At 62.5% G+C, this 57,671-nt stretch carries 48 protein-coding genes and 4 pseudogenes (1 of these 52 running past the window's edge); 26 read left to right on the top strand and 26 right to left on the bottom strand.

What is annotated here, in order from left to right:
- Positions 1-1,666 carry the 3' portion of an efflux RND transporter permease subunit gene (locus MJ601_RS15485; protein ID WP_242127996.1) on the top strand. Its footprint begins 1,448 nt before the window's first position, so only the last 1,666 of its 3,114 coding nucleotides appear in the window; its start codon lies beyond the left edge, outside the window; the stop codon is at positions 1,664-1,666.
- A gap of 36 nt (positions 1,667-1,702) precedes the next feature.
- Here the strand turns inward: MJ601_RS15485 and MJ601_RS15480 are convergent, their stop codons facing one another.
- From MJ601_RS15480 to MJ601_RS15460, 5 genes are read right to left on the bottom strand one after another with little or no spacing between them, the layout of a single operon-like run.
- On the bottom strand, positions 1,703-2,719 hold the full coding sequence (locus MJ601_RS15480; RefSeq protein ID WP_242127994.1) for a methyltransferase domain-containing protein: 1,017 nt from the start codon (positions 2,717-2,719) through the stop codon (positions 1,703-1,705).
- Positions 2,720-2,721: 2 nt separating this feature from the next.
- Positions 2,722-2,934 carry a DUF5989 family protein gene (locus tag MJ601_RS15475; RefSeq protein ID WP_242127992.1) on the bottom strand — a complete coding sequence of 71 codons (213 nt, stop codon included), beginning with the start codon at positions 2,932-2,934 and terminating at the stop codon, positions 2,722-2,724.
- Entirely contained in the window at positions 2,931-4,700 is a 1,770-nt protein-coding gene (locus tag MJ601_RS15470) for a carbamoyltransferase family protein (protein ID WP_242127990.1), read from the bottom strand. The genes MJ601_RS15475 and MJ601_RS15470 overlap by 4 nt, the downstream gene beginning before the upstream one ends.
- Complete coding sequence (locus MJ601_RS15465; RefSeq protein ID WP_242127988.1) at positions 4,700-5,428, bottom strand: ferritin-like domain-containing protein; 729 nt, start codon at positions 5,426-5,428, stop codon at positions 4,700-4,702. The genes MJ601_RS15470 and MJ601_RS15465 overlap by 1 nt, the downstream gene beginning before the upstream one ends.
- Positions 5,425-5,832: a plastocyanin/azurin family copper-binding protein gene (locus MJ601_RS15460; RefSeq protein ID WP_242127986.1), complete on the bottom strand. Its 408-nt coding sequence runs from the start codon at positions 5,830-5,832 to the stop codon at positions 5,425-5,427. Before MJ601_RS15460 ends, MJ601_RS15465 begins: the two co-directional genes overlap by 4 nt.
- Before the next feature lie 223 nt (positions 5,833-6,055).
- On the opposite strand from MJ601_RS15460, the gene MJ601_RS15455 reads away from it, so the two are divergent.
- The 3 genes from MJ601_RS15455 (at position 6,056) to MJ601_RS15445 (ending at position 9,564) form a co-directional block, all read left to right on the top strand.
- A complete protein-coding gene (locus MJ601_RS15455) occupies positions 6,056-6,778 on the top strand; it encodes a TorF family putative porin (RefSeq protein WP_242127984.1) in 723 nt (240 codons plus the stop codon).
- Positions 6,779-6,829: 51 nt separating this feature from the next.
- On the top strand, positions 6,830-7,999 hold the full coding sequence (locus MJ601_RS15450; protein WP_242127982.1) for an SGNH/GDSL hydrolase family protein: 1,170 nt from the start codon (positions 6,830-6,832) through the stop codon (positions 7,997-7,999).
- 323 nt (positions 8,000-8,322) lie between these two features.
- A complete protein-coding gene (locus MJ601_RS15445) occupies positions 8,323-9,564 on the top strand; it encodes a CaiB/BaiF CoA transferase family protein (RefSeq protein WP_242127980.1) in 1,242 nt (413 codons plus the stop codon).
- A gap of 56 nt (positions 9,565-9,620) precedes the next feature.
- On the opposite strand, the gene MJ601_RS15440 is transcribed toward MJ601_RS15445, so the two are convergent.
- The 3 genes from MJ601_RS15440 to MJ601_RS15430 all read right to left on the bottom strand — a co-directional run bounded on the left by MJ601_RS15440 (position 9,621) and on the right by MJ601_RS15430 (position 15,253).
- Positions 9,621-11,699: a TonB-dependent receptor gene (locus MJ601_RS15440; RefSeq protein WP_242127979.1), complete on the bottom strand. Its 2,079-nt coding sequence runs from the start codon at positions 11,697-11,699 to the stop codon at positions 9,621-9,623.
- Between the two features lie 279 nt (positions 11,700-11,978).
- A complete protein-coding gene (locus tag MJ601_RS15435; protein WP_242127976.1) occupies positions 11,979-13,361 on the bottom strand; it encodes an MFS transporter in 1,383 nt (460 codons plus the stop codon).
- A 467-nt stretch (positions 13,362-13,828) separates the two neighbouring features.
- Complete coding sequence (locus tag MJ601_RS15430) at positions 13,829-15,253, bottom strand: glycosyl hydrolase family 79 N-terminal domain-containing protein (RefSeq protein ID WP_242127974.1); 1,425 nt, start codon at positions 15,251-15,253, stop codon at positions 13,829-13,831.
- Between the two features lie 507 nt (positions 15,254-15,760).
- Between MJ601_RS15430 and MJ601_RS22115 the strand changes: the two genes are divergently transcribed.
- On the top strand, positions 15,761-16,159 hold the full coding sequence (locus tag MJ601_RS22115; protein WP_491572923.1) for a GFA family protein: 399 nt from the start codon (positions 15,761-15,763) through the stop codon (positions 16,157-16,159).
- Positions 16,160-16,431: 272 nt separating this feature from the next.
- On the opposite strand, the gene MJ601_RS15425 is transcribed toward MJ601_RS22115, so the two are convergent.
- From MJ601_RS15425 to MJ601_RS15400, 6 genes are all read right to left on the bottom strand, one after another.
- Positions 16,432-16,941 (bottom strand): nuclear transport factor 2 family protein, encoded by a 510-nt coding sequence (locus tag MJ601_RS15425; RefSeq protein ID WP_242127972.1) that lies wholly within the window; start codon positions 16,939-16,941, stop codon positions 16,432-16,434.
- A 179-nt stretch (positions 16,942-17,120) separates the two neighbouring features.
- Positions 17,121-17,657, bottom strand: coding sequence for a flavin reductase family protein (locus MJ601_RS15420; RefSeq protein WP_242127970.1), 537 nt, complete (start codon positions 17,655-17,657; stop codon positions 17,121-17,123).
- Between the two features lie 53 nt (positions 17,658-17,710).
- Entirely contained in the window at positions 17,711-18,481 is a 771-nt protein-coding gene (locus MJ601_RS15415; RefSeq protein WP_242127967.1) for an enoyl-CoA hydratase/isomerase family protein, read from the bottom strand.
- A complete protein-coding gene (locus MJ601_RS15410; protein ID WP_242127965.1) occupies positions 18,481-19,359 on the bottom strand; it encodes an enoyl-CoA hydratase-related protein in 879 nt (292 codons plus the stop codon). The genes MJ601_RS15415 and MJ601_RS15410 overlap by 1 nt, the downstream gene beginning before the upstream one ends.
- A complete protein-coding gene (locus MJ601_RS15405; protein ID WP_242127962.1) occupies positions 19,322-19,753 on the bottom strand; it encodes a nuclear transport factor 2 family protein in 432 nt (143 codons plus the stop codon). The genes MJ601_RS15410 and MJ601_RS15405 overlap by 38 nt, the downstream gene beginning before the upstream one ends.
- A gap of 72 nt (positions 19,754-19,825) precedes the next feature.
- On the bottom strand, positions 19,826-22,285 hold the full coding sequence (locus tag MJ601_RS15400) for a TonB-dependent receptor (RefSeq protein WP_242127960.1): 2,460 nt from the start codon (positions 22,283-22,285) through the stop codon (positions 19,826-19,828).
- A 118-nt stretch (positions 22,286-22,403) separates the two neighbouring features.
- On the opposite strand from MJ601_RS15400, the gene MJ601_RS15395 reads away from it, so the two are divergent.
- The gene (locus MJ601_RS15395) at positions 22,404-23,048 is read left to right on the top strand and encodes a carboxymuconolactone decarboxylase family protein (protein WP_242127958.1); all 645 of its coding nucleotides are present in this window, start codon (positions 22,404-22,406) and stop codon (positions 23,046-23,048) included.
- Positions 23,049-23,060: 12 nt separating this feature from the next.
- Here MJ601_RS15395 and MJ601_RS15390 read toward each other — a convergent pair whose 3' ends face one another.
- The 4 genes from MJ601_RS15390 to MJ601_RS15375 are packed head-to-tail and all read right to left on the bottom strand — an operon-like array spanning position 23,061 to position 27,306.
- Positions 23,061-23,864, bottom strand: coding sequence for an SDR family NAD(P)-dependent oxidoreductase (locus tag MJ601_RS15390; RefSeq protein WP_242127955.1), 804 nt, complete (start codon positions 23,862-23,864; stop codon positions 23,061-23,063).
- A gap of 27 nt (positions 23,865-23,891) precedes the next feature.
- Positions 23,892-24,971, bottom strand: coding sequence for a zinc-binding dehydrogenase (locus MJ601_RS15385; protein WP_242127953.1), 1,080 nt, complete (start codon positions 24,969-24,971; stop codon positions 23,892-23,894).
- An 11-nt stretch (positions 24,972-24,982) separates the two neighbouring features.
- The gene (locus MJ601_RS15380) at positions 24,983-26,095 is read right to left on the bottom strand and encodes an LLM class flavin-dependent oxidoreductase (RefSeq protein ID WP_242127952.1); all 1,113 of its coding nucleotides are present in this window, start codon (positions 26,093-26,095) and stop codon (positions 24,983-24,985) included.
- Between the two features lie 56 nt (positions 26,096-26,151).
- Positions 26,152-27,306: an LLM class flavin-dependent oxidoreductase gene (locus MJ601_RS15375; protein ID WP_242127950.1), complete on the bottom strand. Its 1,155-nt coding sequence runs from the start codon at positions 27,304-27,306 to the stop codon at positions 26,152-26,154.
- A 186-nt stretch (positions 27,307-27,492) separates the two neighbouring features.
- On the opposite strand from MJ601_RS15375, the gene MJ601_RS15370 reads away from it, so the two are divergent.
- Complete coding sequence (locus MJ601_RS15370) at positions 27,493-29,100, top strand: class I adenylate-forming enzyme family protein (RefSeq protein WP_242127948.1); 1,608 nt, start codon at positions 27,493-27,495, stop codon at positions 29,098-29,100.
- Between the two features lie 30 nt (positions 29,101-29,130).
- Here the strand turns inward: MJ601_RS15370 and MJ601_RS15365 are convergent, their stop codons facing one another.
- Positions 29,131-29,793 (bottom strand): TetR/AcrR family transcriptional regulator, encoded by a 663-nt coding sequence (locus tag MJ601_RS15365; protein WP_242127946.1) that lies wholly within the window; start codon positions 29,791-29,793, stop codon positions 29,131-29,133.
- 106 nt (positions 29,794-29,899) lie between these two features.
- On the opposite strand from MJ601_RS15365, the gene MJ601_RS15360 reads away from it, so the two are divergent.
- Both MJ601_RS15360 and ribB read left to right on the top strand, forming a co-directional pair.
- The gene (locus MJ601_RS15360; RefSeq protein WP_242127945.1) at positions 29,900-30,706 is read left to right on the top strand and encodes a DUF2889 domain-containing protein; all 807 of its coding nucleotides are present in this window, start codon (positions 29,900-29,902) and stop codon (positions 30,704-30,706) included.
- A complete protein-coding gene (ribB, locus tag MJ601_RS15355) occupies positions 30,693-31,817 on the top strand; it encodes a 3,4-dihydroxy-2-butanone-4-phosphate synthase (RefSeq protein WP_242127943.1) in 1,125 nt (374 codons plus the stop codon). The genes MJ601_RS15360 and ribB overlap by 14 nt, the downstream gene beginning before the upstream one ends.
- An 11-nt stretch (positions 31,818-31,828) precedes the next feature.
- Here ribB and MJ601_RS15350 read toward each other — a convergent pair whose 3' ends face one another.
- Positions 31,829-32,530 (bottom strand): MerR family transcriptional regulator, encoded by a 702-nt coding sequence (locus tag MJ601_RS15350; RefSeq protein WP_242127942.1) that lies wholly within the window; start codon positions 32,528-32,530, stop codon positions 31,829-31,831.
- Positions 32,531-32,676: 146 nt separating this feature from the next.
- On the opposite strand from MJ601_RS15350, the gene MJ601_RS15345 reads away from it, so the two are divergent.
- Positions 32,677-33,936, top strand: coding sequence for a cytochrome P450 (locus MJ601_RS15345; protein ID WP_242128078.1), 1,260 nt, complete (start codon positions 32,677-32,679; stop codon positions 33,934-33,936).
- A 606-nt stretch (positions 33,937-34,542) separates the two neighbouring features.
- Here MJ601_RS15345 and MJ601_RS15340 read toward each other — a convergent pair.
- Together MJ601_RS15340 and MJ601_RS15335 are read right to left on the bottom strand one after the other, a co-directional pair.
- Positions 34,543-35,466: a hypothetical protein gene (locus MJ601_RS15340; RefSeq protein ID WP_348635586.1), complete on the bottom strand. Its 924-nt coding sequence runs from the start codon at positions 35,464-35,466 to the stop codon at positions 34,543-34,545.
- A 108-nt stretch (positions 35,467-35,574) separates the two neighbouring features.
- Positions 35,575-36,318: an SDR family oxidoreductase gene (locus tag MJ601_RS15335; protein WP_242127940.1), complete on the bottom strand. Its 744-nt coding sequence runs from the start codon at positions 36,316-36,318 to the stop codon at positions 35,575-35,577.
- A 117-nt stretch (positions 36,319-36,435) separates the two neighbouring features.
- Between MJ601_RS15335 and MJ601_RS15330 the strand changes: the two genes are divergently transcribed.
- On the top strand, positions 36,436-37,326 hold the full coding sequence (locus MJ601_RS15330) for a LysR family transcriptional regulator (protein WP_242127939.1): 891 nt from the start codon (positions 36,436-36,438) through the stop codon (positions 37,324-37,326).
- Between the two features lie 9 nt (positions 37,327-37,335).
- On the opposite strand, the gene MJ601_RS15325 is transcribed toward MJ601_RS15330, so the two are convergent.
- Complete coding sequence (locus MJ601_RS15325; RefSeq protein WP_242127937.1) at positions 37,336-38,211, bottom strand: LysR family transcriptional regulator; 876 nt, start codon at positions 38,209-38,211, stop codon at positions 37,336-37,338.
- A 200-nt stretch (positions 38,212-38,411) separates the two neighbouring features.
- Here MJ601_RS15325 and MJ601_RS15320 point away from each other — a divergent pair, with 200 nt between their 5' ends.
- The 3 genes from MJ601_RS15320 (at position 38,412) to MJ601_RS15310 (ending at position 41,779) form a co-directional block, all read left to right on the top strand.
- Positions 38,412-39,698 (top strand): amidohydrolase family protein, encoded by a 1,287-nt coding sequence (locus MJ601_RS15320; protein WP_242127935.1) that lies wholly within the window; start codon positions 38,412-38,414, stop codon positions 39,696-39,698.
- A 66-nt stretch (positions 39,699-39,764) separates the two neighbouring features.
- Positions 39,765-40,958, top strand: coding sequence for an arabinose transporter (locus MJ601_RS15315; protein WP_242127932.1), 1,194 nt, complete (start codon positions 39,765-39,767; stop codon positions 40,956-40,958).
- Positions 40,959-41,011: 53 nt separating this feature from the next.
- Positions 41,012-41,779, top strand: a complete 768-nt coding sequence (locus MJ601_RS15310) for an SDR family NAD(P)-dependent oxidoreductase (protein ID WP_242127930.1) — start codon at positions 41,012-41,014, stop codon at positions 41,777-41,779.
- Positions 41,780-41,833: 54 nt separating this feature from the next.
- On the opposite strand, the gene MJ601_RS15305 is transcribed toward MJ601_RS15310, so the two are convergent.
- Positions 41,834-42,034, bottom strand: a complete 201-nt coding sequence (locus MJ601_RS15305; protein ID WP_242127928.1) for a LysR substrate-binding domain-containing protein — start codon at positions 42,032-42,034, stop codon at positions 41,834-41,836.
- Positions 42,035-42,426: 392 nt separating this feature from the next.
- On the bottom strand, positions 42,427-43,314 hold the full coding sequence (locus MJ601_RS15300) for a helix-turn-helix domain-containing protein (protein ID WP_242127927.1): 888 nt from the start codon (positions 43,312-43,314) through the stop codon (positions 42,427-42,429).
- A 155-nt stretch (positions 43,315-43,469) separates the two neighbouring features.
- On the opposite strand from MJ601_RS15300, the pseudogene MJ601_RS22110 reads away from it, so the two are divergent.
- The 11 genes and pseudogenes from MJ601_RS22110 to MJ601_RS15255 all read left to right on the top strand — a co-directional run.
- Positions 43,470-43,634 (top strand): annotated as a pseudogene (locus MJ601_RS22110) (hypothetical protein); the annotation flags it as partial.
- A gap of 3 nt (positions 43,635-43,637) precedes the next feature.
- A complete protein-coding gene (locus tag MJ601_RS15295; RefSeq protein WP_242127926.1) occupies positions 43,638-45,596 on the top strand; it encodes a molybdopterin-containing oxidoreductase family protein in 1,959 nt (652 codons plus the stop codon).
- Position 45,597: 1 nt separating this feature from the next.
- Positions 45,598-45,903: a ferredoxin family protein gene (locus MJ601_RS15290; RefSeq protein WP_242127925.1), complete on the top strand. Its 306-nt coding sequence runs from the start codon at positions 45,598-45,600 to the stop codon at positions 45,901-45,903.
- Positions 45,904-45,905: 2 nt separating this feature from the next.
- Entirely contained in the window at positions 45,906-47,228 is a 1,323-nt protein-coding gene (locus MJ601_RS15285) for an FAD-dependent oxidoreductase (RefSeq protein ID WP_242127924.1), read from the top strand.
- Between the two features lie 69 nt (positions 47,229-47,297).
- Positions 47,298-49,547, top strand: coding sequence for a TonB-dependent receptor (locus MJ601_RS15280; protein ID WP_242127922.1), 2,250 nt, complete (start codon positions 47,298-47,300; stop codon positions 49,545-49,547).
- A gap of 54 nt (positions 49,548-49,601) precedes the next feature.
- Positions 49,602-50,789, top strand: a pseudogene (locus MJ601_RS15275) (AMP-binding protein); the annotation flags it as partial.
- A gap of 45 nt (positions 50,790-50,834) precedes the next feature.
- Positions 50,835-51,293, top strand: a complete 459-nt coding sequence (locus tag MJ601_RS22105) for an AMP-binding enzyme (protein ID WP_491572924.1) — start codon at positions 50,835-50,837, stop codon at positions 51,291-51,293.
- Positions 51,290-52,720 carry an aldehyde dehydrogenase family protein gene (locus MJ601_RS15270; RefSeq protein WP_242127917.1) on the top strand — a complete coding sequence of 477 codons (1,431 nt, stop codon included), beginning with the start codon at positions 51,290-51,292 and terminating at the stop codon, positions 52,718-52,720. Before MJ601_RS22105 ends, MJ601_RS15270 begins: the two co-directional genes overlap by 4 nt.
- A gap of 88 nt (positions 52,721-52,808) precedes the next feature.
- Positions 52,809-54,455 (top strand): AMP-binding protein, encoded by a 1,647-nt coding sequence (locus MJ601_RS15265; protein ID WP_242127915.1) that lies wholly within the window; start codon positions 52,809-52,811, stop codon positions 54,453-54,455.
- 8 nt (positions 54,456-54,463) lie between these two features.
- A pseudogene (locus tag MJ601_RS15260) lies at positions 54,464-54,970 on the top strand (MoeA family protein); the annotation flags it as partial.
- A 45-nt stretch (positions 54,971-55,015) separates the two neighbouring features.
- Positions 55,016-55,693 (top strand): molybdopterin-binding protein, encoded by a 678-nt coding sequence (locus MJ601_RS15255; protein WP_242128076.1) that lies wholly within the window; start codon positions 55,016-55,018, stop codon positions 55,691-55,693.
- 416 nt (positions 55,694-56,109) lie between these two features.
- On the opposite strand, the pseudogene MJ601_RS15250 reads toward MJ601_RS15255, so the two are convergent.
- Positions 56,110-56,559 (bottom strand): annotated as a pseudogene (locus tag MJ601_RS15250) (tyrosine-type recombinase/integrase); the annotation flags it as partial.
- A gap of 530 nt (positions 56,560-57,089) precedes the next feature.
- On the opposite strand from MJ601_RS15250, the gene MJ601_RS15245 reads away from it, so the two are divergent.
- Positions 57,090-57,671: TonB-dependent receptor plug domain-containing protein (locus tag MJ601_RS15245; RefSeq protein ID WP_242127914.1), on the top strand; the 582-nt coding region annotated here is incomplete at its 3' end.

The following is a 57,671-nucleotide window of genomic DNA, read 5'->3' as shown; positions in this document are numbered from 1 at the left end:
GCTGTCCTTCGCGCTGGGCGCGGCGCTGGTGCTCACCCTGTCATTCCTGCCCGCCGTCCTCAGCTTCCTGGTCGAACGCTATGACATGGCGGAAAAGCATATCGTCTGGATGGACCGGTTGCGCGACGGATACCGAAACATCATCAACAGGGCGCGACCGCGCACCACCATCTTCTTTGCGGCAGCCGCCTTGACGCTGCTCTTCACGGTGGCGCTCATCCCGCGCCTGGGTTCGGAATTCCTGCCCAAGCTGGACGAAGGCAATATCTGGCTCACCATCCAGCTGACGCCATCGGCATCGATGGAGACCACGCGCAAGGTGGAGGCACGGGTGCGCGGCATCATGCTGGCCTATCCCGAAGTCGCGCATGTGGGTTCCGAAACCGGCCGTCCCGATGATGGCACCGATCCCAAGGGGCCGTCCAGCATGCAGATGCTGATCGACCTCAAGCCGCGCGGCGAATGGCGTTCCCAGTTCCCGACCAAGGCGGCACTGGAGGACGACATGCGCAAGAAGATCGCCGCCATCCCCGGCGTCCCGACCAATTTCAGCCAGGTGATCGAAGACAGCGTAGAGGAGAGCCTTTCCGGCGTGAAGGGCGAGATATCGATCAAGATCACCGGCAACGACCTCAATATATTGGAGCAGCTGGGCGAGCAGACTGCCCGGGTGGTCGCCGCCGTGCCGGGCGCGTCCGACGTCGATGCCGTCAAGATCGGTGGGCAGACCGAAGTGCGCGCGGTGCTCGATCGCGACGCCATGGCGCGCTACGGCCTCAACGCCGACGACGCCAACAAGGCGATCGCGACGGCCTTTGGCGGCGCCACGGTCGGCACCGCCTATGAGGGCGACCGCAATTTCGACATCGTCGTCCGCTTCGCGGCGGACCAGCGCAACGCGGTAGACGATCTGTCGCAGCTGCAAATCCCGCTGCCCGGCGGCGGCGCGATATCCCTGGGGGAAATCGCCCATATCGGCGTTCAGGTCGGCGCATCGCGCATCAGCCGTGAAAATGGCAGCCGCAATGTCGCGATCAAGGCCAATGTCGATGGCCGCGACCAGGGCAGCTTCGTCGCCGACGCGCAGAAAGCCGTGGCCGAGAAAGTGAAATTGCCGGCCGGCTACCAGATGAGCTGGGGTGGCCAGTTCGAAAACCAGCAGCGCGCCATGAAGCGGCTGGAGGTGATCGTGCCGATCGCGCTGTTCGGCATCTTCATCCTGCTGTTCGGCGCTTTCCGGTCGGTACGTTCGGCCTTGCTGATCCTGGCGATGGTGCCTTTCACCGCGATCGGGGGCGTCGCCGCGCTGGGCTTGGCGGGCCTTCACATGTCGGTTTCCGCCGCTGTCGGCTTCATCGCCGTCGCGGGCATATCCGTGCAGAACGGAGTGGTGATGCTGGAACACATCACCCATCGCTACGAAAATGGCGACGCCTTCGGCATCGCCGTGATCGAGGGGGCGATCGACCGCCTGCGCCCGATCCTGATGACCGCGCTGATGGCCGGACTTGGGCTGCTGCCCGCCGCGCTGTCGACGGGAATCGGTTCTGAAACGCAACGGCCCTTCGCTTGCGTCATTGTGGGCGGGATTGTTTCAGCGACCCTGTTCATGCTGTTGCTGCTGCCCCTCTCGCTGCTTTGGCTGCAGGAGAAGAAGGAAGATTGATCGACAATCGCTTCGGCATCGCCGCGCATGGACGCGTTACGCATGTTCGGGAGATGCGATCCTATCGTCTTCTCCCGTCATGCACGCAGACCGCTTAGCGCGACCGACAGTCGCGAACAGTCCTCCCTCCCAGCCGATCCGGCCGATCCAGCCGATCTGCGCCAATATGTCTTCGAGCCACCAACCATCCTCTTCCGCGTCGGTCAGCCCCGCACCGTCCGTCTGGTCCAGCAGGGCGCCGGGAACGGCCCGGATATAGGCGATGTCATTGGCCGCGAACCAGCGGCGGAGCTGCGCCAATGTATGGCTATGTTCCTCGGGATGGTGATATTGATCGTTTAGCCATGCCCGATATCGCTCCGGCTGCGCCCGGCGGCTGGCCAGCACCCGATCGGCCCGAACCCAGCGCCCGCCCGTCAGGAAGGCGGCCACCCGCCTCAGCCGGTGCGGCAGCCGTGCATAGCGATTGTAAAGACCGATGACGATCAGTCCGCCGGGGCGCACCAGCCGGGCCACGCGGACGAAGGCGGCATAGGGATTGGGCGTATGATGCAGCATGCCCGAGCAATAGACGATATCGAATGCGCCCTCGCGCAGGCCCGGATGATGCACATCGGTCTCGACAAATTCGACCTGCCCTATGCCGAGCCGCGTTGCGGCCGCCCGGCCCAGCGCCAGCGACGGGCGGCAAAGATCGGCGGCGATCACGATCCGCTCGCCCCGCGCAAGATAGAGGCTCATCTGGCCTGTCCCGCAGCCCATTTCCAATATCCGCGCGTCATAGGGGATGGCCGCGTCCAGCAACCGGGCGAACGGGCTGCGTTCGGCCCGGGTGCGCAGCCACTCGATGCTGTCCCTGGCCGGATAGCCGGGAAAGGGCGCCGCGGCGTAAAATTCCCTGACGCGTTCGGTCCGCGCATCGCCCGGCAGGCGCAGATCGGTTATGCCGTCGGTTCGACGATAGGCGGTCCCGCAGGCGCGGCAGCGAAGCGCCCCATCCAGCCGCCCGCCACAAGCGGGACAGGCCAGCAGGGAAAGGGCAAGCGCATCCATCTTCAGAAGATCGAATAGATGAAGGGCGCCAGCGCCTCCACGCCCGCGGCCAGCGTCAGTATCACCCCGACCGAGCAGAGAAAGACCACGAGCGGGATCATCCAGCGCCGCCCGCCGGTCGAACGCCACAGCCCCCGTACCAGATCGACGATCGTCCCGGATGCGCTGCCAACGATGATGAGATGGCGCCGCAGGCGGCCCCTGTGCCGGATCATGCCATAGCCTCCAGCGAATGGTCCTGCCGCGCAGGATCGCGGCGAACGATCAGGTCCTCCGCGACCAGAAGGTCCAGCCCGGCGCGTCGGAAGGTCGAATAGCCTTCCGCCGCGCTGGTCACGATCGGGTCACCGGCCAGGTTGAAGGATGTGTTCAGCAGCACCGGCAGCCCGTGCCGGCGCCCATAGGCCATCAGCAGTGCGTGCAGGCGGGGTGCCATCGCCGCTTCCAACATCTGCACCCGCGCGGTGCCGTCGACATGGGTGACGGCGCGCAGCCGGTCGCGCCATTCGGGCCGGACCGGAAAGACGCCGGACATGAAACGGCCCAGCCGGGCGCCGCCGGGCGGCAGTTCGAAAAAGGTTTCCGCATGGTCCGCGGGAACGACCGGGGCGAAGGGGCGAAAGGATTCGCGAAACTTGATGTCGCGGTTGATCCGGTCGCGCATGGCCGCATCGCCCGGATCGGCGAGGATACTGCGGTGACCGAGCGCGCGCGGGCCGAACTCCGCAGCGCCCTCCATCCAGCCGACGATGGCGCCACGTCCGATGGCGTCGACCAGCCGATCCATCAGCTCCGCTTCGCCGACCCGTTCGCAGGACAGCCCGTCCTCCGCTGCAAGGCGCGCCAGATCGGTCGGCACGACCGCCGGTCCCCAGAAGGGATGATCGGGACAATCGCGGTGCGGTTGACCGAACAGGATGCGATCGGCCCAGAGCGCCGCTCCAAGGGCACAACCCGCATCGCCCGGCGCGGGCGGAACGAACAGCCGTTCAAAGCTCGATGCGCGCAGGATGCGGGCATTGGCGACCCCGTTCAGCGCCACGCCGCCGCCCAGACACAGATCGGACAGGCCCGTTTCCCGGCGCAGCGCGGTTGCGATATCGACGATCACCTCCTCCAGAACGCACTGGGCGCTGGCCGCGACATCGGCATAGTGACGACCCTGCGGAGTGGTGGGATCGATCGGCTCGAACCGATCGCGGGGCGGACCGAACAGTTCGACGAAGCGATGGGAATAGGCGGCATCGGCCGCCCGGTGATGATCGAAATAGCCAAGGTCCAGGGCAAAGGCGCCATCGCGCGTCCGGTGCAGCATATGCCGTACCTCCCCGGCAAAACGCGGCGTGCCGTAGGCGGCGAGGCCCATGACCTTATATTCCCCCTCATTGACCGGGAACCCCAGCCATGCGGTGAAGGCGGAATAGAACAGGCCGAGCGAATGGGGAAAATGCACTTCGCGCAGCAGGCTGATCTCCGCAGGGCCGCCGCTGCGCTTGCGTGCCTGCCCGACGGTCAGCGTCGCCCACTCGCCCACGCCGTCGGCGGTGAGTATCGCCGCCTGCTGCGTCGGCGCCGTCAGGAAGGCGGCGGCGGCGTGCGAGAGATGATGGTCCGTGAAGTGGATGCGCTTTGCCGGAACGCCCAGTTGCGCGCTGATGATGCCGCGCACCCAGAGCTTTTCCCCGACCATATTCTTCATCGCCTGGGGAAAAATGCGCCAGCTTTGCGGAAAGCCGCGCAGCAACGTCATCAGCACCCGGTCGAATTTTAGCGCGGGCCGTTCGTAGAAGATCACCGCGTCCAGATCCTCCGGCTCCAGCGCCGCATGGTCGAGACACCATGTGATCGCGCGCAGCGGAAAGGCGGGATCATTCTTGGATCGGGACAATCGCTCCTCCTGCACGGCGGCGACGGGCAGGCCATCGATCGTCAATGCGGCGGCGGCGTCATGATAGAAGGCGGAGATACCCAGGATTTTCATCAATATTGCCCTCCTCCACCGTCGCGCGACCGATCCACGCAGGCGCGCCAGCCGGGTGCCTGCCGCCGCGCCGACCGCTTCGCCATCCAGGCGAAAGGGGCAAGAAGCAGGAAATAGACGAGCGTCAGGATCAACCGGGAGATCAGATCCGCCAGGATCAGCGCCAACCGCAGATAGGCCCGCCACAAGCGGCGCAGCCGCGCGATCCAAAGCGCCCGGCGGCCCTGATCCGGCGCCAGCCGGGCGAGTTCCGCCCGCGAATAACGCATATGTCCCTCCTCGTCGCGGGCGATCCGGGCAATCACGGCCCGCGTTTCCGGATCGTGGCCGAGCACTGCGCCATAGGCGGCAAAGGCGTGCGCGGCGGCCCGTTCCGACAGATGGATGAAGGCCAGCAGCGCGGCCATGCTCTCCTTCTCGACCTCCAGCCGGTCGAAACCACGCTCGCCGGGGATCAGGCCGTCGCCCAGCGCGCGATCGGGACCGGGATCGGCCAGCGTCCGCCGCAGCGCCAACCCGCGCGCCCGGAACAGGGCGGCGTGGCGCACCTCGTCCCGCGCATGGGCGAACAACCGGCGTCGCAGGTGAGGATCAGGCGTGACCTCGGCCGCGCGGAACAGGTCGCGCGCACCCTGAGCCTCGACCTCAGCGAATTGCATCAATTTGCGCGCCCGGCGGCGCGGATCGGCCCAGACCATCCGGTCGATCGGGGCACGCCATCGGATCATTGCACCACGATCCGGCCCGTCATCCCCAGCATGCTGTGCATGAAATGGGTGCAGCGTATCTTGAACTGGCCTGGTAACGGCGCGATCAGGCGGACGTCGACACTTTCCCCGCCGCTCAGTTCCACCCGTCCCCCCTCGACCTTGGCTGCATCCTCCGGCTTGATCCGTGCTTGAGCGAAAAATTCCTTGCCGGCAAAATCATGCCCGCCCGACGCATCGTTCACGAAATGGAACCGGTAGGGCCGGCCATGTTCCAGCACGATATCCGCCGGTTCGAACCGGAAGCTCGACAACCGGATGGTGACGAGCCGGGCACCGCTCCAATTGTCGGCTTCCGGCTGTGCCCCGGCCGTCGATGCGAGGATCAGCGCGGCCAGAATCGCGGGCCATTGCACATGAGACATGCCTGCCTCCTTCCTTGACAGCCATGAGTGGCGATAACCGGAGCAAGCGGTTCATGGCCCCGCGAAAAATTTTTGCAGCGCCGCCTGCCGCAGTCCGATCGCCTTCTTGATCGATGCGGCACCGGAGCATAGGCAGGGTCGGTCATATTCGCGATAACGGCAGGAAGGATGATCGATGCGCTCGCCAGGGTGCGGTTCAAGGCTGCGAGCCGGGACGGCACCGGTGCGGCGCTCCCGGCATCGGCGGGCCGCGATTCAGGGCGGCGCTCTTCTGCTGGCCACCCCTCTTCTCGTCAGCCCCGCCGCCGCGCAACTGGGCGGTAGCCTAACTCTCTCCAGCCAGGCCCGGCTGCGCGGTCAAGCGATCAGCGACCATCGGCCGACCTTCGAACTGGATCTGGTCCAGGACAGCAGCGAGGGCCTGTATCTCGGCGCTGCAGGGGCGGTGGTCGCGACCCGCGACGACGGTCTGAAGCCGCTGTCCTTCCGGGCCTATGCCGGGTTCGCGCAGCAGCTTTCCGCGGCAACGACGATCGATGTGGGCCTCGTCCACAGCCGTTATGGCCGTTATTCCGGCATCAGCGGCGGACGCAGCTATACCGAAGCCTATCTCGGCATTGCCGGCCGGAATATTTCCGGCCGCCTTTTCCTTTCTCCCGCCTATTTCCAGGGGGATGAACCGACGCTCTACATGGAGGTGAACGGCAATCTCGACCTTGGCCGCTACTGGGCGCTGATCGGCCATGGCGGGCGCCTCGTCTATCTGAAGAATCCCTCCGGCGGTCATGCGCCGGATGCGACCGACTGGCAGATAGGCCTGCGCCGCCGTCTGGGGCGCTTCGATCTTGAGGCCGCCTGGACCGGCCATGCGGCAGATCGGCCGGGCTATGACGGAAAATATGGCGCGAAGACCGCGCTGGTGATCGCCCTCACCTTCACCCTATAAATCCCGCTGCCCGTTGAACCATGGGCACCATGGGCGACACAAAGCCTTGGCATGTCCGTCCAAACCACCCATTCGGCCGCCGTCCCGCCGCTCCGGGGCATTGGCCCGGCCCAGGCTTTGCGCCTTAGCGCCGCGCTGTTCATCGGCGGTGCCGCGCTGCTGCTGGGCGGGCTGGCGGCCTGCATGACCCGCGCTTGGACCGACCGCCATCTGCTTCCGGACATTCTCGTGCCAAGCGAATGGCTCATGACGATCGTCCAGATCGAGCGGGCCACGCTGATGGCGATTACCCTCGCCCTGCTGATCGCCGCGCACTGGGTCAAGGCCGGCCGCGGGGACAGGATGTGGCGTGCGATCGTCATCGGCATCGCGATATTGCTGGCCGTGCCCGCGAGCGAGGCGATCCTGCAACAGATTTCCTGGCGAAAGGGCCAGCCATGGACGCCGGGCGACGAACCGCTGCGCCGGGTCGATCCCCGACTCGGCTGGACCTATGTGCCGTCGCGACTGGCAGCCGATCCGGAATTTGCGTGGCACCCGCTCTACCGGATCGACAGCCACGGCTATCGGATCGCGCCGAACGCATCTTCGCTCGACCGAACAGCCCCCTCGATCCTGTTCGTCGGGGAATCGATCATGTTCGGCAAGGGGCTCGAGTGGAAGGACTCGGTGGCGGGACGGGTGCAGGCCTCAAGCGGCATCCAGAGCGCCAATCTGGCGGTCAATGCCTATTCGGTCAGCCAGAGCTTCCTGAAGCTCCAGCGGGACCTACCCCGTTTCCGCCATCCTGTGGCCGTCGTGATCCTCTTCTCGCCCAGCCTGATGGTGCGCGATCTCGACCGCAACCGGCCCTGGATCGACAGCGCGGGGCAGTGGCACAGGGCGGAACCCTCCTGGGCGCTCGGTCATTTGGGACGGATATTGTTTCCCTGTCATAGCAGGGCTGCCATCGCTCATGTCGTGGCCATCGACCGCCGCCTGCTGATGGCCGCAGTGGCGATGGTGAGGACGCGGGGCGCCCGGCCGCTCATTCTGGTCCCCGCGTTCCAGCCCGACGGCGCGCGGGAACGTGCCCTGCGTGTCGCGATCTTCGACGGCAGCAGCATTCCGCATCTGGTGGTGCCGCTCGACCCGGACTGGCGGCTGCCGCATGATTCCCATCCCGACGCCAGGGGGAACGCAGCCATGGCCCATGCTCTTTGGGCGAGACTGAAGGATTAGGCGCAGGCTGCCCAAGGGCTCGAAGCTGCGACAGGAAACTTCGGAAAAACGCCTCTGGCATCCAATGCCGGGCCTCTGTCGGTTTCGGCCCTGACTAGAGAGCCTGCGCGCAAGGCGCCACCTGGCGCCGAGGCTTCATGCTCCATCGCCGGAGCCGGACAGGGTAACGTCGCGACAGCCATTCCGTCCCGCCTATTTATGAGTTTACGGTCCGGCGACGGGAAAATTGAGCTTGGACCTGCAACGCCATCTGTGGGATCGCTGCCGCCGTTAGGGTTCCGCGCGCCGCGTGACGGAAACCGGAAAGACAAGTGGGAGAGAACATGACGGCCGAGACGAAGGGCGCGCTGCACGGCGTCAGGGTGCTGGACATGAGCCGCGTTCTGGCCGCGCCCTGGGCCGGGCAGGTGTTGGCCGATCTGGGCGCCGATGTCATCAAGGTCGAACGGCCCGGCAGCGGGGACGATGCCCGCACCTATGGCGCGCCGTTGCAGGACGGAGCGGGCAATCCGACGCAGGAATCGGCCTTTCACCTGTCGGCCAACCGCAACAAGCGTTCGCTGTCCGTCGAGCTTTCGAAGGCGGAAGGACAGGACATCATCCGCGCCATCGTGCCGCAAATGGATGTGCTGATCGAAAATTTCCTGCCCGGCACGATGCAGCGTTTCGGCCTTGACTATGCCTCGCTCCGCCGGATCAATCCGCGCCTCGTCTATTGCTCGCTGACCGGCTATGGCCAGGACGGCCCCTATGCCGCCCGCCCCGGCTATGACGCCGTGTTCCAGGCGCAAAGCGGCATGATGTCGATCACCGGCCTACCCGACGGCGTGCCCGGCGGCGGACCGATGAAGACCGGGCCAAGCCTGGTCGATGTGTCCACGGGCATGGTCGCCGCCATCGGCATCCTCGCCGCGCTCAGCCATCGCGACCGCATCTCCGGCGAGGGACAGCATGTCGATGCGGCACTGCTCGACACCGCCTTTGCCATGCAGAGCCATGCAGTGCAGCAATATCTGGTCACCGGGCGCCAGCAGGAGCGGCTGGGCACGGTGGGGAATGGCGGGCACCCGTCCCGCGTGTTCGAGGCGGCGGATGGGCCGATCTACATCTCGGCCGGGATGCAGCAGCATTATGTGAAACTGTGCGAGGTGCTGAATATTCCCGAACTCAGTTCCGATCCGCGTTTCGCGACGTCGCAATTGCGGTTCGATCATCGCGAGGAATGGAATCTCGTCGCCGAACCGTTGATCCGGTCGCGGCCCAAGCGCGAACTGCTCGATGCGCTGGTCGCCGCGCGCGTGCCCGCCGCGATCGTCAACAGCTATGAGGAAGCGTTCGCCGATCCCCATGTCCGGCATCGCGGGCTGGAAGTGACGATGCCCCACCCCACGGCAAAGGGCGGAACCGCTACCATGGTCGCCAGTCCGCTGCGCCTTTCCGATACGCCGGTGGCCTATCGGCGGCATCCTCCCCTGCTGGGCGAGCATAATGCCGAACTGCTATCGGAATTTCTCGGCTGGAGCGAGGAGCGGGTCACGCAGGCGAAGGCGCGCGGCGCGATATAGGCGAATCGAAAGCGGGGAACGGTGGTTCCCCGCCTCCTCATCCTTCAGGTTTCAATTCAGAAACCGGCGCCGATGGTGGCGCCGAACCATCTTGGCTTCAGATAGGCGACATTGTCGTTGAGGGCCGACGTGAAGATTTGCGCGATCTGGCGGTCGTCGGTCAGGTTCTGACCGAACAAAGTCAGCCGCCAGTGATCGCCCGGCGCGTGCCATGTGATCGATGCGTTCGCATTACGATAGGCGGGCTGGAAGAGGCGATTGCCGATGTCGGTGTAGAAGCGCGAACTGAACAGGATGCTGCTCGACAGGTCCAGCCGCCCATATTTGCCCCCATCCAGTTCCGTCGAGTAGGTGCTGCCCAGATTGAGCGTGAAGCGCGGTGCGCGGATCAACTGGTTTCCCGCCACGTCGCGCGAGACGCTGAGATTGCCCGAATAATAGCCGTTCACGATGGTAGCGGGATTGGGGATCGTCACCGAGGCATTGGGGAAGTCGGTGATTTTCGTGCGCAGCAGCGAAAGTCCGGCATTCAGCCTGAGGCCGGTCGCAACCGCCGCGTCGGCGCTCAGTTCGAGTCCGTAGGAGCGTGCCGAGGGCGCATTCTGAAGCGCGGTGTTCAATTGGGTGACGCCATTGACCACGGTCGTGTTGGCGACCGTGACCTGAAGATCGGTATAGTCATAGTAGAAGGCCGCGCCGTTCAGCCGCAGCCAGCCGTCGATGGTCGATTTGAAGCCGAGTTCATAGGCATCGATATTTTCCGGCCGCGCGGCCACGCTGGCGCCTGCGACGGTCGATGCGTTGTAGGATGCGCTCTTATAGCCCTGAGAGAAGGAGAAATAGGCGTTCGCCACCGGGCTGAATTCATAGCGCAGGACCGCGCGCGGCGTCACCTTCCCGTTCGAGAAACTGTTCGATCCGGTCTGTACGGGCAGCGGCGCGATCCGCTGGAAATAGGCGGATTTGCGATCATGGGTATAGCGCAGGCCGCCGGTCAGGAACAGGGAATCGGTGACGCCATAGGTCACTTCGCCGAAGGCGGCGTAGGACCGGGTCTTCACCTCGGCGAAGGACCGGGTGGCGCCCTGAACGCTGGGATCGGTGGTCTGCCGGTCCTGGAAGCCCTCCGCCCCGACGATCCAGCGGAAACGCCCGTTGGACGGTGAGGCCAGATAGGCCTGCTGGGTATAGGTCCAGCCATTGTAGCGCAGATTATAAGATGCGATCTGCAAGGGCGAAACATCGGTATCCGACGTCAGCCAGGTGTGCGTTTCCTGAAAGCTGGCGAGAGCGGTGAAAGTGGCGAACCCCAGGTCGAGATTGCCGGTGGACGACACGCCCCATTGCCGCGGCCGATATTCCGGAATGACATTTTCGGACGTCTGGAAATCGCCCTTGGGCACCAGGATATTCTCCGGGATCGCGGCCGGATTGGCGCTGCGGCGGGCCGATGTGTTGCCGTTCAGCGGACGCGCCGAAAAGGTCACATCGTCGAACGCCTTGGTAAAGAAGGCGCTGGTGGTGAGATCGAAATTGTCCGACGGCTGCCACAACAGCTTGCCCCGGATAGCGAAAAGGTTTCGTCGCCCCTGTTTGCGGTTCAGGTAGATATTGTCGATATAGCCGTCATCCTGAAGCGCCGTCACGCCGATGCTGGCGGCCAGCCTGTCCCGCACGATCGGTCCCGTGGCGTAAAGCGTCCCCTTGACGAAATCGAAGCGTCCATAGGTGAAGGTGGCGTCGGCCGAAGGCGTGTAGGACGGACGTTTGGTGATGATATTGATCGCGCCGCCGGTGGCGTTGCGTCCGAAAAGGGTGCCCTGCGGCCCCTTCAGCACCTCAACCCGGTCGATATCGACCAGATCCTGGTTGTTGGCGCTCTGTATCGGCTGGTACACGCCATCAACATAGAGGGCGACATTGGGTTCGTCGCCGATCTGGGCATTGCGCGTGCCGATGCCGCGGATGGTGGGCTGTGCATTCGCGGTGGAGCGGGCGAAGACCAGTCCGGGCGTGACGTTGGTCAGTTCCTGGAAGCTGTTGATGCCCGACTGGCGAAGCGCCGCGCCCGTGATCGCAGTCACTGAAATCGGCACATTCTGAAGATTTTCGCTGCGCCGCTGCGCTGTGACCACGATCTCTTCAACCGTTGGGCCGGAGGTGGCCGTCGCCGATGGCGTTTCCTGCGCGCATGCCTCGTTGGAAGAAACCATCGCAAGAACAGACAATGTTGCTGTCGATGACAGGAAATGACGATATGACATAAACCCCTCCTTCACTGAAATATTTTATTTATACTTTAGTGAAGATTGTCATTTATGAGGACCAGGGTGCAGATGTATTTTATTTATGCCAATCTTGACTTTATGATCTCTGTATAGATCAAATACCCAAGCCTATTGTACAGCGGAGTTTTAGGCATCCTCCAATGCCCGGCGAACCGGGCGCAGGGCAAGAATCAGCATGATGAGCGATCCCGTGAAACTGACCAGGGTGACGGCCGCAATCGCCGGACCCAGCATGGCGTCGTCGGCGAATATATAGCTGGTCAGGAAACCCACGGCCGTCGGGCCCAGCCCCGATCCGAGCAGCGTGATGATGAACAGTGCCACGCCGGTGATCTGCCCCCGGAAATTCGGTTGCACCAGCATCTGCAGCACCGGCGTCAGATAGAGCAGGAAGGGGATGGCGATCACCTGGAGATAGCCCAGCAGGACAAGGAAGATCGTCCCGTTGCCAAGCATGAAGGCGACGACCGTGACCGGGATCGCCGACGCCACCAGCCAGGCGTAGAAGCGGACATGAATATCGCGATGACCGCGGCCATAGAGCCAGTCGATGAGGCCGCCCTTGAGCAGCAGGGACAGGGCCGCAACAAGCTGGATCAGGCTGAGTGCCGGCCCATATTGCATCGCTCCCATAGCGAAACGCCGCTCCATATAGGCGGGCGTCCAGCTCAAGGCTCCCGAGGCGACATTGGTGAAGCCGAAGCCGCAGATCACCAGCAGCAGAAGGGCGCGTTGTCCGCGAATGCTGCGCCAGAAATCGTGAAAGGGAATAGCCGATCGCGACAGGTGCAGGGGCCGGGCGGGTTCGCGGAAGCTGAAGGCCAGCGGAGCCAGCAGCACGCCCGGCAGGGCCGTGACCAGCAGGGCGGTCTGCCACGTCTCCAGCGCGCCAATGATGGGCAGGGTCAGTGGATGTGCCTGCGCATAGGCGATGGCGACCGCCCCCAGGGTGAAGGAAAGCGCGGTCCCCAGCTTGATGCCCGACTGGTAGATGGCGTTGGCCGTCGTCAGGCGGTGCGGCGGGAAGGCGTCGGCCATCAGCGAATAGGCGGCGGGCGACAGGGCCGCTTCCCCTCCGGCCACACCGATCCGTGTCATCATCATGAGGAGGAAGCCGGTGGCAAGGCCCGTCATGCCCGAACAGGCGGACCAGAGGATCACGCCCATAAATATGACCTGTCGGCGGGAGCGGTGATCGGCCGCCCAGCCCAGCGGAATGCCGAACAGAGCATAGAAGATGGCAAAGGCCGGTCCGACGAGCAGGCCCATCTGGAAGTCGTTTATGCCCAGGCTCGCGCGGATCGGATCGATGAGCATCGACAGGATATTCCGGTTGAGCCAGGACAGGATGTAGAACAGCAACAGGACGGCCAGCATCCACCAGGAGGCGAATGGCGTCCCTTGTCCCGGCACCGCGGCCGTTGTTAGCGCCGCGTCGGGAATATCCGCCGCGTCGGTTTCAATCTGCGCACCCATGCCGGGCGCAGCCGCTGCTTCTCTGTCGGCCATCCCCTCATCCTTTCCCGGCGCCAGTTTCTAGGCGGGGCAGGCGAGCACGGACCAAGGGCGTTGGGCCGCACACTCATGCAGGAATGTCCTAATTGACGGTTTGACGGTTTTCCCAACCGTCATGCCTCCGCAGGGCTGCGCGTCAGAACAGTCGAGCAAGGCACGGACCGCTATGCGTCTATCGGAAAACCTATAGGGACTGTTTGAAAAATCGCTGGGGAGTTGCGTAGGGTGCGTCGGTCTGATTCAGGCTTTTCATGTGGACACAGGAAAGGCGGGAGCGAATGGCCCATATCGCCAGGAAAACGATGCAGGCAAGAAGGTTGTCGGGCGCAAACGGGACATTGCCGTCGATACCGATGGCCGGTTGCTGATGGTTTCGGCATCCCGTCATCTCAATGGCCTTCACGAGCGGAAGGATAGCCATTCAAACATCAGCCCTCAAACTGGCCGACTACTTTTCGCTATCAATGCGGTTTGCAGGCCAAGTTCTCAGCCTCAGGAATGGCTAAAAAGCTAATGGTGTGCGGCGCGAAACTTGCGACGGGCGATCGTTCGGCGATACCAACCATCGCCGGAAGTCTGTCGCCTGCGCCGAGTTGCAGCAGCTGTCCATTCAGCTTCACGCCCATTGAGGGTGTGTCTGGCGCGGAAAGGGTATAGCGAAAGCGCTTGCCGGGCACGGTGATCGACGCGGCGCGGGCCGCGTCATTGTTGATGATGAGGAGCGCCACGCCGCCGACCCGATCGGGCTGGCAATGGGCGTAGACATGGAGACCCGATTGGAGCGGAATGCCCGCATCAAGGACAGTCTTCCCCATCAGCCTGTGCCAGAGCAGTGCGGCCCAATAATTGGCTTTGGGGCTAAAGTCATTCGGATCCAGCAGGCTGTAGCTGCCAGCGGCGAGTGTATTGTGGATCGACACCTGAATACCTTGTTTTGCCAACTGGCCGAGCTGGTCGAGATAACGGAAGCTGTCGATAAAGCTTCCACTCCAAGGATTACCCCCACAAGCTGCGTCCGCGCCCTCGGTCATCCAGATCGGTTTGCCCGGCGCATAGCGGTCACGCATCGCCGCGTAATAGGCGCGGGTTACGCCGGTGCGGGCCAGCCATTGTTCGGACAGAGCATCCTCCAGCCGTGTTTGCGGCATGTGTGAAGCTTCGCAGCGGACAGATGCAGCGCCATAATGATGATAGGAAAAGGCATCGATGTCCGCTCCACCGCTCGCCAGCAACTCAGCGCTGGGAATCGATCCGGGAATGCCGGGCGGTATGCCCCATGGTTCGGGAGTCTCGGTTGCCGATCCGGGGCCCAGAATCAGCATGCCGGGCGCGGCTCCTTTCGCGAAGACGCGGAAGGATTTGAAGTCTCGGCCATAAGCGGCGGCATCGTATCCCCTGGGTGCGCCGCCGATACCGGCGATCGACGGTTCGTTCATGAATTCGGCAGCGGCGATCGTGCCTCCGATCTTGCGGGTATAGGCAAGCCAGCGCTGGGCGATGTTGGGCGTCCAAGCGCCACTGTGATCTCGGACGCCGGGGCTGATAGCGAAAGAGGTCATGATCTTGGCATCCGTCGCCTTGGCGAATGCGATCACGCCGCGCCATTGTTGGCGACTGAGAACCCCCTTGAAGCCATCGGGCACCCTTGCGGGCGGTGTTTCGCTGTCCGCGAAATAGACGCTGTTGGCCCAGGTCCCGGCGATGCGGACGTAAGCAGGGCCGAGCGCGCGGGCAAGGAAACGGAGCCGAGCGTTGGCAAGGTCGATCGGCGGCCGGTATTCGAACTGGCTGGAATTTATGCCCAGTTGGGTTTCGTTAGAGGCGAGCAATGCGCCGACGGTGGAACCATAGGGTTTCCAGAAGGCGCCGCCCGTCACCTCGATCATTTCGATATTGTAGGATTGAAAGCGCGGATCGATCGTGCCAATTCGGCGCAGCCGTGCCGGATCGACGGCGGCGCGAAGATTGCTGGCCGCCTGTTGTGCAGGAGCGGGCGGCGTAAAAAAGGATGAGAGCGACAGCGCGGCAAGGCAAAGGCGACGCACGCGCAACTGGCGGGCGCGTGTAGTGTAACCGGCGTGCATCAATCCATCTCCCAATCGGCGGCCTTGGTCGCATCCTCTTCAATCCAAGGTCAAATAGGGAATTTTGGTCGCACCATAGGTGTGGCCTATGGCGCACCGCTTGCCGGGGGATTCAGGTCGGGCGGCCGGTTGTCGAGGCATCGTTAATGACAGTCTACCTGCGCCTGACGACCCATTTTAGACATAAGGCCGCGAATTTTCTCTGCCTCACAGCGGACCGGCAGCTGTCGCTCTCACCCGCCCGTGATAAAAGTTATTTTATACCGCAATCGGCCTGGGTCTTTCCCGGTGGCTGCGTGTTGTCCGTTCATGACGACAGCAACCATGGAACGGTCGGGCGGCTGCGCATGTGGCGCACTGAGGTTCATGGCACGAGATGAGGCGTCACGGGTCGGCCTGTGTCACTGCCTCCTGTGTCAACGGGCGCATGGCGCGCCCTATCTTGCCTTTGCAGTCTTCCCGCGCCCCGCTGTCGTGCTCTATGGCTCGCATGCCGTCTGGGAGAGCAGCCCCGGCTATAATCGGCTACATTGCCCCACATGCGGATCGCGGTTCGCGAATCTTACCGGCGATGAGATCGAGCTTCCTGTCGCAAGCTTCGACAACGCCTCGGGTCTTGTGCCGCAATATGAGAACTGGACCATCCGTCGGCTGTCCTGGGTCGCACCTCTTGCAGTTCCTCAATTTGCGCGCCATCGAGAGACGTGAAGCTTTGCGGACAGGCGCATGGGGCAGACGACGATAATCCTCACGATCGAGACGCCCGGATAGGGGCTCCATGATGTGATCTGGCCGATCCTGCGTTGGTGCAAGGTATGGGGATCATTGTGGGTCTGCTCACGATCCCTTCCTTGCCGTTCAGGGGTCGATATCTGCGCCATTTTACCCGCTGCTTACCGACCGAGATCAAAGCCGAAGGCGTCACCCGGCTCAACCCCAGCAAAAGTCACTTTCAGTCGCCCCTCGTAAAAACACGTTGGTTAGCGTAGCCGTGAATAGTCGCTGGGCATGGGCGCCGTACCAGGCCAGCGGACCGGCGCGTCGGACAGCAGCGATTGCCCCACTTCGGACCAGGGGGCGATATGGATGGTTCTCATGTCGCGGCTGGCGATACGCCAGCCTTCGGCCGTGCGGTGATATTGGTCCTGATATCGTACCGCTCCGAAAAGGGACTGACCGCCCAGGGCAAGTTCCAGATGAGCGCCCACCAGCCCCTCGGCACGATCCTCGTCGGTGAAGGTCAGCAGCGCATAATGTGGCGTATGCACTGTCAGTCCCATATGGCCGCGCGAGGTGCGGATGAACTCGACGATTGCGTCGCGGCCCGAAGCGGTTTGGACACCAGAGGCGGCGAAACAGGCATCGGGCGAGAATATGTCGCCTATTCCGGCATAATCGTCATTATCGCAGGCCAGAAAATAGCGAACGTTGAGATCATCCAGCGCGGCCCGATCTTCCAGACGCCGGATGCGCCGTTCCAGATCACTCATCATTGTCTCCTGTTTATCGGCTATGGTTATTGCGCATAGGCTTCCGGTTTTCCCAGAAAGATTTCCAGTCGGATATCGCCGTCCCCGCGTTGAGGGAACGCGATCAAGGGGCCTGAAGCAGATGCCCGCCAGATCGAAAATCCATCTTGGTGCACAGGATATCGGATGCGGCGACAGATTCAGATGATGGTCGTCGCACCTCGCATCATATCGGCCGATCCTTCCGCAAAACTTCCATAACGCCCTTTGTGGAAGAGGAGTGGAGGCGCGTCGGACACGATTTCCAGCGAGCGGACCAGACCCAGAACCAGTTCATGATCGCCGGCATCGGTGACACTGTGCATGTCGCATTCGATCCGCGCGACCACATCATGCAATAAGGGAATGCCCCTGTCGGAAAGGCTGTGCGCGGTGCCGCAGAATTTGTCCGGATCCTTGGACGCCAGCTTCCGGCACACATGCTCCTGGGACGCCGCGAGCATGTTCACGCAAAAATGGCGGCTGGTTCGCAATTTGCCCCAACTGCTCGACGCCTTGTCGGGGAAAAAACCAACCAGCGGCGGCGACAGCGACACCGACGTGAACGACCCGACGACCATGGCGACCGGCGCTCCGTCCTCACCGATGGCGGTAATCACGCAGACGCCCGTGGGATATTGGCCCAATATCTGGCGATAGGCGATGGGATCGATGGAAATTGCCGCGCTATCCGACATGACGCCTTCTCACCCTATGACCGGCGCGCAAGGCGCCGTCCTTCGTCCCTTGCTCAACGGCCTGTCCAGACCGGCTTGCGCCTTTCGCCTGCCGCTATCTCGCCCTCGCGCTTGTCAGCGCTTTCGGCATATTGCTCGATCTGCTCGAAGCGGGTCGCAAGCGCCACTTCGAGCGGATAGCCAAGACGGCCGAGGGCAGCAGCCTTCGCCGCCTGGTTAGCGAGAGGTGAGGCTGCGCTGATTTTCGCCGCCCATTTGTCGGCGGTGGCGGCCAGATCGGCATAGGGCACGACCTCGTTCACCAGACCGAAACGCTCCGCTGCGTCGGCCTTGATCCGTTCACCGGTCAGGATCATCGCCATGGCGATGTGGTGCGGCAACTGGCGCACCGCGCGATGCACCACGCCGCATTCGCCGATGATGCCCACCTTTGTTTCGGGCAGGCCGAACTGCGCCGTGTCGGCCGCCACGATGATGTCGGCGCACATGGCCAATTCAAAGCCACCCCCGACGCAGAAGCCCTGTACCGCCGCGACCAATGGCTTTCTGAGCTGCACCCATGGTCCGCCGATGCCGGTCAATCCGCCGCCGAGCGCCATGCGCGTCTTGCGTTCCGCGCCACCTGATACATCCGCGCCGATGCAGAAACCCTTCTCCCCCTCGGCCGACAGGATCGCGCACCAGATGTCCGGGTCATCGTTGATCCTTGTCCAGGCGTCGAGCAGGAGATCATCCATCTCCTGCGTGATGGCGTTCAGCCCCTGCGGCCGGTTGAGATGAACGCGGGCGACATTGCCCTCGCGCGAAAATTCGACGTCTGCCATTATCGCTCCTCGGTGACGGTCAGTGGTGTCGTGGGCGGCACCTTATAATGTTGGATGACGGCCTTGAGGCCATGTTCCTTCATGCGGGCGCGGACCTCCAGCACAGCAGGCGCGAGGTGCAGGAGAGAATCCATCTCGGCAATACCCGAGAGTGCCTGGCGGAACCCCCCTGCCTCGGCCGCGCGGTTGATCGACAATTTCTTGATGCGCAGCACTTCGGACGGGACGAGCGCAATGCGTTCCGCCAGCCCGCGCACGGCGGGGATCAATTGATCCAGCGGCACGCAATGATTGGCCCAGCCCCATTCCACCGCGGTCGGCCCGTCGATCCAGTTGCCGGGAACGAAGGCAAATTCCTTCGCCCTCTTCGCGCCGACCAGATGGACCCAGGCTGGCGCGATATAGCCCCCACCGATCGGGACGGCCGGCTCACCGATGCGGGCATCATCGGCAACGACGGTGATGTCGGTGAAGACACACATCTGCGCGGCAACGCCCAGGCAATAGCCGTGCACGGCGGCAATCACCGGCTTGGGATGGTCCCACATCGCCAGCCAGCGTTCGACATTGCGGTGCAGGCGTTCGCGATCGGACATGATGTCGGGGGGCCCGCTGTCATTGCTCCCATAATTGCCCAGATCCATGCCGGAACAGAAGCCCCTTCCCTCCGCGCGGATCGCGATCGCAGGAGCGCCCTCCGTCTTCAGGCGTTCGAGCGCATGGGAGAATTCGTCGAGCATTTGCGGCGACAGGGCATTGGCGGCGTCGGGGCGGTTCAGCACGATCCAACTGACCGCCGCCTCATGCTCCAGCTTGATGGTCTGGTAGTCGGCCAAGGCGTTATGCCGCCCGGCCGATCGGGTTGGACGCCCGGACATGATAGTCGGTGGTCATCGTCGTGCGCAGTTCGCGACGCTTGAATTTCCATTGGCCATCGATCTTCACCACGCGATCGAAATACTGGCCGTAGAGGATGCCGTCCGGACGCTCCTTCACATAGCGGTGGACCGCCAGCACGATCGAGCGGACCTCCGCCTCGGCCGGGCTGATGAAATCGATGCTGATGTTGCTGTTATGATGGCTGGTGCCGCTGAAGAAGGTACCTATCCCTTCCAGCGTCTTCTTATAGGCTTCCATGCCCGTCGCGCCGAAATTGGGCGCGTAGCTGACCTCGCAATCCTCCACGAACAGCGCCGCCAGTTCGTCGGGATGGTTCATATCGAGATGGTAGGAATAATCGAACATCAGGCGTTCGATGGCCTTGTGTTCCACGATTTTGCTCAACTCGTCCATATCTAACCCCGTGTAAAGCCTGGGGCCGGGGCAGCGCCCGGCACCCTGTTTTCAGAATTTATAGTTGAGCTCGAGCCCATACATGCGCGGCAGGCCGGGCAGGACCGAGTTGATCGCGTTCACCGCGCCCAAGGCGAAACCGCCGACATTATATTCCTTGTTCGTGAGATTTTTGACATAGGCCGCGATACCCAGGCCGCTTCCCGAGATATTCGCCCACTCGGCGCGCAGGTCGATCAGCGTGTAGCCCTTGATGCTGGTTCCCGGCAAAATCGTGTTGGCCGCGTTCGAATAATAGAATTTGCTCTGGCTGTAGACATCCCCGCGCAGCGACAGGGTGCTGGCATCGCTCAGTTCATGTTCCACCTTTGCAAAGGCCGACCCTGTCCATTTGGGCGCGTCGCCATAAGGCCCGAACAGCACGATGGTGTTGCCGACCGTCGCGGTATTCCGGGTGTAGCGGGCGTCGGTATAAGCGAGTGTCGCGCCGATCTGGAGCCAGTCGGCCGGACGGATGGAGGCATCCGCCTCGACGCCGGAGACGCGCGCGCGCTGCACATTGCCGCTGACCGCCGCCACGCCCAGATAAACGGCGCGGATCACATTCTTGATATACTGGTCATAGAGGGCGATGTTGAAGGTGGTCCGCATGCCGCCCAGATCGCCGTTATATTTGGCGCCGACCTCAAAGTCGTAGGTGGTTTCTGGCTTGAATGAATTGGGTATGGCATTGCCATTGGCGTCGGTGCTGACGGCCGTTCCGTTGAAACCGCCAGTGCGCCACGAACCGCGGTGAGCGGCATAGAGCATCAGTTCCGGCGTGACCTTATAGTCCAGCGAAACCTGCCAACTGGGCTTGCTTGCCTTCAGAGTGCCGCCAGTCACGCCCAGGCTGGTATTGAAGTCGTCATAATAGGGATCGTAACTGCCCGCGACACGATCCGCCGGCTTGTAGATCGACTTCTCCCAGGTGTAGCGGCCGCCGGCCGTCACGTTCAAGGCAGGCGTCAGTGCGTAAGTGACCTGTGCATAGACGCCTTTCGATTCCGCCCGGTTGGTATATTCGCGCAGGAAAAAGCCCAGATTGTCACCCAATGCCGCATTATAATCGGGCGCGAAGGCAAGCGGCAATCGCTGATAATCCTTGCCCTTGAAATAATAGAGCCCAGCGATATATTTGACCGGACCACTTTCCCCCGACAACTGCAATTCGTCCGAAAGCTGCCGCTGAACATAGGTGTAGCCTTCGGTCGTCGGTCCTCCGACATTGGGATTGCCCGGATTATTTGGACCGGTCCCGCCACCAAAGCCGATATTCAGAGGCTCGAAGGGCGTGCCATCGACATCGGTATTGTCCCGCGACCGGCTATAATTGAAACCGAAGACATTCTTGATCCGGACACCGCTATCGAATTCGTAGGTGGTCGTATTCGTGACCATATGCTGACGGGCGCGATGCCGACCGGTCTGATTGTTGAAAATATCGTAGAAGCCGTAATTTTTCTGGGCCTGAATAAAGCTGGGCAGGCCCGAGAAGCCGAACTGCGCGAAAGCCGCCCCACCGTCGAGCATGGACGCAATGCCGTCAGGATAGAGCGTCGCCGATGGCAAGCCATAGTTGAGATTGTTGGATACGGGCTGGCCGTTGACATAATTGTTCAGCGGATTGCCTGCAGCGCCCGTGCTGCCGTTGACGCCGTAATAATTGGTTGCACGCAGTCCGGCACTCAAACCACCCGAAAAGCTGTACTGATAGACCGTGATGTTGGTGAAATCGCCGGTCTTGATCTGAATCGTGGGACGAATACTGAAATTATCGACGGAAGCATTGCGTGTCCCCAGCAGCAAATTGTGCTGATATCCATCCCGCTTCTGATATTGCATGGCCAGACGCCCGGCGATGATTTCTCCTGGAATATTGATCGCGCCTTCGGCCAGCTTGTTGTCGTAATTGCCGTAGCTGAGGCGCAGATAACCGCCGAAATCATCCTCCGGTTTCTGGGTTTCATACAGCACGGCGCCGCCGGTCGCATTGCGGCCGAACAAAGTGCCCTGCGGTCCTTTGAGCACCTGTATCGACTGGAGATCGAAAAAGGCGCTCGACGATGTCGACTGCGCATTGAATTCGTTGACATAGTTCAGGACCGCGGGCGCCGCGAACGAGAAGGCATCAACCGACTGGCCCCGCAACGAATAGCTGATCTGGTTGGAGGAATTGGTCTGCCGGATGGTGAGGCCCGGAGTTGCCGACTGCAAATCCGCGTCGCTCAGGATGCGGCGTTCGGCAAGCTGCTCGCCGCTGATCGCGGACACCGACACCGGCACCTCGGACAGGCGTTCAGATGTACGACGCGCGGTCACGACGATATCGTCGATGCTCACCTTCCCGGCCCCTTCCTGGGGTGCCGCCTCCTGCGCCCGGACACTCAACGGTCCCATCGATCCGCTGATGATCGTGCCTGCCAACAACAGCGAAGCAACGCGGGTACGGTGAATCCCAACTGCCCTCATGATATCCTCCTCCTTTATTGTTGCGGAGACTCGAAACGGTCTCGTGTCAACGCAAGAGTTGACATACGAAAAACATGTAGTCAACACATAAGTTGACAAACAGGATGGGAGATGGCCGTTGCTTCACGAAGAAGGCCTGGAAGCGCTTCTGGAAACGCTGAACGTGCCCGAAGGAGACGATCTGGAGGATCGGGAGCGTGCCTTCGTGACACTCGGTCTCGCCGCCGCCCTACCCTGCCTCAACCCCGGGGACATAGAGGCGGCCATCGCCGGCGCTTTCCGGTTGGGTGCATCCCCCGCGCAGGTGCAGGAGATCGTGTCGCTCGTTTCAGGCCTGGGCGTCCATTCGCTGATGGCGAGCGCTTCGGCCATCGTGCGGCAGGCAGCGCTCGCCGGGCATGATGTGGAAAAGAGGCTCACGCCCGAGCAGCAGGTCCTTTGGGACGCACGGGTCGGGGACGATCCGTTCTGGCTCGCGATGGAAGCGGAACTGCCCGGCTTTTTGCGATCCATGCTTCTGCTGTCGGCAGATCAGTTCGAGGCGTTTTTCGACTATTGCAGCGTCCCCTGGAAAAGCCGCACGGTACGGGCGAAGGTCAAGGAACTGGTCGCGCTCGCCACCGACGCGATGCCGACCCATATTTTCATGCCGGGCCTGCGCTTGCATCTGAAGAACGCCGTTGCACTGGGCGCCGGCAGGAAAGCGATCAGGGAATGCGTGGCGATGGCTCAGGCGGCACCAGCCCACGCCGGCGTCGCCTGAGCCGCTCTCGCCTCAGGCCGCGCGCATGCCGCGCCAGGCGAGCGTGCCGCCATCGATCACATAGGAAGCACCATTGATGAAGGAGCTGTCGTCAGACGCCAGGAAGCAGGCAAGCTTGGCGATCTCCTCCACCTTACCGAGCCGCGGGATGAGATGGGCGCCCGTCAGCACCGACATGATGGCGTCCTTGTCGGGTGCCGCCGCATAATATTTTTGCAGCATCGGCGTATCTATGGCACCGGGACAGTAGCAGTTGCACCGGATGCCATAAGGCGCAAGATCCACCGCCGTCGCCTTGGTCAGCAGCAGCACCCCGCCCTTGGTCGCGCAATAGGCGCCCGCCTGGGGATAGGAAACGAAGGATCCGGTGGACGCGACATTGACGATGGCCGGTCCGCGCACCGATTTCTTGAGATAGGGTGCGGCATATCGGGTGGTCAGCCAGATAGCCTTCAGGTTGATTTCATAGACCATATCCCAAATCTCTTCGGGCAATTCCTCGATCGAGGTTTTGCTCGTCAGGTCGGTTTCGTGGACGGCCGCATTATTGTGCAGCACGTCGATGCCGCCGAACCGCTGTGCCGTGAAATCCATGAGCGCCTTTATCTCATCGGCCTTGCGAAGATTGCAGACGAACATGTCGGCTTCCCCACCCGCGGACAGGAGCATGTCCAGCGTCTCGCGTGCGGCAGCCTCATTGACGTCCGTCACCATGACCTTGCCGCCCTGCGCCGCCATCTCGATGGCGCAGCCACGGCCCATGCCGCTGCCTGCGCCGGTGACGATGCAAATCTTGTTATCGAGTCGATTGCCCAAATTTCCTCTCCTGTCGCTTATGCCCGATCACAGTTCCGGATCGATCACCGCCTTGATCGCTTCGCCCCTCTTGACCGTTTCCAGCGCCGCCGCTGCATCCCCGATCGCAAAGCGATGGCTGATAAGGGCCGCCAAAGGCACTTGGTCCTGAAGCCGGGCGGCAAGATGCATGGCCTCATAATAATGTTTCGGCTTGGGGAAGGTCGCGCCTGCGATGGTCAGGTTCCTGGTCGTCAGGTCGCGCGGCGAGATGGGTTGCGTTCCTATCGCACCCCAGAGGCCAAGGATGACATAGCGCGCATGCACGCCCGCCAGTTCGACGCCCTCCGGAAAAGCCGGCAGGACGCCCGCCGCCTCGACGACCAGTGAAGGCCCTGCTGGCCCCGTCATGTCATAAATCTTCCTGCGACGTTCCTCGGGGCTGTCGGCAAGCGAGATGGTCGCCGTCGCGCCCAGCGACCGGGCCACGTCGAGTCGCTGGTCGAAGCCGTCTATCACGATGACGTCTCGCGCCCCCGCCTGCGCCGCGACCAGCACGGCGGAGAGGCCCACGGGGCCAGCACCCTGCACGACTACGGCTTCGCCCATCCTGACCGTTCCGCAGCGATCAAAGCCCCTCAGCACCGTCGGCAAGGCACATCCCAACGCCGCCACGGCCAAAGGATCGGCCCCATCCGGCAAACGGAAGAAGGCCAGGCCGTTGGGCAGCCAGGCATAATCCGCATAGCTGCCCCAGTTCGGCTTTTCCGCATGTTCGAAGAAGCGCGAATTTTCGCAGGGACTTTCGTCGATCACATTGCAGGAATAGCAGCGATGACAGGCGGCGATGGGCGACCAGTAGACAAGGTCGCCGGGCTTCACCGGCACGCCGGCATAGTCAGTCTCAATGCCGCCCAGCTTCTCGATCCGGCCGATCCCCTCATGCCCCAGAATGATCGGAAAAGGCATCACCCCCGCCTCGCCGGTGGCGATGTGCACATCGCTGCCGCAGACCCCGCCCAGCACGATGCGTACCAGCGCACCGCCCGGCTCAGGCTCCGGGACGGGAACGTCCCAGGTCTCCAGCCGGTTGGGTTCGACCAGAACGGTTGCGCGTCCCGTTGCCATGGCGCCGATCCTCAGGCCGGTTCCAGATCGGGCATGCGGACCTTGGGGCAAACCTCGGTCGCGAGGCGCCGGATCGATTCTTCCCACGGCTTGGGATCATCGAGGCTGTCATGCTGATTGTAGACCAATTGTCCCCAACCGCCGACCTGGTCGGCAAGGCTCTCGATCTTTTCGATGACGGTTTCGGGCGAACCGCACAGCACGACATGTTCGGCAAGGAAGTCCTCATCGATCGTTTCCGGGGTCACGTCCTTACCCGAATCCTGGATGATGCCGTTGAACAGGCCGAATTTGACGTAGATTTCCTTGAGATAATGCCGCCAGGTCTGGGCGAGTCCACTCTTGAGGAACAACCGCTTGGCTTCCGCATCGGTATCGGCGATGAAGACATCCCGGCATACGCGATAGCGGCGCCTGTCCGGCTTGTGCCCTGCGGCCTCCATTGACTTGGCCCATGTGTCCCAGTGCGCACGCATCTGCGGCGTTCCACCGAAAAAGGAGATAGGCGAATAGTTGCGCGCGCCGGCAAACTCCATCGACCTGGAGTTCATCGACAGCGCCGTGACCGCGATCTCCAGATTTTCGCGGCCGCCATAAGGGCCGTTATCGGCGATTTCGACCCAATATTCGGGCATGGTGTCGGGACCGGGGAATCCGGCCTTGAAATATTTGCCCTTCTCCACAAAGGGCTTGCCCGCCCACACGCGCTCCATCAGGCCAAGCGCCTCGATCTGCATCGCGGGCAGTTCGCCGAGATTTTCAAAGCCATGCAGGATGGCGTCGGTATGGTGCCCGCCCGGTCCGACGCCCAGAAAATAGCGCCCTTCCATCACCTGACTCAACCAACCCACCCGGATCGCAAGCGTGGCCGGATCATGATAGGGAAGGAGATGCGCCATCGGCGCGAAGCGGATCCGCTTGGTCGTCTGCGCGCAGGCGGCGATCACCGCATCAGGCGCCGGGATATTTTCCCAACCCAGGGTATAATGTTCTCCAATCATATAGTCCGCATAACCCGCCTCATCCGCGATCCGGGCGATATCCGTCGCCCAGTCGAACACCTGACGGGCGGTCCGGCTCGGCGGGTTGTAGGGGGTCATGAAGATGCCGCACTGCATGGCCATGATAAACTCTCCTCGAAAATTCTATTTTCGTTGAAACTGGACGAACTTCGTTGAATTCAGACGAAGACGCCATTTTCGTCTTTAGTGGAAAAGCGCGGAGCAACCTTGCTGATGAACTGCTCCAGCTCTTCCTGATTGGCTTCCGGCTCCAGATGGCCCTGGCCGAACATCAGGAACAGTTCATCGAAACCGAGCCGGTCATGCGCCTCGCCGATCCGGTCGGCGATCTCGTCGGCGGTGCCGATCAGCACATTGGGCGGCCGCTGACCCATCGGGATGAACCATTCGTCCCAGAACCACATATGCTCTTCCATCAGTTCGGCGGCGCGATCCTTGCTGTCGGTCAGCATCAGGAATCCCCCCCAGGCGGACGCATCGGTCGCGGTGACCTCGCGGCCATTCTTGGCGGCCGTGGCGATGTAGCGGTTGTTGAGCGACTCGCAGAAATCGAGATTGTCCGAAAGGACGATCAGCTTGCCGCCCTCTTCCGCCCAGAAATCGATGGTCCGCCCGGAAGCCGCAAAGCCGCCATAGACGGGTGGATGGGGATCCTGATAGCAGCGGGGCGCGATACCGATCTCACGGACGATCCCATTCTCGTCCTGCCCCTTGCCGTACTTGGCATAGGCGGGATGACCGGCAGAACCTCCTTCGGGCGGGAACTGCCAGTTTTCGCCCTTGTGGCTGAACACGTCGCTGGTCCAGGCCTTCTTCACCACCCGCACGCCTTCTTCGAACAGCGATCGATTGCGCGCGTCCTGCTGGTCACGGGCCTTGACATTGTCGGGCGTCGTCGCGCTGACGCCTTCCTTGATGCCATAGGCATCAACCCATCGGGCATGATACCCACGGGTAAAACCGCAATACAGCCGCCCTTGCAACATATGATCCAGAGTCGCGATCTCCTCGGCAACGCGCACCGGATTGTGCGTGGTCATGGTATAGCCCATGAGTCCGGCCTTCAACCGCTTGCTATGCTGGCCCACGAACAGGCTGAACATGCCCGGATGGTTGTTGACCTCGAAACCTTCGATCTGAAGATGATGTTCGGGCTGGCAATAGCCATAGAAGCCGAGCTCGTCGGCCAGCTGGACATAGCCCCTGACCTCTTCGAGGAAGCGCTGGTACAGTTCGGGCCGCTGCCCGGCCATACCGGCCTCGATTTCTTTCCGGCGCCCCACGACGCCGGTCTGCATAAGATGAAACTTCATAGCCTCTCCGCCCCAAAAAAGGGGTCGCGGTTCTCGCCGCGACATCAGGTTGATCCTTGTCGACACCCTGATCCAAAACCTTTCGGCCCAAGTTGTCAACTCGTGTGTTGACGGATGGTGAAAAATTTTTCCATAAGCATTGCTGGCAGCCATGCGGCACAGCAGAAAAACGGGAAGAGGAACGATATGAAGGGCTCTGTCTTCACTGAGGTATCGACACTGGGCGACCTCCTGCTGCGCGCGGCCGAAGCCTGCCCGACACGCGACGCCCTGGTTCTGCCGGATGAGCGCATCGGCTATGCGGTGCTGGTGGAACGGGCGCTGGCCGTCGCGAAGGCGCTGATTGCAAAGGGTGTGAAACGCGGCGATCATGTCGCGATCCTGATCCCCAACAGCTGCGAATATGCGGTCAGCCTGTTCGCCATCACCCTGACCGGGGCCGTTGCCGTGCCGCTCAATGCGCGACACAAGGCGACGGAACTCGGATATATCATTCGCGATGCGCAGGCAGTCGCCCTGCTCACCAGTCGGCATGCGAGCGATCCCGTCGATTTCCCCACCGTCCTGCGCGAGGCGCTCGATGCGGAAGCAGCGCCCCATCTGCGATATCGCGTCCTCATGCGCGGCGAAGATGATGGCGAGTTCGAGTCGTTCAGCTCCTTCGCCCGCGGATCGGAGCATTTGCCTATCGCCGCCATCGAAGCGCTCCGCCGCCAGGTCCGCGTGCGGGATCCCGCGATCATCATCTACACGTCCGGCACCACCGCCCATCCCAAAGGCTGCGTGCTCTGCCACGAGGCCATTACCCGCGGCCCGGTCGAACGATCACGCTATCGGTTGAAGGCGCCGGGGCGCGATGTCGTCTGGGGCGCCGGGCCGCTGTTCCACATCGGAACCCTGGCGCCCTTCATCGGCACTATCGGCGTTGCGGGCACATTCCTGACCGACAGCCATTTCGAACCTGGCCGCAGTCTGGCCCTGATGTATCGGGAAGGTGTCACCCTGGCCTGGCCCTGGTTTCCGGCGATAGTCCAAGGCTTGCTGGGCCATCGCGATTTCGATCCCGCGCGGCTGGGATCGCTGAACCAGCTTTTCATCATCGCGCCGCCCACGCTCGTCGACGCGGTGCAATCGGTACTACCGCATACCGAAGTCATACAGGGCTGCGGCATGACGGAAACGGCGGGGCTCTTTGCCATGTGCGACCCCGATGAAAGCCGCGAGTCGCGATCCACGACCCATGGCAAGCCCTGCCCCGGCGTCGAGGTGCGGATCGTCGATCCCGAAACCGGCGACGATCTTCCCGATGGGACCATGGGGGAAATCCTGGTACGCGGCTTCAACGTCATGGACGAATATTGGGCCGCGCCGGGCAAAACGGCCGAGGCCTTTACGCCGGACGGCTGGCTGAGGACCGGCGATCTCTACACCCGCCTGCCCGGCGGCAGCCTGGTATTCGGCGGACGCCACAAGGACATGCTCAAGGTCGGCGGCGAAAATGTCGCAGCCATCGAAGTCGAAGCCTTCCTCTGCACTCATCCGGCGGTCAGGACGGCGGAAGTGGTTGGACGCCCGGACCCCCGCCTCGATGAAGTCCCCGTCGCCTTCGTCGAACTGGAAGCAGGAACGCAGGCCAGCGAGGAAGCCCTTATCGCGCATTGTCGCGGACGGATTGCCTCCTACAAGGTACCGCGGGCGATATATTTCATGCAGGCCGCGGACTGGCCGATGTCGGCAACCAAGATCGACAAACGAGCGCTTCGCGAAAGACTGAAGCAAGCGGACGGGAGTTGAATCCCCTGCCGGGCGGAACAGGGTGCGGCGTCAGGCCTTGGCGGGAGCAGGCACCATTCCGCCGGTGAAGATCGACCAGAAGGCTTCTGCTACCTGCTGCCCGGTCATGCCCTTGCCGGGGACAAACCAGCGATGGGTCCAGTTCAGCATGCCGAACAGGGCGTTCTCGACAAGCCGGACAGGAATATCTCCACGCAGATCGCCCTCCGCGATGGCATCCTTGATGAAACCTATCAGGATTTGATCGAACTTCCTGGTCTTCTTCATGATGTCCTGGGCCCAGGCCGTCTCTTCGGCTGCGACCTGGTGCATCTGCTCCTGAATATAGACAAAGGTCGCAGGATAATTTTCCTCGTAACTGATCATCAGGGAGACGAATATTTTTTCCAGCCGCTGGATCGCTTTCAGGCTTTCATCCGCGATCAACCGTTGCGCAACCGCGATATTCGCGTCCAGCACACCTTCGACGGTTTCGTGGAACAGTTCTTCCTTGCTTCCGACATAATAATAGACCGTCGCCCGATCGAGACCCGCAGCCTGGGCGATATCCAGCAGACGAGTGGACTGAAAACCCTGCTTCTTGAACTGCTCCGCAGCGATTCGCAGCAATTCGGCGCGCTTCGCTTCATAATCCGCGCCACCCTTGGCCTGCTTTGTGCGCCGACGGCGCGAGATATTGCTTGTCTTCGTCATGCACGCAGAATGCACGGAAAGAGCGCGATTCTCAACAGGAGTACAACGTCAACGTAGACGTTGATAAAATCTCTCGGCTCCCTTATGATGGGCGTGGAGAGGTTGAATGACACTTGCGCGCTTCCCCCTGAACCCGGACTATGGGCAAGGCCGTTATCGTCGGTTGCTGCGCTTCTATGCGCTTCCGGGCGCCGTTCTGGCGACGGTCGATGACAGTCATCACGCAATGTGGGTGCTTCTGCGCCATGATGGACACAGGATCGAGGCTGTCGAAGCGGATATCAGCCGAGGCCCGGCTACCAGTTGCCCGGGGTCAGCGGCGGGACTGCGGAAACTGGTCGGCCTGGACATTCACTCCAGCAGCCATGCCGCAATCGCCAGCCTCGACCGTGTCGCCAACTGCACACATCTGTCCGACCTCGCCGCATGGAGCCTGCGGGTTGCACGGCACGAACAGCCGGGCAGCCGACACGAATACCAGATCCGCGTCGAGGATGATAACGATTCGCCCTTCCAGATCGAAATAGCGAAAGACGGAAAGTCCATCCACCAGTGGCTGGTATCGGGCACCACCATAATCGCCCCTGAACCTCTGGCGGACCTGCCCTTGATGAGAGGCTTCATGACACGCGCCCGCACGCATTTCCAGGGTGACGAACTCGAAGCCGCCATCATGCTCCAGCGCGGCATATGGGTTGCACGGGGCCGGCGCCATATCGTCGATGCGGCGCCTGTACCGCTCACATTCTACGAGGATATGGAAGACGCCTGCTACAGCTATGCTGGCGAACGAAGGCGGACCGCGACCAGCCATGTCGGCTATGTCCGGGATGTCACGGATCGCGTCCGGCCCCATCCTCTTCCCGGCCGCATTTCCCGCCTGCTAACAGGATATGACCATGAGCAATGTTGACGGCATCGCGCCGATCGAGCGCATCATCGAGGACGCACGCAACGGATTACCCTACATCCTTGTCGATGCGCCCGACCGCGAGAATGAGGGCGACATCATCATTCCCGCGCAGTTCGCAACGCCGCGCATCATCAATTTCATGGCCAAGCATGCGCGTGGCCTGATCTGCCTGGCCATGACCCAGGAGCGCGCGCGCACGCTTAATCTGTCGCCCATGGCATCGCGCAACGAAAGCGGCCATGGAACGGCGTTCACCGTTTCCATCGAAGCGCGCGAAGGTGTGAGCACCGGCATTTCGGCCCATGATCGCGCCCACACGATCGCCGTCGCCGTCGATCCCACAAAGGGCGAGCGGGACGTGGTATCGCCTGGTCATGTCTTTCCCCTGACTGCGCGGGACGGCGGCGTGCTGGTACGGGCGGGCCATACGGAGGCTGCGGTCGATATTTCCCGTCTCGCGGGCCTGACTCCGGCCGGCGTCATCTGCGAAATCATGAACGATGACGGGTCGATGAGCAGGCTGCCGGAACTGATCACATTCGCCCGGGAACATCAACTCAATATCGGTACCATCGCCGACCTCATTGCCTATCGGCGCCGGTTCGAATCGCTGGTCGAGCGGGTCGCCGAAGCGCCTTTCGAAAGCTGGTATGGCGACTTTCGCATTATCGTCTATCGGAATGTCATCGATGGCGGCGAGCATGTCGCGCTGGTTCGCGGCACGCCCAGGACGGATCGCCCCACGCTGGTGCGCGTCCATCAACTGGATCTCACGGCAGACATTTTGGGCTGGCGGGCCGCCCATCGCGACTATGTACCCGCCGCGCTGCGGGAACTGGCAGGCTATGACGGCCCGGCCGTGGCGGTGTTCGTGCAGGATCCCAGCCCAACGTCGATTTCTGAACGGGTGAAAGGCAACCGCAAGGCCTATGCGGACGCCCATGGCCATCGCGACTATGGCATCGGTGCGCAGATCCTGCAGGACCAGGGTGTCGGCGAGATGGTGCTGCTGACGTCCAGCAAGGGAAAAATGACGGCACTCGAAGGATTCGGGTTGACCGTCGTCGCCAAGCGGCCGCTGGTCGACAATGGCGTGCGGCTGGTATCCTAGGCGGTTATTGGTCAGGGTGCGTGACTGGTTGCGGCATTGACCAGCCGCATGAATGCCTTGATGCGGAGCAGGCCGAAAAAGTCGAGCATCAGGGGAAGAGCGATGTGCAGCATCGCCGCCGCCTTTTCCTCCTCGATGCGGCCTTCGCTGGCATTGAAGAAGATCGCCGCTTCATGGGCCGCGACCTGCTCTGCCAACATCTTGTAGAAGGCAATATTTTCAGGCGGGAAGCCATTTTCATCGACGAAGCCGGCTTCACGAATGCGACCCCATATTTCTACCAGGCGCGCGTCGGTCAAGCTGAGTTCAGGACCGTCGGCCCCCTCCCCTATTTCAAGCATTCCCATCTGCGCAAAGGCGTGGGCGTCACGTTCGGCGGCTGCATACCGTTGCCGAAGCGAAGCCAGGGAAATGGTCGGCGCATTATCCAGTCCGAAGCGGTGCGAGAGCAGTTGTTCAAGATGCGCATAGGGCGAACTGGGTTCCAGCGGCTGACTACCCTCCCCATGAATCAGCGCCTTGATCTGCTTGATGGTCAGCCGCGCGCCCTTTTGAAGCTCGCGGATCGCGGCAATGGCCCGCACATGGCTCTCATCATAAACAGCCGCATTACGGGCGGGGCGCTCCGGCTGCGGCAGCAGCCCTTCACGAATGAGTATGCGGATCACTTCCCGGTCTACGCCGGTGCGCTCTTCTAGTTCACGCATCTTCATCCGCACTGCACCTCCCCCGCGACATCATTATTCCATATCAACGCGGACGTTGAAAGAATCGTTGCAGACGCCCCTTCGTGCGTGTAGTTTACACGCATACCGCTGGCACTGCCATATCGACCAGCGGCAGGAGAGGAACCTTGGCCATGATATCCGACGACACGTCCGTCTCGCCTTCACGCAGCCGCGCGGCAAAGCCCGCTCATGTGCCGGACGATCATGTCTATGAAATCGACATGTATGCCTTGAACGGGATAGAGCAGGGCTATCACGAGGCTTGGAAAAGCATCCAGAAGCCTGGCGTGCCCGAACTCATCTGGACGCCCTTTACCGGCGGCCACTGGATCGCGACCAACGGCGATACCGTACGCGAGGTTTATAATGATCCCTCGCGCTTCTCCAGCGAAGTGATTTTCCTGCCGAAGGAAGCTGGCGAGAAATATCAGATGGTGCCAACCCGCATGGATCCGCCGGAGCATACGCCCTATCGGAAGGCGCTCGACAAGGGCCTCAGCCTTAGCCAGATTCGCAAGGTCGAAGACAAGGTCCGCGCCATTGCGATCGAACTGATCGAAGGCTTCGCCGACAAGGGGGACTGCGACTTCGCCGCCGATTACGCCAATGTCTTTCCGGTCAGGGTTTTCATGGCGCTGGCCGATCTTCCGATGGAGGATGTACCCACACTCAGCCGCTACGCCCGCATGATGACGCGGCCTGAAGGCGATACTCCCGAAGAAATGGCCGCCGACCTGAAAGCGGGCAATGACGGCTTTTTCGCCTATGTCGATCCAATCATCAACGCGCGAAGGGGAAGCGATCGCGAAGACCTCATCACGATCATGGTGAACGCTGAAATCAACGGCGCGCCGATCAGCCACGAAAAGGCACTGGGATTGATCTCGCTTCTCCTTCTGGGGGGGCTCGACACTGTGGTGAATTTCCTCAGCTTCATGATGATCCACCTGTCCAGAAATCCTCAGCTGGTGGATCAATTGCGCGAGGACAGCCTCGCGCTCATGCGCAGTGCCGAAGAAATGTTCCGCCGCTTCCCGGTCGTGTCGGAGGCACGAATGGTGGCGAAGGACCAGGAATATAAGGGTCTCTCCCTGAAGCGGGGAGACATGATCCTGCTGCCCACGGCCCTGCACGGCCTGGACGAAACGCAAAATCCCGATCCCTGGCGCATCAACCTTGAACGGCGGGGAATATCGCATAGCACCTTTGGCGGCGGACCTCACCGCTGCGCCGGCCTTCACCTCGCTCGCATGGAAGTGATCGTCACTCTGGAGGAATGGCTCAAGCGGATACCGCGGTTCGGCTTCAAGGAAGGAGAAAACCCGGTCTATCATTCCGGCACTGTCGCTGCCGTCGACAATGTTCCTCTCACTTGGGGGACCTCGGGTTAGTTTCATGGCGAGTGATGGCTTTCTCTCTCCTGTCACTATCGATAATATTCCATTATCGATAGTGACATCGGGGACAAACCGAGCCTGCAAGAAGGAGTTCTGCCCTATTTTTCGAATGCCGCCCGCCCAAACCGTGGAACAAGCCGCCTGCCGACATTTTGGATATGCGTGTATTCCTCCATCGAACACGACTATGATAATGACCGATCGCCTTCCAATAATCTTGGACGCTCTTTAATTCGGTCAGGAATATCCTGCGGGCAGCGTTTACATTGAAGCAGGCGTCATGTTGAAGAAAAATCCACACCTCAGCCTCCGATCGGTGAATCAGGACTGAAATTCGCGGCACCCACCAACTGTTGATCTGCAAGGGACCCTAATCATAGCTGCCGTCAGCGGTCCTGATCTTGGCTCCAATCCACCCTGCTTCCTGATCTCGAAGCCCCCAGAGCGTCTTTTCCAACCAGCCCTTTCCATTCGATGCAAGCCGAATACACCGTGCCACCTCGACATCCCCCGCAAGCTGCGTTGCCTTAGCGGGAGTTACATGCACGATTGACGCGCTCATGACGATCATGGCTATCGTCAGCATACCCCGAAGCCTGCTCATCGATCCTGTCCCCTCTTGTGATGATCCCCCTCATGATGGGTCGGCTCTGGCGTAGGCCGGTCACGCTCGATGAATGAACGCAAAAGCGCCTCCATCTGCTCGGTGACCGATCGCGCGCGACCCGCCAGTTTTTCGGGCAAACTCAACGCTTCCGCGCGCGACCTGGGATTTGTCGAACGCAAGCGTTCTCGCCTCTCCAGCCTCTGGATTTCCTGATCTATGCGCTGACGACGCAATTTCTCCCCATGACGCTCCATGACACTGCGCGGGCTGTCTCGATCAAGGCGACCAAGCCCTTCAAGAGACGATGTCTTTTCACCAGAGTTCCGCTTCAATTTCTCGGCCAGCCTATCCCTGTCTTCTGTCCAAAGCTTCACACCGAAGCGCGCTCGGGTAATCGCCGTATAAAAATTCTGACCATTGACGAGACTTGATCCCATCGGAGCCAAGACATAGACGCGCGCATAGGTCTTGGACTGGGACGAATACACCGTCTCGGCATAGCCATGGTCCCAAGTCTTGTGGATGGACAGATCAACGGTCTTGGTTCTGGCATCCCGATCCCACCTGATCGTCGCAATTGATTCATGGAGCTTTTCGACCGTGCCCCGCTCTGCATTTTTCAGATCAAGTTCCTTGTTGGCCAGTCGCCACTGAACACGATCCCCTGTCGCCAGATCGCGTTCGCCCTGCTCGAATACATTGACCTGCCGAGGTCGCGTCGAACGTGGATCCCACCGGATAATCCGTCCCTGCTCATCGGCAAGGCGAACGATTTGCCGGCCGCTCTCATTGCGGCCAAGTCCTGCCAGGCGATATTCCGCGTCCCGGGCAATGCCCATCTCGGCAATGTCACGCCCAAATTTCACGACCTGCCCACCTGAATAAAAACGCGCGAACCGCTTCTCTTCATCGGTCATCCCCGCCGGCGACAAAATCCGGACACGACTCTCCTCGATGGCGATGCCCCCCTCCTTCTGGAGCGCTTCCCAGGGCGGACGCCCTGGACGGAGGGGTAGAGGAGGTGGTCAGATGATCCCGCCATTGGAGCGAAGGATCTGGCCGTTGATCCAGCCGCCGTCGGGACCGGCGAGGAAGGCGACCGCATTGGCGATGTCTTCCGGCTGGCCGAGACGCTCCAGTGGTGCGAGCTTCGTGAGGGCGTCGATCGCCGCCTGTGGCTTGCCGTCCAGGAACAGGGCGGTTGCAGTCGGCCCCGGTGCGATGGCGTTGACCGTGATGTTGCGGCCGCGCAGCTCCTTGGCGAGGACGTGGGTCATGGCTTCCACGCCTGCCTTGGTGGCAGCATAGACACCGTATGTCGGCTGATAGAGGCCGACGACGCTCGAAGAGAGGTTGATGATCCGCCCGCCCTCGCGCAGCCGGGTGGCGGCGAGCTTCATCGTGTTGCGCGGGCCCTTGAGGTTGATGGCGATCTGGCTGTCGAACAGCGCGTCGTCACCGTCCGCCAGCGTCGCCAGCTTCATGATGCCCGCATTGTTGACGAGCACGTCGACGCCACCGAATGCCGCTTCCGCTGCATCCCACATCCGCGCGACCGCCTGCGCGTCGCCGACGTCGGCCTGCGCGGTCAGGGCGCGGCCGCCGCTTGCTTCGATAGCGGTCGCCAGCGCCTCCGCGTCGGCGGCGCTGCCGGCATAGTTGATGACGATCGTGAAACCGTCCTTGGCCAGCCGCTTGGCGATTTCGGCGCCGATTCCACGAGATGCGCCCGTCACGAGAGCGACTTTGGGGTCCGTCCGATTGGTCATTGTCTGTCTCCTTCTCGACGCCGTTGTGGCGACGAGGCGGATATGCAGGCTGGCCGATCGAAGATAATCAGCCTATACTCGTCGTAATTGTTCGCAATTTTCGAATAATGGGGCGTCATGGACAGGCTGGATGCCATGCGATTGTTTGCGCGGGTCGTGGAGCGGCGCAGTTTCACCGAGGCGGCGCACGACCTGAACGTGCCACGTTCCACGGCTACGACCGTCATCAAGGCAATGGAAGACCGGCTGGGCGTGCGCCTGCTTCAGCGCACGACCCGGACCGTCCGGCCGACACTCGATGGCGAAGCCTGGTATCGCCGCTGTCTCGCGATCCTGGACGATATCGAGGATGCCGAGGGCGCGTTCGGCGGCGCAGAGCCCAAGGGCATGTTGCGGGTCGAGGTCCAGGGGACGCTTGCGCGGCATTTCCTAATGCCGGGCCTGCCGGATTTCTTCGCGCTCTATCCCGGGATCGAACTGTCGATGAGCGAGCGCGACCGGTGGGTCGATCTCGTGCAGGAAGGCGTCGATTGCGCCCTGCGCTATGGCGCCTTGCCGGACAGCGATCTTGCCGCGCGGCAGCTGGCGATGCTGGAGCGCGTGACCTGCGCGACGCCCGCCTATCTCGACCGGTTCGGCACGCCGGAGCGATTGGAAGAACTCGCGCAGCACCGGCTTGTCGGCATCAGGCGGCTGAGCAGCGGCGCATTGACGCCGGTCGAATTTCAGGTCGGCGGCGCTCTGCGGAAAGTCGAGATGGCGGCACCCTTTTCCGTCACCGGGCCGGAGAGCTACTTGCTCGGCGTCCAGCTCGGCCTCGGCCTCGCGCAGTTACCGCGCTTCCATGTCGAAGCCGATCTGGCCAGCGGTGCCCTGGTCGAGTTGCTCAAGGACATGCCACCACCCTCGGAACCCGTCTCGATCCTCTATCCACGCAGCCGGCAGCTCTCGCCGCGCGTGCGCGCCTTCATCGACTGGGCGGCGGCGCAGTTTGTGCGGCTCGCGTGACTGCCGACATCAGAGCGCCCGGACGATCTCTTCGCAGTAGTCGATGAAGGCGCGGACCTTCGCGGGCGGATGCTTGCGCGAGGGATGGAAGGCGAAGAGCGGAAAGCGCTCGCCATGCCAGTCGGGGAAGATGTCGATCAGCCGGCCGTCGTCCAGCATCGCGCCGACACCCCAGCCGATGACCTGCGCGACCCCCGTGCCGGCCAGGCATTCCTCGAGCAGGGACTTGGGATCGGTGAAGGTGAGCGGGCCGCGGGTCTCCACCTCGATGCTCTCTCCGTCGCGGATGAACTCCCAGTCGAAGGGACGTCCCGTATAGGGATCGAGGAACTGCAGGCAGCGATGTGCAGCGAGATCGTCGGGGTGCGCCGGCCTGCCGTGGCGTTCCAGATAGGCCGGCGCCGCCACGGTCAGGATCGGCGCTTCGATCAACTTGCGCGCGACGAGCGAGGCGCGGCGGGGCTGCCCGAAGCGGATGGCGACATCGATGCCCTCGGCAACCAGATCTCCGACATGCTCGCTCGTGATGAACTCGATCGTCAGCTCGGGATAGCGCTCGCAAAACAGGTTCAGCCGCCCGGCCAGCACCAACGGCAGGAAGAAGGGATCGATATCGACCCGGAGCCGTCCGCGCACGGCGGATGCCGCGCCCGATGCCATCGCGGCCGCGTCCTCCATGGCTACAAGATGCGGCTTCACCTCTTCGTAGAACCGCCGCCCCTCATCGGTGAGCGTGACCGACCGCGTGGTGCGATCGAGCAGCCGCACCCCAAGCCGCGCTTCCAGTCGGCCTACGGCACGACTGACACCGGAATCGGTGATGCCGATCAACTCGGCGGCTTTGACGAAGCTGCCGCCTTCGACGACTGCCGCCAGCACGCTCACGCCGGAAAGTATGCGTCCATCGAAGGGCATAAAACCTTGGCCTGATTTTTGATCAGGAATGATCTGACATCTTCGCACTTAATTCAAGGGTCGCTCGGCGCGATATCGGCGGCGAGGCGAAAGCCCCTAAACGAAGAAAGGATCGGATCATGAGCAAGCAAAATCCGCGCACGCTCTTCAAGGGTGGCACGATCATCTCGATGGACAGCAATGTTCCCGATTTTCCGGCCGGCGACGTGCTGGTCGAATGCGACCGGATCGTCGCGGTCGCGCCGGCCATCCAGGCCGACGACGCATGGATCATCGACGCCACGGGCAGCATCGTCATGCCTGGGCTGGTCGACGCGCATCATCATATGTGGCTGGGCCTCATGCGCCGGATGATGCCGGACGTGGACGACCTGTTCGCTTATATCGACGTCGTCGCCGAGACGCTGGGGACCCACTACCGTCCGCTCGACATGTTCACGAGCACGAAGCTCAGCGCGCTCGCCTCGCTCGATGCGGGCATCACGACTGTCATCGATGCCTGTCACAGCTCGCGCAGTCCGGCGCACACCGATGCCGCGCTCGACGCGCTCGAGGACAGCGGCATCCGCGCACTGCACATGGTCGGCGCGGCGATGGACAAGCAGGCCTCATCCACTCACTTGCCGGGGGATCTGCGCCGTCTCGCCGGCAACTGGAATCGCGGGGACAGCCTCGTGCGCGTCGGCTTGTTCGGCCAGCTCAACCTCGACTGGTGGAAGGTGGCGAGGGAGCTGGACATGCGGATCCTCACCGAATTCATCGGTGACCTTGCCCGGCTTGGTCCGGAGTTCGATGGCCAGCTCGGCCCCCACAACATCTTCAATCACTGCACGCGAGTGCCGGAAGAAACCTGGGAGCGGCTGGCCGACGCCGGCATCAACGTGACCGTCAACCCGCGCTCGGACGCGCTGTTCGGCTTCGACGACGAGGGCTTTGCCTGGCAGAAGGCGGTCGATCATGGGCTGACGCCGGCGCTCGGCATCGATCTCGACACCGCTTTCGGCAGCGACCTGTTCGGCGAGATGCACGCGCTGTTCGGCCAGCAGCGCTCGGCCATGCGCTATCGCCGGTTCCGCGGCGAAACGGATGTGCCTGACCCTATCTCGGTCTACGCGGTGCTGCGGGCGGCCACCGTCAACGGTGCTCGCGCCGCCGGTCTGGAAAGCGAGATCGGCTCACTCACGCCCGGCAAGCAGGCCGACATCGTCATGATCCGCACCGACGACATTGCCGTCTTCCCGGTCGGCAATGCGATCGGCACCGTTGTACAAGCGGTCGAGCGCGCCAATGTCGACACGGTGATGGTCGCTGGCACGATCCGCAAGCGCAGCGGCAAGCTGGTCTATGTCGATCCGGCAAAGCTGGCCGCCGAAGCAGATGCGTCCCGCCAATATCTGCTCGAGGCGAGCGGATATCGGCCCGAACTCTTCGCTGCGAGGATCAAGGCCGCGGCCTGATCCATGAAGAGCGCCGTCCGACTGCCGGGCGGCGCTCCCCTCAACCCGTTTTGCATGGAGGCCGTCATGCCGGCACTCGCCATCGATCGCGCGCGTCCGGGCGCGGACCAGCATCTTTCCCATCCCGCGCCGGGCATCATAGCAGCGCTCTTCTGCGGCTATCTGGCGGCCGGAATGCCATTGCCGGTGCTGCCGCTGTTCATCCACGACCGGCTCGGGTTCAGCAGCCTGATCGTCGGTCTCGTCATCGGCATCCAGTTTCTCGCGACCGTGCTGACGCGCGGCTATACCGGCCGCATCACCGATCAGCATAGCGGCAAGCGCTCGGCCCTGCAGGGCGCGGCCCTGAGCGCGCTGGCTGGCCTGCTCTATTTCGTCGCGGCAGCGCCCGGATTATCTCCGGCGGTCGCGCTTGCCGTGCTCATCGTCGGCCGGTCGGCGGCGGGGCTTGGCGAGAGCCAGCTCGTCACCGGATTTGTCTCCTGGTCGGTCGCGTCGGTCGGGCCGCAGCGCGCGGGCATTTCGATGTCGTGGACCGGCATTGCGATGTTCGCCGCGCTTGCCATCGGGGCGCCGATCGGGCTGGCGCTTTACCGAGCCTATGGGCTCGAGATGGCGATGGTCGCTTGTATCGCAGCGCCCCTGCTGTCGGCGGCGATAGCGCTGCGCGAGCAGCCCTGGAAGAGCCCCGGGGGAGCAGGGTTGCCCTTCCATCGGGTGGTCGGCCAGATCTGGCGCGAAGGGCTGGGACTGATGCTGCAAGGCGTGGGTCTCGCGGGGCTCACCGCCTTCGCCTCGCTCTATTTCGCTGCGCGGCACTGGCACAATGCCGGACTGGTGATGACCGCTTTCGGCAGCGGTTTCATCTTCGTGCGTCTCGTGCTGGGCAATCTGCCCGATCGGATGAGCGGCTATCGCGTCGCGCTCTGGTCGCTGCTGATCGAGGCCGCCGGTCAGGCGATGCTGTGGGCTGCGCTGCACGAGGCTGTCGGACTGACAGGCGCATTCGTCACCGGGCTCGGTTGCGCGCTCATCTATCCGGCGCTCGGCGTTGAAGCTCTAAAGCGCGTGCCGCCGGCCAATCGCGGCAGTGCGCTCGGCGCCTTCGCGGCGTTCCTCGACATTGCCTACGGCATCTCGGGGCCGGTCGCGGGTGCGATCGCCGGGCAACTTGGCTATGCGGCGGTCTATCTCTTCGGCGCCGTCAGCGCGCTGATCGGCGCTGCACTTGTTCTTGCTGCCCGCAACGCCCAGGCCTGAACCCAATATGGAGTTGGCGCCGTTCGTCGACATACTGTTTCAGGGAGACCACCATGTCCCGCATCTTCATTTCAGGATCATCCATGGGCCTTGGCCTCATGGCCGCCCAACTGCTCAGCGAACAAGGACATGCCGTTGTTCTGCATGCCCGCGACGCCACTCGTGCTAATGACGCGCGCCGCGCGCTGCCTTCCGCCGAAGCCATCGTGACCGGCGACCTCGACACCATCGCTGCCACGAAGGATGTGGCCGCGCAGGTCAATGCGCTCGGCCGGTTTGACGCCGTGATCCACAATGCCGCGGTCGGCTATCGCGAGGCGCGTCGCATCACGGCAGACGGCCTGCCGCACGTCTTCGCGATCAACACATTGTCGGCCTATATCCTGACCGCGCTGATCGAGCGGCCGCAGCGCCTCGTCTATCTGAGCTCGGGCATGCATCATCACGCCGACGCCAATCTGGATGATATCCTGTGGCGCGGGCGCCGCTGGAACGGCTCGGAAGCCTATGCCGAAAGCAAGCTGCACGACGCGATGCTGGCCTTCGCCATCGCGCGTCGCTGGCCGGGCGCCTTCTCGAACGCGCTCGAGCCCGGCTGGGTGCCGACCAAGATGGGTGGCCCCGGCGCGCCCGACGACATGGATCAGGCGCACCGCACGCAGGTCTGGCTCGCGGCGGGCGACGACCCCGCGGCCGACGTTACCGGCGGCTATTTCTATCATGAGAAGCGAATGGCTCCGAATCCACAGGCGCTGGAGCCAGCGCTTCAGGACCGCCTTCTTGCCATCTGCGCCGAACTCTCCGGCGTGCCGCTTCTTTAAACGTGGCGGCCCGTCAGGTCTCTGGGCGGGCCTGACGGGCAGTCTTCCAAGTCTTCACATAATCGACGAAGGCCCGGAACGCGGCTGACGGAGCCGCTGGCGCGGATGATAGAGCGCCTCGCTGTCATAGGGCGGTGTCCAGTCGGCCAGCACCCGCACCAGCGCACGGCCATCGAGGAACGGCTGGGCTTCACGCCGCTCGACATAGGCGATGCCCATGCCGGCGGCGGCGGCCTTCGCCAACATTGCCGACATAGCCGACATTCGACCACTCGAACTGGCTCCCTAAAACCTGCCCTTTGTTCATCAGGCTGTCGCCACATAGCGATCGACCTACCTTGGGACAAACCCGTTCCCGGCAGACCTCGGACGTCCAAGACCGCCGCCGCCCCGTACGCGGCGAACTCATCTTCGAATTGCGCCGCACCCTATCGGACGTCATGTGCTTTCCGACAGGGAGAAACTGTCGCACAGCTAGCGACCACTTTTCGCCGTTCCGGCGCGGAAGTGGCGATCCTGCGGGTAGTCACTCACCTCGATGGGAGGCCTCCGCCTTGCAAATCGGCCACGGATTCGTCAGCCTTACTCCTCCACGCGCCTAACGTATGACGTTCCTAACAACCTTCAAAAGCGTGCCAATCGACATATCAAAAGCCAATTTTTCTGAACTGCCCGGGCGAGCAGCCAGTCGCCTTGCGGAAAGCGCGGCTGAAATTCGCGGGTGATCCGAAGCCGGTTTCCAGCGCGATCTCCGTGAAGGACAGGCGCCCCAGCGCCAGCTTTTCCTTCGCCACCGCGATGCGCCGCTCGGTGACATAACGATGTGGCGTGAGGCCGGTCGTCTGGCGGAACAGGCGCGCGAAATGAAATGGACTCATGCAGGCCTGCGCCGCCAGATCTTCCAGTGTCAATTCTGTTGCGAGGCCATGTTCGATGAAATCCAGCACTCGTCTCAGCCGATGCCCGTCCAGTGCGTTGGGACTTTTGAAGATAGCCGGCTGCCAGTTTTCCGCCGAATAGCATTGCATCAGTCTGGCGGCGAGCGTCGTACGCAGCCCGTCAACCAGCAGCCGGTCCGACACATCCGGCCCCTGGTCGAGCAGTTTGCGAAAAGACAGGGCGACTTCCACCAGCAGCGGGTCCGACAGCCCGCCAGCATAACCCAGCCTGGCCTTCGCCGGATCGATCCCGTAATTTTCCAGCGCGGACTGTTCGAGCAGAGTCGGGGGCAGGAAGATATGGACGCATTCCTCCATCGGCGCCGACAACTCTATGTCGGTTTCATAGACGCCCGCGGGACAGATCCATGACGTGCCCGCCCGCCCGAACGCGGTCTGGATTTCACCATCGCCGGTCCTTCGCACATTGAGTTGACCGGCCAGCAGCACCGCAACCTCGGTGCAATCCAGATGGACGTCGGTCAAGACCCCATGTTCATGCCGCCAGCATTCTACGCGCAGGGCGTTCCAATCGGCGGAATCCCTCAGCCGGTGTCCCGTGGAATATTTGACGTCGCCGTGGCTGTTCACCTGCATGGCACAAGAGCCTCCACCGCTATCAAGCGACAAATTCCCTTTGGCGACAACCTCTCATCTCGAAGTTAGCAGGAAATGTAAAACATAGCGCAAGGGCTGGCAAGAACGGCAGCCCATCCTCTGGCAGCATTCAGGAGTCGGAGGAAAATGCTGCCATGGGAATGGAAGAAAAGATTATCGGGGCCTGCCCCCAGGATTGCCCTGATACATGCTCCATGATCATCACCAAATCGGATGGCATCGTTACAGGAGTTCGTGGCAATCCCGATCACCCTTTTACTCGCGGTCGTCTTTGCGCGAAAGTCAATAATTATCAGGACCGGGTGAACAGCACCGATCGAATATTATACCCCCTGCGCAGAACGGGCCTGAAAGGCACCGCCGCCTTCGAACGAATCGGCTGGGATGAAGCGCTGGACGAGATCGCGTCGCGTTGGAAAGCCATCATCGGCACCCATGGGGCGAAGGCGATCCTGCCCTACAGCTATCTGGGCACGCAGGGCATATTGAACGGCCTGACGGTCGGCGACGCCTTCTTCAACAAGCTGGGCGCGACCATATCGGAACGGACCTTCTGCGATTCCGGCGCCTGCACCGCCTATACGATGACGATCGGCCACAGCGCTGGCGTCGATCCCGAAAGCTTCGTCCATTCGCGCTACATCCTGCTCTGGGCGTGCAACACGCTGACAACCAATTCGCATCACTGGCCGTTCATCGAGGAAGCCCGCAAGCGCGGCGCGAAAGTCGTGGTGATCGATCCCTATCGTTCGCGCACCGCGCGACAGGCCGACCTACACGTGCCGATCCGCCCCGGCACGGACGGCGCGCTGGCGCTGGGCATCATCCACATCCTGTTTCGCGACGGGTTGGTGGACACGGATTATGTCGCGCAACATACAGTCGGTGCGGATGAACTGGCCGAACGGGCGCAGGATTATCCGCCGGAACGGGTCGCCGCGATCACCGGCCTGTCCGTCGACCTCATCGCCGAACTGGCGCATGGCCTTTCCGAAAGCCAGCCATCCGTCATCCGCATCGGCGTCGCCATCGAACGGCAGAGCGGCGGCGGTCAGGCGGTCAGGGCGATCGCCTGCATCCCGGCGCTGGTGGGGAGTTGGCGGCGGCCGGGCGGCGGGCTGCTGCAACTCCCGCTCTGGGCGTTTCCCGTCAACTGGGGCACATTTCTGCGCCCGGACTTTATCGAACCGGAACCGCGTGTCCTCAACCAGTGGAAGCTGGGCGCGGCGCTCACGGGCGAGATGGCGCTCGATCCCCCGATCCAGTCGCTGATGGTCTACAACGCCAATCCCATGGTCATGTCGCCGGAACAGGCGCGCATCGCCGAGGGACTGCTGCGCGAGGATCTGTTCACGGTCGTCAGCGAGCAGTTCATGACCGACACGGCGCGCTATGCCGACATCGTGCTGCCCGCGACGACGCAGGTCGAACAGGAGGACATCATGTTCTCCTGGGGACATATGTATCTCTCCTACAATAACCGCGCGATCGACCCGATCGGCGAGGCGGTGCCGAACACCGAACTGTTCCGGCGACTGGCGAAGACGATGGGGTTCGAAGATCCCAGCTTCTACCGCAGCGATGCGGAACAGATCGCCGACGCCATGCTATGGGACGCCCCGCAGATGCAGGGCATCACCCTCGAACGGCTGAAGCGGGAAGGATATGCCCGCCTCAACCTGCCGTCGGCCGACGAATATGCCCCCCATGCCAACGGCCATTTCGCGACGCCTTCGGGGAAATGCGAATTCTATTCATCCATGGCGGCGGACGGCAACTTCGTGCTGGGCCTGTTCCGGCAAGGGTATGACGGCCAGCAGTCGGGGGAGCCGATCGATCCCCTGCCGCACTACATCCCGCCGCAGGAATCTGCGGAGAGCAATCCCGATCTCGCGGCGCGCTATCCGCTCAACCTGATCACGCCCAAAAGCCATGCTTTCCTGAGCTCCACCTACGGCAATCTGCCGCATCAACGGCGTCAGGCAGGCGATCAGTCGGTCACGCTGCATCCCGACGATGCCGCCCGTTTCGGCATAGCGGCGTCGGACCGCGTGAAGATATGGAATGATCGCGGAGCGTTCGAGGCGGTCGCGCAGATTTCGCCCGACATCCGCCAAGGGGTGATCGTGGCCCCGGTCGGCTACTGGCCCAGCCTGAACGGCGGACAGGCGACCGTCCACGCCATCACTTCGTCCCGCTACGCCGATCTCGGCAAGGCCCCGACCTTTTCGGACAATCTCGTCGCCGTGGAGCGCTGCTGAAATGGCCTATGTCGTCACCGATAACTGCGTCGACTGCCGCTTTACCAAATGCGTGGAAGTCTGCCCGGTCCAGTGCTTCCATGTCGACGAGCGCATGGTCTATATCGATCCCGACGGTTGCATCGACTGCGCCGGATGCGTGCCCGAATGCCCGGTCGGCGCGATCGACGACGAATATAATCTGCCGGACGACAAGCGCGCCTGGATCGAGATCAACCGCGACAGGGCAGCAGTGCTGCCGCGCCTGACCGGCGGCATGGAACCGTTGCCGGGCGCGCAGCAGCGCAAGGCGGAACTGGGCCTGTGACCATGGCGACACGACCCTTTCGTGTCGCCGTGGTCGGCGCGGGGCCGGCCGGCTTCTATGCCGCCGAAGCGCTGCTGCGCGCGCCCGAGCAGGTTGCCGTCGACCTCTACGACCGCCTGCCCACGCCCTATGGGCTGGTGCGCTACGGCGTGGCGCCCGACCACGCCAAGCTCAAGCAGGTCACCGCCACCTTCCAGACGATCGCGGACTTGCCCGGCTTCCGCTTCTTCGGCAATGTCGCGGTCGGGTCCGACATCGGCATCGCCGACCTGAAGCGCCATTACCATGCCGTCGTCATCGCCTGCGGCGCGGAGCGCGACCAGCCGCTCGGCATCCCCGGCGCGGGGCTGGCAGGCGTCCATGGCGGGATGGCGTTCGTGGGCTGGTATAACGGACATCCCGACCGGGCGGATCTGGCTCCCGACCTGTCCGGCAGGACGGCGCTGGTGATCGGCATCGGCAATGTCGCTCTGGATGTCGCGCGCATCCTGTCCAAGCCAGTCGACCTCCTGGCGTCCACCGACATCGCCGACCATGCGCTGGAGGCGCTGACGCGCTCACGGATCGAGCGGGTCGTCGTCGCGGCGCGCGGCGGCCCCGCGCAGGCGCGATGCACCGAGAAGGAACTGCGCGAGTTCGGCTCGCTTCCCGGATGCGCCGTGACCGCCGATACGGGCCATCATGGGGTGGCGCCCGCGACCGGCGTGCCTGCGCTGTTCAACGCATTTCCCTCGCAGGATGGCGATCATGCGCCGCGCCGGTGCCATTTCGCATTCGGCCTCCAGCCCCAGGCGATATTGGGCGAAGGCAAGGTGCGGGGCGTCCGCTTCGCATCGCGGCCGATCCGCGACGGGATCGCCGTGAACGACCCGCAGGCCAACCGCGTCGTCGATGTGGAGGCGGATATCGTCATCGCCTGCATCGGCAACCGCGCGACAATCGTGCCCGGCATGGAGCAGGATGAGGGCGACCGCATCGTCGCGAACGAAGGCGGCCGGGTGCGGTCGGGCCGTGGCGTCGATCTCGGCCTCTATGTGGCGGGCTGGATCAAGCGCGGGGCGAGCGGAACGATTGGCACCAACCGGGCCTGCGCGGTCGAAACCATCGCCGCCCTGCGCGCCGACCTTGCCGCGCTGCCCGATCCGGAACTGCCGGTCGATGCGCTGGAGGGCGAATTCCGCCTCAAATCCTTGAATGTCATCTCTTTCGACCAATGGAAAATAATCGACCAACAAGAAATCGAAAAAGGTCGTTCGTCAGGAAGAACAAGAGTGAAGATCGTTCCCAAGGAATCAATCTTGAGAACAATCTATTTCAATAGATGAAAGGGGTAGGTCATGGGAAATATAAGAGGAAATCATCTCCATATAGGTTGCGCTTTCGTGGCGTTGACTTTGACTTTTCCTGGAATCGCACTGGCGCAAGGGCCGGATCCCGCGAAACAGGATGGCGCACTAGAAGAGATCGTCGTCACCGCGCAGAAACGGAAGGAAAACCTTCAGGATACGCCCATCGCCGTCACGGCTTTCAACGCCGCCGCGCTCGCCAACAAGAATGTCGAGGATATTTCAGGCATTGCCGAGTTCACGCCCAATCTTCAGTTCGATTCCACGGCACCGCTCAGCGGCTCCTCCTCCGCGGCGATCGTGTTCATCCGCGGCGTCGGCAAATCGGGTTATCAGGTGACGGACGATCCGGGGGTCGGCACCTATATCGACGGCGTCTATGTATCGAGTTCGATCGGCGGTGTGCTCGACGTGCTCGACATCGAACGGATCGAGGTGCTACGCGGGCCGCAGGGTACGCTGTTCGGCCGCAATACGATCGGCGGCGCGATCAACATCACGACCCAGCGGCCGTCCGACAAGGCCAACGGCGCACTGGAGGCGACCTATGGCAATTATGACCGCATGGAAATCCGCGGGTCGATCGACCAGCCGCTGTCCGACACGCTCCGCACCAAACTGACCTTCGGCTACAAGCGGGCGGACGGTTGGGACAAGCTGCTGGCCGCAGACTATCCACCGCCCGCGCATGATAACCGGACAGGCCGAACGCCGGGCGATGTCAATCGCGGATCGGCGCGGCTGGCGGTGGAATATGAGCCTTCGGACAAGCTGAACTTCTACGTGACAGCCGACATCTCGCGTATTCGCGAAGCTACGGTCGCCTCCACGGCCTTGGCCGTTCCGCTCGACGGCACGCTGACCGCCGCCTATAACGCGGTCGATGCGCCCGTCATCAACGTGCCCGGCTATGGCACCGGGGTTCTCTATGACAGCCGCTGGGTCGTGGCGCCGAACAACAAGCGGGGCACTTTCCAGACCGGGCCGAACGGCACCAACCTCAATGTCACGGGCCTTGCGGGGACGGCAGAATGGAAGCTGGCGGACGATCTGACCTTCAAGTCGATCACCGCCTTCCGCCGGGTGACGGGCAGCTTCAACCGCGACGCCGACAATTCGCCCTTGCAGATCGCCGACTGTTTCAGCGACTTCAAGCAGAAGCAATTCTCGCAGGAGGGCCAGATATTGGGGTCGGGCTTCGACAAGAAGCTGGAATATGTCGCGGGCGCCTATTATTTCAAGGAGAGCGCGGTCGACGATTATCGCTGCGCGCTGCCGCCTTCGATCGGCACGGTCATCCTGAAATCCGACGCGGACAATTCAAGCTATGCCTTTTTCGGTCAGGCGACCTACGCACTGCTGGACAGCCTGAAACTGACGGCGGGCATCCGCTACACGCATGACAAGAAATCGCTGCTGCCCGATTTTATCTATGATCCCGCTGCGGGGGGCGCATTCGCCGGGGTTCGCACCGTACCCTATGGCCGGGTGACGAACACATTCTCGAACGTCTCGCCCCGCTTCAGTCTGGACTATAAGCTGTCGCCCGCAGCGCTTCTTTATGCCTCCTATTCCCGGGGGTATAAGGGCGGCGGGTTCAATGCCAGAACCGTGGCGCCGCGACCGGATGTACTGGCGTTCACTCCTGAAAAACTGGCGACGTTCGAGGTGGGGACGAAGCTGGAACTGCTCGACCGGCGAGTCCGCCTGAACGTGGCGGCCTTCACGACCAAATATCAGGACATCCAGATCACGGTCATCGAGGATTTCGCCCCCGGCACCCAGAATGGCGGCGACGCGCGGATCAAGGGGTTCGAGGCAGAGCTTACGGCGCGGCCGGTCGAGGCGCTGACGCTCAATGCCACGCTGGCGCACCTCACCACCCGCTACACCAAGCTTCTTCCGCTTTCGTCGCTGGTCCGCCCGGAGTTCCAGGTGCGGCCGACGAACAAGCTGTCCAACTCCCCGGAATGGACGGCCAGCGCCGGGTTCGACTATCGCATCCCCGCCGCGGGGATCGACGGCGATGTCGTGCTGCGGGGCGACTGGTCCTATACCAGCAAGGTCTACAATGACGACATCAACTCGGTCTGGCTGACCCAGGCGGGCTACAGCATCTTCAATGCGCAGATCGCCTATGAAAACAGCGACGGTAACTGGGATCTGGTCGTCTGGGGCAAGAACCTGAGCGACAAGCAATATATCTTCAGCGGCGACGCGAACGCCGCCGCAGGTTTCGTGCAGGGCAATTACAGTGCGCCTCGCACCTATGGCATCACCTTCCGGCGCCGCTTCTGACAGCAATGAGAACCGGGGCGAGGAAGCCGTTCGCCCCGGCTCACCACAGACAAGATGCGATCCATGACCGTAAGCTATGCGTCCGGCCCCTCCGATCATCCACTGCTGTACCAGACCATCGGCGATGCTTTCGATGAGGTGGCGCGGCGCCACGGGGACCGCGAAGCGATCGTGGCGCTGCATCAGGGCGAGCGGCTGACCTTCCGGCAATTGTCGGCAAAGGTCAATGCGTTCGCCAGCGGTTTGCTGCAACTCGGGCTGGAACCGGGCGACCGGATCGGCATCTGGTCGCCCAACAGGCTTGAATGGGTCATCGCCCAGATCGCGAGCGCCAAGGCGGGATTGATTCTGGTCAACATCAATCCCGCCTATCGCGCCGAGGAACTCGAATATTGCCTGAACAAGGTCGAATGCAGCGCCCTGGTGCTGGCATCCGATTTCCGCGGCCATGACTATCTGGCCACGATGAACGAACTGGGCTTCAGCCCGCATGCCGATACGCCGGGCAATGTGTGCGTCGGGCGGGTGCCCAGCCTGGAATGGCTGATCGTCATGGCCGACGCGCCGCCGCACGGCTATCTTGCCTTTTCCGACATAGCGGCCATGGCGACCACGGAAAGCGATGCCGTGCTGGCGGCCCTCGTCCATCGGCTCCAGCCGGAAGACCCGATCAACATCCAGTTCACCTGCGGGACGACCGGCATTCCCAAGGGGGCGATCCTGTCGCACCACAATATCCTCAACAACGCCTTTTTTTCGGGGCGGCGGATGCAGCTCACGCCAGTCGACCGACTGTGCATCCCCGTGCTGCTCTATCATTGTTTTGGCATGGTGCTGGGCGTGCTGACCTGCGTCACGCATGGTGCATGCATGGTGTTGCCTGGCGAAGCCTTCGACGCGGGGCAGGTGCTTGCCGCCATTGAACGGGAACGCTGCACCGCGCTGCACGGCGTACCGACTATGTTCATCGCGCAGCTCGCGCATCCCGATTTCGCCAGGCACGACCTGTCGTCGCTGCGCACGGGCATCATGTCCGGAGCGCCCTGCCCGGTCGAGGTCATGACCAGGGTGGTGGAAGCCATGCACATGCGCGAGATCACGATCGGCTATGGCATGACGGAGGTCAGCCCGCTCAGTTTCCAGACGCTTCCGGCCGACAGCCTTGCCCATCGCGTGGCGACGGTGGGACGCGTGCACGATCATGTCGAAGCGAAGATCGTCGGTCCCGACGGCCGCACGGTGCCGGTCGGCGAGCCGGGCGAAATCCTGTTCCGGGGCTATAGCGTGATGAGCGGCTATTGGGGCGACGAGGACTTGTCCGCCGAAGTCCTCGGTGGCGGAGGATGGATACGGTCCGGCGATCTGGCGACCATGGACCAGGACGGCTATGTCCGCGTTACCGGACGGGCGAAGGACATCATCATCCGGGGCGGCGAGAAGATATTCCCCGGCGAGATCGAGGCGTTGCTGCGCACACATCCCGACATTGACGAGGCGCATATATTCGGCGTCCCCCATCCCCATTATGGCGAGGAGGTCTGCGTGTGGCTGCGTACCGGCAACGCGCGTCTCACGGCATCCGACGTGCAGGATCATTGCCGCGGGCGGATCGCCTACTTCAAGATTCCGGCCATTGTCCATTTCGTGTCGGACTTTCCGATGACGAGCACCGGGAAAATCCAAAAATCCGCCATGAGGCAGGCCGTCATGGCGCGGAACACCGCTTTGGGAAGGGAGATGCCATGATGAGCCACGCCGGGGAAAACTGGGAACGGCGCCTGTTGATCGACGGCGAACTGGTCGAAGGCGCGATGCAGTTGCCGGTGATCGATCCGGCGACGGGAGAGCCCTTCCTGTCGGTCGCCCGCGCTTCGCCCGCACAGGCCGAGGGTGCGATCGCCGCCGCGCGCAGCGCCTGGCCGGCATGGGCCGCCCGCCCGCATGAGGAACGGCAAGCCTGTCTGGTTCAACTCGCGGACGCCATCGCCGCCCATGCGGACGAACTCGCCCGCGCCCTGACACGGGAACAGGGCAAGCCGTTCGCCGAAGCGCAGGGGGAAATCGCGTGGGCGGAGGGCTATGTTCGCCATTATGCGACGCTGGACCTGCCCGGCCGCACTATCCGCGACGATGCGGAAGGACTGGCGATGGTGCGCTATCGCCCGCTGGGCGTGGTGGCGGGCATCGTCGCATGGAACTTCCCGGTGCTGCTCGCCTGCTGGAAGATCGCGCCCGCCGTCCTGGCGGGCAACAGCGTCATCCTGAAACCCGCGCCGACCACGCCGCTGACGGCGCTGATGATCGGCGCGCTGTGCCGCGACATCTTCCCGGCGGGCATCGTCAACATACTGGTCGATGACAATGACCTTGGCCCAGTGCTGACCACGCATCCCGACATCGCGAAGATCAGCTTCACCGGATCGACGGCGACGGGGCGAAGGATCATGGCGGGCGCGGCGGGCACGCTCAAGCGCCTGACGCTGGAATTAGGCGGCAACGATCCCGCGATCGTCCTGGACGATGTCGATGTGTCCTCCGTGGCGCGGCAGATTTTCGCTTTCGCCTTTATCAATTGCGGTCAGGTCTGCCTGGCGATCAAGCGGGTCTATGTCGATGCCGCGATCCATGACGCTCTGTGCGGGGAATTGACGCAGCTGGCGCGGGAGGCGGTGGTCGGCGAAGGGATGGAGCAGGGAACGACGATCGGCCCGATCCAGAACCGGGCGCAGTTCGAGAAGATCAGGGCTTTCGTAGAACAGGCAAGGATGGACGGCACCATATTGGCGGGTGGCGACGTGCTGGAGCGCAGCGGCTATTTCATCACCCCGGCGATCGTGCGTGACGTGACGGACGGCGACCAGATCGTCGATGAGGAACAGTTCGGGCCAATCCTGCCCATCGTCCGCTTCGACGACATCGATGCCGTGGTCGACCGGGTAAATGCGTCGCCGCAGGGACTGGGCGGATCGATCTGGTCCGCCAGCACCGAGCGGGCGCTCGCCATCGCCGACCGCATCGAGACCGGGACGATCTGGGTGAACCAGCATCTTGCCATCGGGCCGCATATCCCGATGGCCGGTTTCCGCCAGTCGGGCATCGGCGTCGAACAGGCGGAAGAGGGGTTGAAGGAATTCATGCAGATCCAGGCGTTGAACGTCGCCCGCCAGCCCTGATCGCACTATCTTCGATGCGCAGAGGCAGCGGAAGCACCAGGACATGGTCCCGCCGGGAGCGGACGACATATAAGGACGAACGGGTTTGATGACGAGCGACACGGCTTCACCGGAAGTCTCCTATAGCGAGACTGCCGCCAGTTTTACCATTACGGAGGAGGAAGCACGGCTTTTGGGCGGTCTGTCCGGCGGGATCAACGCCTGCGTGGAATGCTGCGACCGATATGCCGATGGCGACAATCTGGCCCTCATCACGATCGCGGCGGACGGCACGCGGCAGGACCATGGCTTCGCCCGACTGCGCGACCTGTCGGCGCAGGTAGCGAACATGCTGGTGGCGCACGGGGTCAAGCCCGGCGATGTCGTGGCTGGCCTGCTGCCGCGAAGGGCCGAACTGGTCGCCACCATCCTGGGCGTCTGGCGGGCGGGAGCGGCCTATCAGCCGCTGTTCACCGCCTTCGGCCCCAAGGCGATCGAACATCGGCTGGGCATCGGCAAGGCCGTGCTGGTCGTCACGGACAGCGCCAATCGCACGAAGCTGACCGGCATCGCGCAATGCCCGCCGGTCGCGACCATCCGCCTGCCCGATGAACCACTGATCTCCGGCGATATCGACTTCGGCACCGAAGTGGCGGAGATGCGCGCCGATTTCGCGCCCGTGATGCGCACGGGCGACGATCTCTTCCTGATGATGTCGACGTCCGGTTCGACCGGCCTGCCCAAGGGTGTGGGCGTGCCGCTCAAAGCCCTGCTCGCCATTGGCGCCTATATGCGCTGGGCGATAGACCTGCGGGCGGAGGACCGTTTCTGGAACATCGCCGATCCAGGCTGGGCCTATGGCCTCTATTACGGGATCACGGGGCCATTGCTGCTGGGCCGGGCGACCATTCTGTATGAAGGCGCCTTCTCCGCCGAGGCTGCCTATGATCTCATCGCCGACCTCGGTGTCACCAGCCTTGCCGGATCGCCCACCGCCTATCGCCTGCTGATGGCCGAAGGCGGCGCGGCGGCCGCGAAGGTCAGAGGCAGGTTGCGCGTGGTCAGCAGCGCGGGCGAACCGCTGAACCCCGAAGTCATCCGCTGGTTCGACGACCATCTCGCGGTGGCGGTGCACGATCATTACGGCCAGACCGAAACCGGCATGGTCGTGAACAACCATCACGGCCTCTCTCACGCGGTTCGTATCGGTTCGGCCGGGTTCGCGATGCCCGGCTACCGGGTGGCGGTGCTGGATGAGGAGGGCGTCGAACGGCGCGCGAACGAGCCGGGCGAGCTGGCCATCGACATCGCCCGATCGCCGCTGCTCTGGTTCGACGGCTATTGGCAGCAAGCCACGCCCGCCATCAGGGGCGGCTATTATCGCACAGGCGACACAGTGGAATGGGAGGTGGACGGCAGCATCAGCTTCATCGGCCGCGCCGACGATGTCATCACCTCATCTGGCTATCGCATCGGCCCGTTCGACGTCGAAAGCGCGTTGATCGAGCATCCCGCCGTCATGGAGGCCGCCGTCGTCGGCGTGCCAGACCCCGAACGCACCGAGTTGGTCAAGGCGTTCGTCGTGCTGAACCGGGATTATTCAGGGTCGGACGCGCTCATCGAGGAACTGAAGACTTTTGTCCGAAAGCGGCTTGCCGCCCATGCCTATCCCCGGATCGTTGAATTTACCCAAAGCCTGCCCAAGACACCCAGCGGTAAAATACAGCGCTTCATGCTACGGGAGAAGGGACGATAGGCGGCAAAGTGTCCAAGGGTCACCGCGTTGGCTTTGAGGAGGCGCTTGCTATCATCCGCCTTCACGCGTTCCAGTTACCTCATATGACTGTTCCGCTCGACCAGGCTTTGGGAGGCATCGTCGCGGCGGATGTCAAAGCGCAGGCCGACCATCCGTTGTTCGATATGTCGGCGATGGACGGCTACGCGTTCGCCGCCGAAAGCACCCGTAACGCATCTCGCGATCACCCGGTGCGGCTGACCGTAGACGGAACCTCCTTCGCCGGCCACCTGCCGGATGGGACCGCAGGTGGCGTATAGCGCATCACGACCGGCGCGGCAATTCCCGAAAGCTGCGACACTGTGCTGCCGCTGGAGCGGACCTCGCTCCTTTCGTGCGGCGGTGTCGACCATATTGTCGTCGAGCAGCCAGTCGCGCCGGACCTGAACATCCGACATCAAGGTGAGGATGCCCGGAATGGCGAAATGATCTTCCGCGCCGGAAGACGGATCGATGCCGCGGCGATTGGGGCGCTGGCTTGCTATGGCATCAAAACGATCACCATCACAGCGACGCCGCAAATGGTAATCATCCCGACCGGCGACGAACTGATCGCAGCACCCGTGCCGCGCCGCGGCCAGATCATCCATGACGGCAACGGCCCGATGATCGCCGCCCAGGCGCGGGAGGCCGGAATAGAAGCGTGCCTTGCCCGACCTGTCGGAGATGACGCCGACGCCATGCTTGCGGCCATTCGCGCGGCGATCGACCATCGGCCGTCGCTCATCGTCTCCACCGGAGGCGTTTCGGTCGGGCAACGCGACTGCGTCGTACAGGCACTGAACGCACTTGGGGCGAAGATCCATTTTCATGGCGTCCTGATGCGGCCAGGCAAGCCCATCCTGTTCGCGACGCTGCCGGGCGGTATCCTGTATTTCGGGCTGCCCGGCAATCCTGTTTCCGCCTATCTGGGTTTCCGCCTCTTCGTTTTTGCGGCTTTGCGGGCCATGCAGGGGATGGGGCCGGAAGCCGGCATGACCTTCGCCACCGAATACTCCAGGAGACCGGGCATCACGCTGTTTTTGCGGTGCAAGGTGACTTGGAATTCCGATGGGTGTCATGTCCACATCCTCGGACATCAGCAATCGCACAGAATGCGCCCGTTGGTCGAAGCCAATTTCTGGCTGGTGCTGCCCCCGGCGCAGGAGGGTGAATTCACACCCGCGCTTTTCCGTTTGTCGCCTACGATATCTTCGTAAACCTAGCGTCCTGAGACCAGTACTTGTCACGGTCAGCCTTGGCAAGGTGGCGAACTGCTCTATCGGCGAGGGGCGTTCAATTATTCGATGCCTCGGTTTCTTGCTTGCTCAAGACCATTTGGGCCTGATCACAAATGCTCAGCCAAACTGACGCTGGTTAACTGGTTCGACCTGGGCCGACATCCCATAGATGTACGAAAATCAGGCGAGAGCCGTTATGTCAGCTTCCACAACATCCGGTCGTTCATGCGTAACACCGCAACGGCGTAAGTTGGCTCGGGAGCTGCCATCACTGACTTGTTCGGCCGCCGCGAACATAGCTGCCGTTCGGACGGCCTTGGCGGCGGCTCCCAAGCTGCCCTTCGTTCATCATGAGGATTACCGACCTCTGAGGACATCAAAGGTCGGTAAAAGTGTCAGATTTCGGTCCGCTCGGATAGTGTCAGGGCATCGTCCACATCGACCCCGAGGTACCGGACCGTATTCTCGATGTCGGTATGGCCGAGGAGGATCTGCACTGCGCGGAGGTTGCCCGTTGCCTTGTAGATCAGCGCTGCCTTGGTCCATCGCATCGAGTGTGTGCCATAGTCTCGTCTGTCGAGGCCGATCGTCGACACCCATTCGTCGACGAGGCGCGCATATTGCCGTGTGCTCAAGTAACCGAGGTAATCGATCCTGCTTGGGAATACGAAGTCGTGGATCGTCCCGCCGCGCCGATCAAGCCACGCCTTGAGACTCGTTCGTACCTCGGACATAATCTCGAATTGTACGGGACGGCCAGTCTTTTGCTGGATGACAGTGGCGCGATCACGAAACGAACCAGCGCTCATCAGGTCCCCTATCCTGATCTTGACCAAATCACAGCCACATGCCAAGCGGGACATGCCTGCCTGGTAATGCCCTCATGTCCGGGACTCCCGTTCCTGACACAGCCGCCGACTAAGGGGTTGTTCCAATGTGAAAATCGGCTCGGCGATAGCTGTCACATAGGTCCATGAGTTTATGGGGTTCTGATTTTCAGACCGCAATGTCTGCGGTTGGTCCAACGCAGCGCGACCGCGAGCGGATCAGCCTTTCCCTGGCTTACTGCTTCTTGGAACGTGCGACCCATCTGTTGCGCGATGATCTTCAGCGCTCGGTCTTGCTGACCTTTGCGCATTGGATCGGAACGGAAGGGCCGTCAATCGCGTGTCCAATGGAGGTCATCGAACCTTCGGCTGTTGCTGACATAACAGCAAGGCCCTGCTTGGTTGTGCAATTTCAACCAGTGCCTCTAAGTGGTGCATTAAATATCATTTAAAAACAAATATTTAATAAAATGGCACAGCATTTGCGACGGCTTCCCCGTCCGATCCGCGCGCAACGCGGACTTGTTCAACAAAATGGGGGAACCTCCTTGTCCAAAACTGTCCATTCGTCCCGGGCCCGCCGCCGCATATTGGGGCCCAGCGCCTTCGCCCTGCTGGCAGCGGGACAGATACCGGCCGCTCTTGCTAGCAACAACGCCGCCCCTGCAGCATCAGCCGATAGTGCCGTCCCGGCCGATGCGGCGGACGCCGATTCCGGGGCGGGCATCGTCGTCACCGCGCAGCGCCGCGAAGAGCGTCTGCAGGATGTGCCCGTCGCCGTCACCGCCTTGGACAAGGACCTCTTCTCGATAGGAGGCCTCGGCCGCTCGGCGAACGAAGTGCTGAACTATGTCCCCAATGCATCGGCGGGCACGCAGCAGCATGGCCGCCCGCGCTGGTGGATTCGCGGCGTGGGGGCGGGGCAGCAACAGCTCGACCTTGCCAATCCGGTGGGCTTCTATCTCGATGATGTCTATATCAGCAACTCCAGCGCCACCGGCTTGCCGTTATTCGATCTGGAGCGTGTGGAAGTGCTGCGCGGGCCACAGGGTACGCTCTGGGGCAAGAACACGACCGGAGGTGCGATCAACGTCATTTCCAAGCGCCCCTCGCTCAATGGTCCGGACGAC

It is taken from the genome of Sphingobium trunci, from assembly GCF_022664535.1.
GTDB lineage: Bacteria > Pseudomonadota > Alphaproteobacteria > Sphingomonadales > Sphingomonadaceae > Sphingobium.
Note: the sequence above shows the minus strand (reverse complement) of the source record. Positions and strands in the feature narration are given on the sequence as shown.

Bases quoted from the DNA above. Each gene is read 5' to 3' on its own strand.
- MJ601_RS15480 (WP_242127994.1), bottom strand. From the start codon at position 2,719: ATGGATGCGCTTGCCCTTTCCCTGCTGGCCTGTCCCGCTTGTGGCGGG.
- MJ601_RS15475 (WP_242127992.1), bottom strand. From the start codon at position 2,934: ATGATCCGGCACAGGGGCCGCCTGCGGCGCCATCTCATCATCGTTGGC.
- MJ601_RS15470 (WP_242127990.1), bottom strand. From the start codon at position 4,700: ATGAAAATCCTGGGTATCTCCGCCTTCTATCATGACGCCGCCGCCGCA.
- MJ601_RS15465 (WP_242127988.1), bottom strand. From the start codon at position 5,428: ATGATCCGATGGCGTGCCCCGATCGACCGGATGGTCTGGGCCGATCCG.
- MJ601_RS15460 (WP_242127986.1), bottom strand. From the start codon at position 5,832: ATGTCTCATGTGCAATGGCCCGCGATTCTGGCCGCGCTGATCCTCGCA.
- MJ601_RS15450 (WP_242127982.1), top strand. From the start codon at position 6,830: ATGTCCGTCCAAACCACCCATTCGGCCGCCGTCCCGCCGCTCCGGGGC.
- MJ601_RS15445 (WP_242127980.1), top strand. From the start codon at position 8,323: ATGACGGCCGAGACGAAGGGCGCGCTGCACGGCGTCAGGGTGCTGGAC.
- MJ601_RS15435 (WP_242127976.1), bottom strand. From the start codon at position 13,361: ATGGCCGACAGAGAAGCAGCGGCTGCGCCCGGCATGGGTGCGCAGATT.
- MJ601_RS15430 (WP_242127974.1), bottom strand. From the start codon at position 15,253: ATGATCGAGGTGACGGGCGGCGCCTTCTGGAAACCCTATGGTTCCACC.
- MJ601_RS22115 (WP_491572923.1), top strand. From the start codon at position 15,761: ATGACGACAGCAACCATGGAACGGTCGGGCGGCTGCGCATGTGGCGCA.
- MJ601_RS15425 (WP_242127972.1), bottom strand. From the start codon at position 16,941: ATGAGTGATCTGGAACGGCGCATCCGGCGTCTGGAAGATCGGGCCGCG.
- MJ601_RS15420 (WP_242127970.1), bottom strand. From the start codon at position 17,657: ATGTCGGATAGCGCGGCAATTTCCATCGATCCCATCGCCTATCGCCAG.
- MJ601_RS15415 (WP_242127967.1), bottom strand. From the start codon at position 18,481: ATGGCAGACGTCGAATTTTCGCGCGAGGGCAATGTCGCCCGCGTTCAT.
- MJ601_RS15410 (WP_242127965.1), bottom strand. From the start codon at position 19,359: ATGTCCGGGCGTCCAACCCGATCGGCCGGGCGGCATAACGCCTTGGCC.
- MJ601_RS15400 (WP_242127960.1), bottom strand. From the start codon at position 22,285: ATGAGGGCAGTTGGGATTCACCGTACCCGCGTTGCTTCGCTGTTGTTG.
- MJ601_RS15385 (WP_242127953.1), bottom strand. From the start codon at position 24,971: ATGGCAACGGGACGCGCAACCGTTCTGGTCGAACCCAACCGGCTGGAG.
- MJ601_RS15380 (WP_242127952.1), bottom strand. From the start codon at position 26,095: ATGGCCATGCAGTGCGGCATCTTCATGACCCCCTACAACCCGCCGAGC.
- MJ601_RS15375 (WP_242127950.1), bottom strand. From the start codon at position 27,306: ATGAAGTTTCATCTTATGCAGACCGGCGTCGTGGGGCGCCGGAAAGAA.
- MJ601_RS15370 (WP_242127948.1), top strand. From the start codon at position 27,493: ATGAAGGGCTCTGTCTTCACTGAGGTATCGACACTGGGCGACCTCCTG.
- MJ601_RS15365 (WP_242127946.1), bottom strand. From the start codon at position 29,793: ATGACGAAGACAAGCAATATCTCGCGCCGTCGGCGCACAAAGCAGGCC.
- MJ601_RS15360 (WP_242127945.1), top strand. From the start codon at position 29,900: ATGACACTTGCGCGCTTCCCCCTGAACCCGGACTATGGGCAAGGCCGT.
- ribB (WP_242127943.1), top strand. From the start codon at position 30,693: ATGAGCAATGTTGACGGCATCGCGCCGATCGAGCGCATCATCGAGGAC.
- MJ601_RS15350 (WP_242127942.1), bottom strand. From the start codon at position 32,530: ATGAAGATGCGTGAACTAGAAGAGCGCACCGGCGTAGACCGGGAAGTG.
- MJ601_RS15345 (WP_242128078.1), top strand. From the start codon at position 32,677: ATGATATCCGACGACACGTCCGTCTCGCCTTCACGCAGCCGCGCGGCA.
- MJ601_RS15340 (WP_348635586.1), bottom strand. From the start codon at position 35,466: ATGACCGATGAAGAGAAGCGGTTCGCGCGTTTTTATTCAGGTGGGCAG.
- MJ601_RS15335 (WP_242127940.1), bottom strand. From the start codon at position 36,318: ATGACCAATCGGACGGACCCCAAAGTCGCTCTCGTGACGGGCGCATCT.
- MJ601_RS15330 (WP_242127939.1), top strand. From the start codon at position 36,436: ATGGACAGGCTGGATGCCATGCGATTGTTTGCGCGGGTCGTGGAGCGG.
- MJ601_RS15320 (WP_242127935.1), top strand. From the start codon at position 38,412: ATGGACAGCAATGTTCCCGATTTTCCGGCCGGCGACGTGCTGGTCGAA.
- MJ601_RS15315 (WP_242127932.1), top strand. From the start codon at position 39,765: ATGCCGGCACTCGCCATCGATCGCGCGCGTCCGGGCGCGGACCAGCAT.
- MJ601_RS15310 (WP_242127930.1), top strand. From the start codon at position 41,012: ATGTCCCGCATCTTCATTTCAGGATCATCCATGGGCCTTGGCCTCATG.
- MJ601_RS15305 (WP_242127928.1), bottom strand. From the start codon at position 42,034: ATGTCGGCAATGTTGGCGAAGGCCGCCGCCGCCGGCATGGGCATCGCC.
- MJ601_RS15300 (WP_242127927.1), bottom strand. From the start codon at position 43,314: ATGCAGGTGAACAGCCACGGCGACGTCAAATATTCCACGGGACACCGG.
- MJ601_RS15290 (WP_242127925.1), top strand. From the start codon at position 45,598: ATGGCCTATGTCGTCACCGATAACTGCGTCGACTGCCGCTTTACCAAA.
- MJ601_RS15285 (WP_242127924.1), top strand. From the start codon at position 45,906: ATGGCGACACGACCCTTTCGTGTCGCCGTGGTCGGCGCGGGGCCGGCC.
- MJ601_RS22105 (WP_491572924.1), top strand. From the start codon at position 50,835: ATGAGCGGCTATTGGGGCGACGAGGACTTGTCCGCCGAAGTCCTCGGT.
- MJ601_RS15270 (WP_242127917.1), top strand. From the start codon at position 51,290: ATGATGAGCCACGCCGGGGAAAACTGGGAACGGCGCCTGTTGATCGAC.
- MJ601_RS15265 (WP_242127915.1), top strand. From the start codon at position 52,809: ATGACGAGCGACACGGCTTCACCGGAAGTCTCCTATAGCGAGACTGCC.
- MJ601_RS15255 (WP_242128076.1), top strand. From the start codon at position 55,016: ATGGTAATCATCCCGACCGGCGACGAACTGATCGCAGCACCCGTGCCG.